We start from the raw sequence: 57,671 nt of genomic DNA on the forward strand, positions 1-57,671 counted from the left end.
AGGCCAAACTTACTGACGCAGTAAGCTCCCCAGTTGGGAAAAACCTGCTGTCCTCCAATGGACACCACATTAATGATGGTTCCCTGTTGGCGATCGCGCATGCTAGGCAAAATGCTTTGGATGCACTGAAACACACTTGTCAGGTTGAGATCTAGCACTTGTTGCCAGTCATTCAATGGAGTTTCCATTAGACTACCGGTGTAGGCGATGCCAGCATTATTGATCAGGATGTCTAGTGGGCCAAAATCTGCTGCGATCGCACTCATGCGCTCTTTCACTTGGTCTACTTGAGACAAGTCCAGCGGATAAGTTTTCACTGTAACGCCTGCCTGTCTCGCCTCATCGGCGACCGCCGCCAACTTCGATTCAGAGCGGCTGACCAACGCCAAATGAATCCCAGCTTCGGCAAACGCTAAGGCCGTTGCTTTGCCAATTCCACTGCTCGCTCCTGTAATCAGAGCGTGCCGTTCTATTAGAGAAGCCATGAAATATCCTGATTCGCTCTCATCAATTCCAGCAATCTAAGCTATCGGAAACTTGAGATTCGCTGATGCAATTTTTAAGTAGTTAGTAAGCAAATTAATCGTTGCCGCAGCACAACCACAGCTTTAAAGCCAACCGAGGGGATTCCCTGTTTGAGACCATTTCACTCCCGTTGAATTTTGAGAATTTCCCTCTTGTCCTCAAGTAGTTAGTGGTTGCAGGCGCGACCAAAACGAGCACTTCCGTGGTGAAGCATCTAGAAGCCACCGAGGAAATGTAAAAAAATGTTACCTCGTGAATTATATCACTCAGAATCGAGGCCGCCTACTCGTGGGCGATCTAAGCTCCCTAGCTAGGTAGTGGTTAGCGCAGATTTGTGCCTTAAACTCAGAATCGAGGTTGAGCTAAGCAGTCTGGAATCAACTATGCTGTGGCTTCCAAGAAAACACCAATATTACGAAACTTTTGATAGCGCAGTTCTCGCCGTTGCTGATTCGTCATTTGGCTCAAATCTTCCAAATGCTGTAGGAGAGCTTGCTTTAAAGTTGCAGCCGCTTCTAAGGGGCTAGAGTGTGCGCCCCCGATCGGTTCTGGCAAGAGTTGGTCCAAAATGCCTAAACTCTTCAAGTCCCAGGCCGTAATTTTTAGGGCTTCTGCGGCTTGAGGAGCTTTACTAGCATCTCGCCACAGAATTGAAGCACAAGCTTCAGGGCTAGCCACGTAATATACAGAATGCTCGAACATTAACAGGCGATCGCCGACGCCAATCCCCAGAGCACCACCAGATCCACCTTCACCAATCACGGTACAAATAATCGGCACGTCTAGCCGAAACATTTCCCGTAGGTTATAGGCGATCGCTTCCCCTTGCCCAAAGCGCTCAGCATCTAAACCAGCCCAAGCTCCAGGCGTATTAATGAAGGTTAAAATTGGCATGCCAAAGCGATCGGCATGCTCCATCAATCGCATGGCTTTGCGATAGCCACCGGGTGCTGCCTGACCAAAGTTGCGAGCCACGTTGTCCTTAGTATCTCGCCCTTTCTGATGCCCCAAAATCACCACAGGCCGACCCGCGAACCGAGCTACACCTCCGACCAAAGCAGGGTCATCGGTGCCTCCGCGATCGCCATGCAACTCCATCCACTCGTCACTAATCGCCTGAATGTAATCAAGGGTGCTAGGTCGACGAGGGTGACGTGCTACTTGAAGCCTTTGGGCAGGAGACAAACTGCTGAAAATTTCTTGGCGAAGTTGCAAAGCTCGCGCCTCAAGCTGACGGATCTGATCAGACACATCGACGTCATTTTCTTCTGCAAGTTCACGAATCTGATGAATCCGTGCCTCTAGCTCTGCCAAGGGCTTTTCGAAATCTAAAAGAATAGGTCTGCGTTCAGTCGTTGCCATGCCAGCGCCACACTACTCCGAAGTAACAGTTACAGAAAGATCCTGAGGCTTTGCTACCCTGCCCCTCAATCCAGGCTACACCTTCTTGCACCCTTAATTAAATGTGGTTCGTACTTCCCAATCACGTTTAACTACAGTTCAGGAACACGAGATACTAAATATTTTGCTGCTGAATTTCACTTGCAATGAATTACTACTAGATTCCGTTCTGGTAGATGCGAAGCAGTACATAAAAACCCCATGTTCGATTCAACTGTCTTTATAGTCACCAAATGCTACCTGAACTAAAGCAATAGTGAGCTAAGTGAGATTTCAAGAAGCGGTGCTTTTGGTCAGAAATTCCCATATTAGAGCAGTCGTTCATGCTCAGTCTTCTACTCAAGCAGCAGGTAAAAAGCTTCTACTCCGAAACAACCGTTATAGGAACATCTTCAGACTTGGCACCTCTCTCATCAAACCAAGCTACCCCTTCCTGCACCATTGTTAGACGAAGTGTATATTGACCAGGCAGTTTAGGAGTTTCAATCAGAGCATTGATAGTAGTCTCACGGTTTGGCAGCATTACAAGAGGTAGCGGAGTTCGTAATCCATCCCGTGCAATAACATTTTTGTTCTTATCCATCCAGTGATAAGACAGGAAAACTGGAGACGAGCTATATGAGGACCAAGGAAAATTACTAATATTTTTGATGCGAACGGGTAAATTTAACTTCGTATTTAACTTTAGATAGCTAGTGTTATTAACTAAATCGATATCTTGCAAGAAACTCTGCTGAAAGTTCTTAGCAAGCTTAGGTTGAACTATAACTACTACTTCATAAGGCCTATTTCTCGAGTTATTTGGAAATTCTCCTACACCTTCTGCAATTAAGTCAAAAACTAATCGATATAGACCCGGTTCTACAGGAAATTTCAAAGAGCCGATCGCCTCAGTAACATCGTTGTGTCTCGCAAGACCACTCACAAAAAGACGGGTATCGATCACTTGAACATTGCTTTCATTGAATGCTCTTAACCGAACCCGCACCTCTCCTGGCATAACTCCACTTTCATAACCTAGCCACCTAGACTTTCCAGTATTTCTCAGCTTAGCTCTTAAAACTAGTGGCTCATTTGGTAGAACTATATCTGGTATGGGGCTAAAGTTATTTGGTCGCTGCATGTCAACCCTCTCAACTTTTTCAATTGAGCCTGCTAGCGCCTGAGAATACTTCACTAAATTCTCGATTGGCTTAACAATTTGAAAAAACAGACTATTAGCATGGCGAGACAGCTGAGTATCTCTAAAATCCCAAAGCCTAACATGCTGAGTATCAACATTAATCGGTATTCCGTTCCACTCTGCCTTACTAAAAGCCCCTAGCACTTGAGAGTAAGTTGAAACTGCCAAAAAAATCAGAAAAATAGCTAGACTTGAAATAAATATTTTCTGATTCTTTAAGGCAAAGTTAAATTGACTATTAATAAAATATCCTATTAAGTAGCAAATTATTGGAGTTGCATCGCTAATAAATCTTGGCCCATATGAACCCCCAGCCCACCAAATTGTATAAAAGCAGTAACTGAGAAATAGGGCAATAGCTGCAATAGCTAAAGATGTAATCAGTCTTTCATCTTGGTGGATTTTAGATTTCTTGAAAGCCTGCCAAAAACCAGGAATACAAAATATGACTATGGGTGAAAAGACAAAAATACCCCTGCTAGGACTAAACATCAATCCCAAAAAACCTTGCAGGAACTGATTAAAATTAAATCTATAAAATGTTACTTTGTAAGCACTGCTTAAAGCAGTATAGCCACCCAAGAAACTACCAAAATTGTAAAAATTCCAAGCCATCCCTAAAAGACTAACCGGAAGGCCCAAAAGCAGAAAAAGTGCCACTTTTCTGTATATTGAGGTTACATACAATATTGCAGCAATAGAGAAAAGTAAGTTAGTAGGTCGAATAATAGGTAATAAGCCACAAAGAAAACCTGCTATAAATAACAGCAATCTGAGGTGTGTGTTTTCAGCCCGATTGGCTTTTAGCAAGCATAAGATCAGACTTGTTAATACCAAGTTAGTAGCTGTATGCTGCCATAAAGCCTGAGAACTTGTCATCCAGGTGTTTGTAGCAAAGGCATAAATAAAAGTAGAAATAAGAGAGGTAGCAAGAGGAAATTTCAGACGACTAGATATATAAAAAATGACAACTGATAGCGAAGTAGCTAATGTTGCCGCAAGTTTTTCGAAAGCTTGCCTGTAGGGTTCAAAGCTTGCACCAGTTAAGTCGAACTCAAAGGGAATGCCTGTAATGTTAGTTTTTATGAAGTCTATTACATCCAAGTAAATAGAAAAAATAAAGTAGATTGGCAAACTAACAACGGCAGTACCGATTGGATAGACTGAAACTAGATGTTTAGTTTTGGACTCTGCAAAAAAGTAAGGAAGACCACTATAATTTTCGAAAAAATAGTTATCTCTAAAAGCATCAAAATAAAGAGTATGATTCCTCAACCAATTAAGCGCTAGCAATGAATTAGGTATAGAATCTCCAGTACCTATCAACCTTTTATTAGCTAGATAAACCACACAACAAAGCGTAAAAACAAGAAAGCACTCAATGCACAAAATATTCTTTGATTTTTCGGCCTGCATCTTTGGACTGGCTCAAAGTTAGAATTAACGAAACAGGTTGTACTTCAAAATACAGTAAATGGCTCGAAATCCATCTTTCCAGCCAATTTTTTTACCTTCTTTATAGGTTCTGCCATAGTAGGATATGCCAACTTCATAAATGCGGCAGTCCATCTTAGCAACCTTTGCAGTCACTTCAGGCTCAAAGCCGAAGCGATTTTCTTCAATCTTGACCGCTTGAATTACCTCACGCTTGAAAGCTTTATAACAAGTTTCCATATCAGTGAGATTAATATTAGTCAGCATATTAGAGAGAGTAGTTAAAAACTTATTCCCTAACATATGCCAGTAGTAGACAACTCGGTGGGGTCGGCCTCCCATAAAACGAGATCCAAAGACTACATCTGCTTTGCCGTCTAGGATGGGTTGGAGCATCAAAGGATATTCTTGAGGGTCATACTCCAAGTCTGCGTCTTGCACAATGACGATGTCTCCAGTAGCCGCTTGAATACCACTACGTAGGGCGGCTCCTTTGCCATAATTCTTCTTGTGGTAGAGCACCTGATCAACTTGCGGCTCTATAGCGGACGCTAATAGACTCCTAGTGCCGTCAGTAGAACAATCATCTACAATGATGATTTCTAAGTCTTTGATTGGAGAGGCCTTGACTGCTTTAACGATCTGCTCAATACTGCCTAATTCGTTAAAGCAAGGGATTACTACAGTTAGCTTCATCTGTTGACGGTTCTATTTAACAACAGTGCAGAAGTTGTTCATCCAAAGCTGGAAATATTGGTGATGGAAGCTACGAAAGTTAGTTTCTCCCACAAGCACCTTCCTCAACTTTTGTCGGTTATAGTACCTTTTGTGATCTCTAATCTCTGCTTCAGATACAATTTTTAATTTATATGCTAAGAACTCCAGAATGGGTTGTGCCCAAATGGAGGGTACAGTGATTATTAGCTTACCGTCAGGCTTTAAAACCCGATGAATTTCTTGCAAGATTTGATGCTCGTGTTCGATATGCTCTAGCACAGCTAGCATCGTTACTACGTCAAAACTGGCATCTGCGAAAGGCAAGGAACCATCAAATTTGAACTGTAGAGTTTTGATGTTTTTGAACTCTACAGTGTCTACTTTGAAGTCTACTCCAAAGCCCTGGGTAATACGAGGAGCGATCGCTTTTAAGAAAACTGCTGCTCTACCACATCCTACATCCAGAACCGTGGAGTTTGGAGCAATTCGAGAAACGACTCTCTGAAGCCGCATCCATCGCAGTATAGGCTCTAAAAAGGGTTCACTCATAATTTTAGAGAGCATTTCTCCCAGGATATTTTGATGCTTTTTGGGAAGGCAAAAAACATCCGACAGCGCATCAATTATCTCAAGATCTGAGCCAATTATTCAATTTAAAGTAGTAAAGGGCGAAATCCATGTTTCATTGAGGCATTTCCAATCTGATCCATTTTGTCAACCGTAATTTGGTTGCGCCCCCAGGAAAAATTGGTATGCCATTTCTCAAATTCTAGAAGCATAGATTCTGCAAAGCAGGCAAACAGTTGACGTGCAGGAGCGTCCATACTGACGATCTGCATAATTCGCCAATCAATGTCGAGGGAGTGCTCCACGATGCCACCGTTCAAAACATGCACACCAGGATGCTGAATCTTAGTCCCTAAGTTTTTCGGGTAGCCACCATCAATCAGCAAACAAGGCTGCTTTAAGGTAGACGGATCAATCTCTACACCTTTGGGCATACTAGCCACCCAAACGACAATATCCGCTAAGGGTAAGGCTTCGTCCAACTCCATGACTTTGCCACGACCCAATTCTGCTTGCAAATCGAATAAGCGCTCTTGATTGCGGGCAATGAGCAATAGTTCTGCCACGTCTGTCCGAGCATCTAGCCAGCGGCACACGGCACTGCCAATATCTCCAGTAGCTCCACAAACCGCAACTGTCGCTTTCGAAAGTTCAATCCCTAATTGTTTTGCTGCCTGTTCAACTTGACGACAAATAATATAGGCGGTGTGAGTATTACCAGTGGTAAAGCGCTCAAACTCCAGCTTGATATTCCGAACCTGCTGAATTTGATTTAGGTTGAAGTTCTCGAAAATGATTGAAGAGAATCCACCTAGAGCTGTGATGTTAAGGCCATGCTTTTGAGCATGAGCCATGGCATTAATCACTTTGCGAGTGGCTGCCTTGATGCGTCGTGTCGCCAACATTTCAGGCAAGAAGCAAGATTCAACGTACTTGCCTTCAATCTTTTGGCCCGTTAGGCTGGTGACCGTGATGGTGTCAACAATTTGCGGGGGAGCACTACACCAAAAATCTAATCCTTGATCAGCGTACTCTGGGTAGCCCAGCTCTCTGGCAACAGATTGGGCGTGTTCTAAACTAGTGAGGTGACCGATAAGACCAAACATGGACGGTTGGGGAGCCTACGATTCAGGCTAGCTTTAGGTTGGTAGTAATTGAAACGAGTGATTGCTCAAAGTACTCAAAAATACTACATAAATTTGCCGATCAGTTGGTAGGTTCTGATCGGCAAATTTGTGCAGGTACTAAATAGCGATCGCTCAGTAGAAAACAACTGACTCTGATCAAAAGGAAAGATTGGCAATGGATTCCCTCATCAGACTCCTGAGGTTGCCTAAATGTTCCTAACTTAGGCAGCAGCAAGGCCGTAGGCAGACATACGCATGATATCGCGAGTGCTAAAACCAATGTTGCTCAGCGCTTCGCCATACTGAATCATGAAGTCTTCTACCAAAGCTTCTTTTTCCATACTCAAAACCTGAGCGTCTTCTGCGACTTGGTTCAACATGCGCCAAACCAAAGGTAAGTTCTGACGATTCGCTACTTCTAGCTCAGCTTTGGCAGTTTCAAAGTTAGCTTTGAGCCATTCTTCCCCGTAGTTCAGATGACTGTACTCATCTTTGACTACGCCTTCGGTGATTTTACGCGCGAAGTCGTCAGCGACGGGAATATAAATGTTGTAAGCTGCGATCGCAAAGCACTCAATAATGAGGGATTGAATCAGCAAGCAAGTCACAATCTGGTTGTTTGCCGCTGCGACTTGAAAATTACCATGCAGGTCAGAGAAGAACTGACGAGCAAACTCCATATCTGGCGTGACTTGAAGATTACGACCACAGGCTTCAAAGCCTTTCTTATGGCGATTCTCCATTCTGGCTAGACTCACCAATTGATCGTGATTGTCCGGCAGCATTTCAGCCAGCTTCAGGTAATTTTCGTGAGCCTCTTGTTCGCCTTCAATCACAATCGCGTTAATCCGACTGTAGGCATCTTTGTAGGCTGCGCTATGGAAGTCAATTTCTAGACTGGCCTCAAGCTGCGGCATGGATCTCTTGTCTCCTCATCATGAATCAGTCGGTGATAGTTCGACTTGGTAGAACTATGGACTAAAGATTGTGACGGCAGAATGTAAATTATTAATTTACAACCTTAAGTTACTTTAACCTTTTTTAATGGCGGATCGACCAAGCAGAAAGTAGGAATATCACAAGTTGACCCGTGAGCCGATTACTAAGCAGTTGCATCGAGACTCACGCTACTGTCTATCTATGACCTTACAGCATGAATAAGTAAGAAAACTCACCCAATGGTCATATTTACCATAACTACAAGCGTACAGGATTACTAAACCAGCCGCACGAGGCGAACCGAGCGTGAGTCAGAATTTACCCGCAAAACTTAATGCCCCAGTCTCTTCTTCCGTCAAACCTGTCTGGAGTTGGGAGCGGACTTTAGCCTGGTTGAATGGCCTGCTGCTGCTCGTTGGGGCTGCAGTTATTTTGTCTCCCCTGGCTATTGTTTTCTGGACTTCCTTGACACCGAATCCCGCACTCAGAAATGTAGGTGAAAACCTCGCCTCAAGATGGTCTTGGGATAGTTATCGGGAAGCTTGGCAACGAGGCAACTTTCTGTTGGCTTTCGCCAATTCAACGTTGGTGGCGATCGCCGTAACAGGGTTGCAGACTCTCACATCTGCTTTAGCAGGTTACGCTTTGGCTCGCTTCCAGTTTTGGGGGCGGCAGGCAATTCTCTTGCTCGTCTTGGCTACACTCGTAATTCCGTTTCAACTGTTGGTGATTCCGGTTTTCCTGATTTTGAAGTGGGGTCACTTAATTAATACCTACGGAGCGCTGATTCTACCCACAGCAGCCAACGGATTTGGCATTTTTTTGCTGCGACAGTATTTCCAAACGATTCCGGTGGAACTAGAAGAAGCCGCAGCTTTAGACGGAGCGACTCGTTGGCAGATTTTGTGGCGGGTGATGCTGCCGTTAGCTCGTCCAGCTTTGGTGACGCTATTTCTGTTTACTTTTATTGGTGAGTGGAATGATTTATTCAAGCCGCTTGTGTTTACGACTCGCCCAGAATTGCAGACTGTCCAGTTATCTTTGGCCAGTTTTCAAGAGCAATTTACAAACAATTGGCCTTTGATGATGGCAGCGGTGGTAATCGCAACTGTTCCAGTGGTGCTGCTGTTTTTGGTGGGGCAGCGGCAGTTCATCCAAGGTATTGCCACTACAGGAATCAAAAACTAGATGGTAGTTTCTACTACAGCCTTAAATCTTCAACAGTGCATGAAGCGGCCTTTATACTGAAAGACTGGGGTTGCAGGGGTCAGAGCATGCAGAAGTTAGGCTGGGTTTTAGTGGGGGTGTCGTTTTTGCCCTGGGCTGCGATTCCGTTGGTCTTACCCCGGCTACCAATTACGACAACGCAAAAAACTTTACTGATCCCTGTACTGCTGGTATTAGCAGAGATTTTGTTTTGGCTGGGGCTGCTGATTGTGGGGAAGGAGGCGGCGCAGCGCTATAAACAGTTTTTCAATTTCAAGACTATTTGGCGATCGCTGAAGCGGGGGATTAATCGGTTGGGACGCAGTTTGAGGTAATCCGATCCTTGGGGGCACTCGCCCCCAAACCCCCGCTGAGGGACGGTTGCGTCCCCCAGACCCCCTCCAAACGAATCTAAGTATGAGTGTTTCGATGCTCTTGCTCTTTCTGTGTCTTACTCCTCACTCCTCACTCCTCACTCCTCACCCCTTCCCCTTCCTCATCCCTCAAGTCTGTTTGAATAGTGAGGCGGATTGTTCGGGAGGATTCTAGGCTACCGATTTGGGTTTCGACGACTTCTCCGGAGAGGTGGTTGAGGCAGCTAAGGAGCGATCGCAGGTGGGGGGTGCTGGCTCCGCTGTCTACGTAGAGACGATCGACTAAGCCTGTGACTCGTTTCCAGGTGGTGTAAAGCTTGGCGATAGTTTGTTCGAGCTGAGCGGCTTGGTTGACTAAATCAGCGGTGGAGCTAAGGGAGCCGATGCGGAGGGCTTCTTCTAGGGCGGCTTCTAAGTCTAGTGACTCGTTGTTGAGGGCTTGGACGTTGGTGGCGGCTTCTAGATATTTGGCTAGGTACTTGGCTTCAGAGGTGACTTGCTTAAGGGTGTCTACGTCTGGGCTTTCGGCTACGGTTTCGCGGAGTTCTGCCTGGTGCGACTCTGGCAACTTCTCCATTTCCCGCACGAATGGCGCTAGATAACGAGAGGGGATGGAGTTGGCGGCGGCTTTTTCTTTGATGACTTCTGGTAGCAAATCGGAGGTCATGGCAGTCCATTCGTCAGAGAGCTGCCGTACTTCGCGTCGGGTGATGCGATCGCCTCTTCGCGCTGCGTCACTCACCATTTGCTGCACTTCTGGCGCTGATTGAGCGGTTTCGACGAAGGCGCGTTTGCTAAAGCGCTCAACAGAATCGGTGTCGAGATAGCCGCCTTCTAGTAGAGTATCGGCGCTATCGGCTACCTCAATCAAGGAGTAAGCTTGGCTTTTGCTGATTTCTCGGTCTTGCAGCCACTTGAGGAATCCGGTGCCACGTCCTTCCCCTCCCCGTTTTTCGCGATCGCGGACGGTGCGCAAAATTCGACCTCGCCAAATGTCAGTTTGTAGGTCAAAGCGATCGCAAACTTGCCAAGCGGCTTCTACCCGTTGCTGAAATTCTAAATCTGGAATCTGCTCATCTTCTGGATCAGGCAGCTCGAAATTGAGTTCTAGTCCACCTTCTAGCGCAGCTTCGGCAAAGTCGGTGGGAAATTCAGGGGCTTGAACCATGAGAAACCATGTGCAGAAAACAGCCGGATCATTATGACATGCCTACAAGGGGTTGCCATGAGAAAAACTGACCAAAGTTGGTGCGTCTGCGATCGCTCAGGCCCATCACCAACTTTTCACTTAGCCTCAGCCACCCGTTAGTTGTCGGAAGAGCCAACTGAAGACTAAAAAGCTCAGTGTCACCACGCCAATAAATACAATGAGCAGTCCTAGCAGAGCTGCAATGACAACCCAGCGGTTCACTGAGCGGGCATTAGCGGGAGCAACCCTGAGGTGATCTTCAAGCAATGCGACGTTTTTGGTATTTGCTTTCCAAGTTACGTCTAGGAAATCCCCCAGTACAGGCACCGTGCCAGCCACCGTATCAAATAGCACGTTCGATACCATGCGGGTTAAGGTTTCTTGAGACACACCCAATTTGGCACCTTCCCAAATAATGTAGGCCGAGAATAAGAAGCTCGCTAAATCTCCGCCACCGGGTAAAAGCCCTAGGATGGGGTCAAGCCCAAAGCGGTAGCGAGTCCCCGGAATCGTAATCGAGTTGTCGAGCAGGTGGCTCAGGCTACGAATTCGCTTGAGCCGAGCAGTTTTGGCATCTGAATCGAGACGCATGGGAGGTAGCCAATTAGGTTGGCAATTTAGAGTACTAGAATCCTGCTATCTTGTCACGTCGCCATCCTAGGATTATTAACATTTCTGATACCAACTCATGCAAACAACACATAGCAAGAAGTTGTATCAAGAAACACTAGTAATGTTTGGCATAACTTAATTTCCCGAGCCAGAATATAAAACAGCTTAAGTCAAACCTCAGGGAAGATTATGGACCCTTTATTAGGTGCGCTAATCGCAGCAGCTACTGTTATTGCTTTACAAATTGCGACTTACAAACCACCCAAAGAAACAAAGAAAATTAGTGTAGTAATTAGTGGTAAGACATACGAAATTACTGAGAAATAAAGCTTGAAAAAACTGTTAATCACCGGAGCCAGTGGTTTTTTAGGGTGGCACCTGTGCCAAATTGCTCAGCGCCAGTGGGATGTCTATGGCACTTACTGTTCCCAAGCGATCGCAATGGTTGGCGTCACGGCTCTCAAAGTCGATATCAGCGATTTTGTCGCCCTCAAGCACTTGTTTGAAAGAGTTCAACCGGATGCAGTCATCCATTTAGCGGCACAATCTAGCCCCAACTATTGCCAAACCCATCCTGAAGCTTCACACGCAATTAACGTTACGGCTTCCTGCAACATTGCGGGGCTTTGTAGCGATCGCGTCATTCCTTGTGTGTTCTCTTCTACTGACTTAGTGTTTGATGGCCTCAATCCGCCTTACCGCGAAACTGATCCAGTTAATCCGGTGAATCTGTATGGCGAGCAAAAAGTATTAGCTGAGGCAGGGATGCGATCGCGTTACCCCCAAACTGCTATCTGCCGCATGCCCCTGATGTTTGGAGCGGCTAGCCCCACTGCTACCAGCTTCATGCAACCCTTTATCCAAATGCTTCGGGATGAGCAGGAGCTATGCCTGTTTACTGATGAGTTTCGCACTCCTGCCAGTGGTACGACAGCCGCTCAAGGACTCCTACTAGCGCTTGAAAAGGTGCAAGGCTATATGCATTTGGGTGGGGAAGAACGCATCTCCCGTTATGAGTTTGGCCGCTTACTAGTAGAAGTGCTGGGATTACCAGAAACAGGACTCAAAGCGGGCCGCCAACAAGATGTAAAAATGGCTGCCCCTAGACCGCCCGATGTTTCTCTCGATAGCTCGCTGGCCTTTTCGCTAGGCTATGCGCCGTTGTCTCTACGCGAAGAATTAGAGGCATTAAGAGGTAGGGTCTAGGCGATCGCGTCTAGGGCTTCTATCACAGCCATGGACAGTATTTATTTTGCTCGCATCGTTACCAATAACTAAGCAAAGCTGACGACTAAGCTCACTCACTCCCGAAAGCACAGCGAGCGAAGCAAGGAAAGCTTTAGACGGTCAGGTGCATCGTCTTGTTTGGTGGCTATTGGTCAATTTCAGGATGGGAATTGTTCATACCAATGCGGTTTAAATTGCCTAGAAGCGTAAAAGTAGTCAACTATCGCTTTGGCAAATGGAAGGACGTAAGGCACAGGCTCATTGACAAGTTTGCTCCAAATAGATTGATTGGAATAACCAACGTGTTCTCTATCAACCGTTTTCATATGGATAATGTTGTTGCGTAGCTCTTCCAGAGCAACAAAATCGTGCCATACCTTTGTTCCCTTTGGAGAAGACATTCCACTTATGGCTGGTAGAATATCACCCAATTTTGTCCGTAGGCTTAAAGACCGTTCGATTTGTACCTTGTTATAAACCTCGCTGCATTTGGACTTAGGTATTGTGTAAACGAAGTCGTCTGGTATCTCTTCGTTTGCGAACGCTTCAAGCGCAGTATAGGCAAAGACTACTGATGCCATTATTTCTTCTAGATACGAGAAAACATCTTCATCGGCAAGAAAATGTGAGTCTGGGCCAGAAGAAAATGTTTGGGCGGCAACGCGAGCTGCCTCATAATGCCTTCTGGACAAGTTAAGAAACAAAGCAGTTGCATTTGGAATTGGAAAGGCAACACGATTAGCTTTGTAATCTATTTCAGCGACTCCTTTACCAATTGCTCCAACTGGTAGGGAAGTATTGCTGCCTGGCAGTGTTGCCGGCGCTGTAAGGCGCACCACGATATGACAGCGCCAGTCTACCTTTGTTAAGTGTCCCTCTTCCATTTCAATCCTTTAGCCTTGGACCGAGTAGTTTATCGAATCTACCAGATGCGACGAAGTCGCGCTCAGCCGCCGAACTATCATTAAATTGAAACTTTCCGTATAACTTGTGAAAAAAGGCAGATAGGCAAGTAGTTTCTGTATAACAGCCCGAATCAGTTTGATATGCAGAACGACTCTGCATATTTGTGGATTCAGTAGACCTCTTTTACAAATCCGATAGGAAGCATAATGAGTCCTAAGCAGTGATTATTACTTCCTGAACTGAAACGGGCTACATTTGAAATCGGGCTTGAATGCGATCGCTTCAAAAACATAGCCAGAGAAGAAGTTTGCAGATACTCCTCTCTGGCTACGATTTTTAAGGATAAGTTGCGATCGCGCTTACACAGTTACTTGAGCACGGCTCACAGTTGCTAGCGCTTCTACCAAGCTGCGAACCACTGCAATCATGGCAACTTCACTGTTGAGTTGGTTCACTGCAGAACCTACACCTACACCAGCCGCGCCAGCCGCGATCGCCAGCGGTGCTGTGACGCTAGACAAACCAGAGGCACAGAGGACAGGAACGCTAACCGCACGAGAAATTTCTGCGGCGGCTGCCAGGGTGGGAGCGGCTTTCTCGATTAGGCCCAAGGTGCCAGGGTGAGCGGGAGCGCTGCTGGTGCCGCCTTCCGTTTGAATGATGTCTGCACCAGCTTTCACCAATTCTTCTGCCAACTGCACTTGCTGGTCGAGGGGCAGAATGTGAGGCACGGTCACAGATAAAGTGATGTCAGGCAGGAGAGCGCGGGTGGCTTTGGTCAGAGCCAACACTTCCTCTGCCTCAAAGCGACGACCTTGAGCGTAGAAGCTATCAAAGTTGCCAATTTCGATTAAGTCAGCACCTGCTTCGACTGCGGCCACAAATTGCTCAGGTTCTACCGCAGAAACGCAGAGCGGCAGACTGATAGCTTGACGCACTTGGCGTACGAGTTCAGGATCAGCAGCGATATCAACGAACGTCGCGCCACCCAGCTCAGCCGCTTTAGCAACTGCTAAAACGTTCTCTGCATCAAAATTATGCAAACCGCTGATAATTTTGAGCGCACGGCCTTGCTCGAAAGCGCTTTGTAGCGTGGGAAGAATGGTCATGATCCATCTCAAGGTAAAAAACGTATGGATCATTTTGGCATTCCTAGTAGCTGGATACTAGTCCCTGCTGAAAGTTACATTACAAGCAGGCTGAACATTCCCACCCTATAGAGCAGGAACTACTCTATGAATCGCTTAAATCGTTTGGTGCGGCAATATCACCGCAAAATTGCTTTAGTTCTGGCCTTACCCCTGCTCCTGACAGTATTGACTGGCATGGCCTACACGATCTTGGTGGAGTGGTTTCAGCAAGGAGCGATCGCGCCAACCATTCTCAGTCTGCATAACGGTGAGATTTTTCGTTTAGGCGGCATTTACCCGATTCTGAATGGTTTGGGGTTGTTAGGGTTGCTGGCAACAGGCTTACCTATGACCAGTTTGTTTTCCAAACGGCGCACACAAAAAGAAGCCAGCGATCGCTAGCTTCCTTGGCATTTCATTCATAAATTGAAGAGAAAAAGGAGCGAGGGCTTAGAATCCTTCTTCCTCGTACTCAGGCGCTTTGGTTTTCTCAGGAATGTTTAGCTTTTGCGGTTTGTAAGGCTTGTCATCGGCCCAGGCATCTTCTACTATCTCTTCTTCGTAGGTGCCCGCAAAATCATCTTCGTAGTCATCATCGTAGCTGGAGGTATAGCGATCGCGATCGGTGGCTTCGCTCCAGTTGTCCTCTTCGTCGTAGTAAGCAGGCTCGACTTGGCGTTGCTGACGCAGTTGCTTCGGAGCGGGTTGACTTCCCCAGTCATCTTCACTCCAAGCTTCTTCCACTACAGGCTGCGGGGTACGTAGGGGTTGCTGCATCGTGGGAATCCGCACGCCACTACCTAGTTGGTTTTCGGCGGGAGTGGTGGGCAGAATGTAGTCTTCCTCTTCCTCGCGTTCCCAAGGGGCACGACCAATGCCGATGCGCTCTAGCAGACCCACGGTGAGTTGTGTGACTCGCTCTTCTGCTCCTTCAAACACAATCAGGCGATCGGGGCCACTGCTGACAATTTCTTCAATTGGCAACTCGTAGGTGCTAACGACTTGGTCAGGAATCAGTGGCACTCCTAAGGTGGCAATAATCAAAGAATAAACTTTGCCATCCTCAACGTTGAAGCGGAAGCCACGTACCCGACCCAGCATTTCACCCGTTTCTGTAATCACTTCGCTATTGATCAGGGTGCTATAGCCGTCAATATTGATGTCGTCAAGGACGGTGTCGTTGTCGACCAGGGCCACATCGCCAATCTGACGAATGCTGCTCAAGCTCATAAACTGAGGCATGTTACCTAGGACGCCGGAAAGCAGGTTTTCCCGGAGGCCGAGCGCGACGACTTCCCGCCGATCCACGTCAACCCACAACTGACTGACGACTCCCAAACGCTTACCGGTATCGCGGGTAATCACTTGAGTGCCAAGGAGATCGGAGCGTTGCCAGATTTTGTCAGATGTCATTATGTCCGAGTCCTGATCGTGAATCCTAGCTATTAAGTATCAATATTACTAAATCATACCGAGGCACTTTGAGGCTCTAGTTTAATGCCTATAACTTGAGTATGCGCCCCACGAGCTTGGGTAACGCCAATCGTGCGCTCAGCAGACTCAATCATAGGACGGCGAAGACTCACTACAATAAACTGCGCTTGTTGGGCCTGTTGCCTAATCATTCTAGCTAATCGCTCCACGTTTGCTCCATCCAAGAACATGTCTACCTCGTCAAAGGCATAGAACGGTGAGGGACGGTAGCGTTGTAGAGCAAAGATAAAACTGAGCGCTGTCAGGGATTTTTCACCCCCCGACATCGAGGCGAGTCGTTGCACAGGTTTGCCTTTCGGGTGTGCAACTAGATTTAAGCCACTATTAAATGGATCCTGGTGATCATCCAGTTGCAAATGCCCGTCGCCATCGGAGAGTTCGGCAAAGATCACTTGGAAATTCGCATTCACCGCATCGAATGCTTCTTTGAAGGCTCGCTGCCGCAGAGTAGTGAAGTTCTCAATCCGCAATAACAGCTCGGTGCGTTCTTCTTCCAGAATGGTGAGCTTTTGCGTCAGTTCTTCTAGACGGGCTTGGGTGCGATCGTACTCTTCTAGGGCCAGCATGTTGACAGGCTCCATCGCCTGAATCCGCTTTTGCAGCGATCGCAACTCCTGCTGCAACTGCTCTAAACCTAGATTTTCAGGAAGTTCAGGTAATGGATCGGGCAAGTCTGCTTGTTGTTCGGTGAGCTGTTGCTGAAGTTCTGCCAACTGTTGCCGCTGGGCGAGGAGGGTTTCTTGCAGTTTTTGCCGCTGCCACTCTAGTTGTTGTTGAGCGGTTTGTCGTTCGCGCAGTTGTCGCTCTAGGCGATCGCGGGCTTGTTTAGAAACCCCCAACGTTTTCTCTAAGGTCGCGAGTTCAGCTTGGGTTTGAGCAATCTGCCGCTGGAGCGCGGCTTGTTGTTCGCTTAGGCCAGCTTGCTGATTTACTTGGGTCGTTTGCTGAGTGCGATACTCTTGCAGGCGGGTTTGGCCTTGCTGCACCTTTTCTTGCAAACGTTGTTGTTGATTTTCCAGGTCTTTGAGTCGTTGTTCAGCGGCACGCAACGCTAACTCTCGCTCATGCAGTTGGGCTTCTTGAGCCCGAATCGCAACCTGAATTTGCTGCCACTCACTATGGGTCTGCGACTGCTCTAACTCAGCCAGGGTTTGCCGCCATATTTGCAGTTGTGCTTCTTGGGTGGGAATGTCAGTTTCTAGAGTTTGTAGCCGCGTCTGAGCCGTGGCTAACTCTTGAGAGTTTTGCTGAAGTTGGGTTTCTAGTTGCGATCGCTGCTGGGTAAGGCTCTTTAGCTCTTTTTGCACCTGCTCGACTTGCAGTTGGTTTTCCCGATGAGCTTGGCGAGCTTCAATTAGCTCTTGCGATCGCTGCTTCACTGCAACCGAAGCTTTGGCGATCTCATTGGTGCAACGGTTAAGGATGCGATCGATCTCTTGTAAGCGTTTTTTCAGCTCTACAATTTCTGCCGATTCCATAGGGTCAGCCTTACCGAAATGGATCGCATAACGGCTATCGCTACTGCCCCCGCTCATCGCACCACTAACTTCTAGCAATTCGCCATCTAGCGTCACTATGCGGTGCTTCCCTAAATGACGCCGCGCATCCTTCAAAGTCTCGAAGACAATTGTGTAGCCAAACACATAGGCAAACACATCAAGATAGCGCGGATCGCATTCGATTAGGTTTACGGCGTAGTCCACAAAGCCAGAACCAATCCGTTCCCAAGGCGCATTGGAAATCCGAGGGGCTTGGATTTTGTTGAGCGGTAGAAAAGTGGCTCGTCCCGCCCGCTTTTGCTTTAGCAGCTCAATCCCAGCCGCCGCTACGGCATCATCTTCCACGACTAACTGGCCTAAGCGACCACCTGCCGCAGTTTCTAAAGCCAACTGATACTGTGGCTCCACTCGACCCAGTTGCGCTACCAAACCGCAGACACCGGGCATCCCGGTTTGAAGAATCAGCCGCGTTGCATGAGTTCCTTGTGATTCCTGGGCGGCTTGTGCTTGGGCTTCTAGTTTATCTAGGCGGCGATGCTTCTCTCGTTGCTCTTGTAGTAAGCGGGTTTCGGTCTCTTTTTGGATTTGTAGATTTTGCTCAGTGCTTGCGACGGCTTGGGCGAGTTCTTGCACCTTCTGAGCTAAGCGATCGCGCATCTCACTTTGCTGGGTGGCGATCGCTTCCTTCTCAGCTATTTCCTGAACGACCGACTGCAATAACTGAGTCTGTTCTTGAATCTGCCGCTCTAGTTGCGTCGTCCGTTCCCGTAACTGTGCTTGCTCGGTGCGTTGCGGTTCCAAGGTTTGCAGCAGTGTGTCAATCTGTTGGTGCAGGCTGGTTTGTTGCTGCACCCAAACTTCGGAGGCAGAGGCGATCGCACTAGCAGCTTCGCGGTTTTGATTTAAGGCACTCTCCGCCTCATCCCGCGCTTTTTGTAGAGGGGCTAGGCTTTGGGTTCCTGTGGTTTGTTGCTGAGCCAGGTTTTCCAGAGTCTTGAGATGTTCCTGGATTTCCTGCTGCATTCTGGTCAGATTTGCCGCCGTTTCTTGACTGGCTTTGGTCAAATCTAGCTCTTGTCTTTGCAGTTGCCGTAACTCAGCTTCACGGGTAGCAAGGGTAGCTTGAAGCGCAAGCTGTTCTTCCTCACCTAAGGCTTTCACCCGACTGTTAAGTTCTTCTAGTTCTGCTGTGGCTTGTTGTACTTCAGCCGCAACCGTAGTCAGTTGTGCGGCCAGTTCTGTTGTCTGGCGATCGCCTGCTTCAATCTGCTGATGTAGGCCCTGTGCCTGCCGTTGCTGAGTGCGCCAAGCCAGTACGCCTTCCCACTGTTCTTTGGCTTGCAGTTCTTTACGTAATTTCTGATATTTCTCAGCTTTGACGCGGTCTTGCGCCAAGCGATCGCGCTGCACCACTAATTCATTTTCGACAATGCGAAAGCGGTCCTCGCGTTCTTTAACCGCATCAAGCTTGTCTTTGGCTTGAATAATCTTGCGATCGAAGGATGCCACCCCAGCCAGCTCATCAATGATGGCGCGACGCTCGCGGGGGTTCATCGAAATGATGCTGGTTACGTCCCCTTGGAGCACCACGTTGTAACCTTCCGGGTAAATCCGTAGCCGATTTAGATGCTCATGCAGTTCAGTGAGGGTGCAAGGTTCCCCGTTGATGTAGTAGTTGGAAGTGTAGGTGCCTTGCTGCGTTACCCGGAGCTTTCGCGTTACGGTCCAGTCACTCGACTCCGGACTTTGCAGCTTAAACTTGTTCTCCGAGTTGGGGTTCTCAGCCGCTAGGTTCGGGAGTTCGTCTTCGAGATCAAAAGTGACGGTGACACTGGCTTCAACGGTAGAGCGTCCGCGTGCAGTTTGTTGGTTGTTGACCAAGTCAGGCAGTCGCTCAGCCCGCATTCCCTTGGAACTAGACAAGCCTAAAGCAAACAGCAACGCATCCAAAATATTAGATTTTCCTGATCCGTTTGGTCCCGAGACCACAGTAAAACCAGGGAGCAACGGGACTGGAGTCGTGCCGCCAAAAGATTTGAAATTGGAGAGTTCTACCCGCTTGACGTACACCACTAGCGAAGCTTCTAGCAAGTACAAATTTACTAACTACTGTACCAGATGACAATCACCAGATGACAATAATGTCCAACAGAGTAGCACGAGCCTATTCAGATGGAGTCAAAAATTCAACAATTTCCTGAAGCCTTACAGCGATCGCGCCAACTGAGCTGAATTGGCATCTGTGAGACGAATCTGTACTTGCTCTCCTAAGTTCAGGCGATCGTATTCCTCGCAAGGCAGGTTCCATGCTCCTGATTTGGCTTCAGGTTTTTGAAACCAACCGTTTTTCACTAGGTAGCTGCCAGATAAACGGCAAGTGGCACGAGTAGCTGAAATTCTTTGAGGAGGCAACTGTACTAGATTGATGTCGATGGAACGTCGCTCAGCCGCATCCTGACCCACTCGCTGATGGGTCTGTTGGGGCACCCACTCTTTGACACGATAAGTCATCCAGGTGTCATGCACTGGAACTGTTGCCATAATGGGCTTTTGCACAGGCACGACACGAGTGCTAAAGATTGGAACTTCACGCGTATGCTCCACTTGCCGAGTGCTGTAGACTGGGACTTCGCGCCTATGCTTCACTTGTCGAGTGCTAAAGATTGGGACGGTACGAGTTCGGGGAATTTTGCGAGTGCTATAAAGCAGAATAGTGCGAGTGCGGGGAATTTTGCGGGTACTGTAAACCGGAATCTCATGGCAAACTCGCTTGCCCAGCCCGTTACCTTGACTGGTGACTTTACACTCCGACTTAGTACCCGATTGGTAGCGCTCCGAATCGTAATAAGTCTCAGTACGAGTGCCGCTTTGATATTCTTCCGAGTCGTAATAAGTCTCGGTGCGAGTACCGCTTTGATATTGTTCTGGTTGAGTATAAATCTCAGTACGAGTGCCGCTCTGATATTGCTCTGGTTCGTAGTAAGTCTCGGTGCGAGTGCCACTTTGGTACTGCTCGCTCACCATGACTGTACGCACACCTTGCCGTTTTTGGCTTACCCCTCGCTGTTTCCGAATGGATTTGAGAATAGTGGCATTGGTTGGAACCGACTCATCCCAGCCTTGGCGAGTAGATGTCTTCTGTGTTTGCACATCTACCTCGACGGTCCACTGCAAGTCAGTGACCTGCACTTTCAGCAAGGTAGGATCCTTGGTGCCCACAGACTCAACTGCACCATTCCAGAAAACGCCACTGACTACAGTCAGTCCTAGGGCTCCAGCTGTTAGCCAGCCTAATCGACTATTGTTTCCTGACGGGTTAAAGCCGTTGGAGGGTGAGTGGTCCATTGAACGTGAGGGAGCAATGGTAGGAGACTCGCTCTGACGCTGTACTAGCTCTCCAATCACGGATAAACTTGGGGCTTGCTGATCTGCTGCTGAATCGCCGGTAATGCCTCCCACCGCAGAGATTTGATAGCTGTTGCAATTACTGCACTGTAAAAGTTCGGCAGACAGCCCTACATCTTCATTGACGGCTTCACAGACCTTACAAACCCAAAAAGGCGGGCGATTGATTAAACTGGGGTCCGTAATTAGCTGACTATCTGACGCTTCGTACAGTTTTACGGCTTCTGTACGCCAATAGAAACAGCTGGGGCAGCGATTCCCCTGAGAGTTGAAGACAGCACTGATATGAAGTTGTCCACAATGAGGGCAATCCCAAAACAATTCTACGTATTCAACTGTTTCCATAGGGCTTAGGGAGCTTGAAGTTGGTAGGTGCTACAAGCCAATAACTTCTGAGAACGGAAAAATTCTCGTTTAGGTGTACTAACAATCGTGAATTTTCGTGAGCAAGATTTAGTGGCTATGTCGAGTGTTTCTATAGAGAGCGATCGCCCCAAATCTCCTAATCGCATAGCTTTTAGCTTTCAGCTAAGAGAATGATAGTGTCTTGAGACGAAAAGGTGATGGGCTGGTCTTTTTTGGGATTGATTACCACACCGTAAGCTCTAGCCACATTATTAGCATCAGCTTTGCAACGGTAACCGATCGCCGATTCCCCTCGTTGTCTGGCTGCCTCAACCACGGTGTAGAAATTCATAGGTTGAGCGATCGCCACATAATCATCTACTGGCTTCAGGTAAATCTCAGAACCTTCTGGGTTGAAGAGGTCAGCGAATACGGCATTTAAGCTTTTTTGTTCTGCCACTTGAGCCAACATTCGACTGATGATCTGCTCACTAATGACAAAATCATCGGGTCGCGCCACCTGAGCTAAAGCTTGGTTCCGTACATCCAGAATTTCTGTGACGATTTGGAAATCGTGGTTGTGGCGATTAGCGATATCCCGCAGGTGCAGTAGTCTGACAAGCGTTTCGGCATCTGACTCCTCAGGATCGAGATCCGGATTGCACAAAACCACGACATGGTCATATTGAGTCAAGTTCAGGCTCTCTAGGACCCGGCGATCGGTGGGGTCTCCAGCGCGATACTGCATCGTTTGTTTCTGTAACTTGAGGGTTTCCGCTGAGAGGTCAACCTCTGCTTCCGGAAACCCAGGAGCCACGGTCACTGTAGAACTAGGGGCAACGTATTGATCGAGCTGCTGGATGATTTCAACGACGCGATCGTTCCAACCCAAAATTAAGGTATGTTCGGCGGCAGCTGGAGGACGATTGCTCAACTGAATCGCTGATACATTGATGGGTGGCTCTGAGTGAGTAGAGAGCTGCATGGTGTCGTCATCTTCGCTAATCAAGATGAGTTGCTCACCTGGTTGGAGCGGTGTTTCTACAGGGGGGTTGAGCTGAATGGTGCCATCAGTATGTTTAATCCCAATCACCGTGGAATCGTTGTAAGCCAGAAGCGCTTTACCATAGGGCTGTCCTTGCAGCGTTGGCTCGGTTCTGAAGTAGATTTCGTTGCCGCTGAAATCGAGCAGATCCATGTAAACAAGGGACAAGCCTGATTGCCGACAAGTTTGCACCACGATGCGCGAAATTAGATCGTTGGTCAGCAGTATCTCTACTTCGTTCTGCCCTACCAAGTTAATGACATCCAGACTCTTGGGATTCTGAACTTGGGCAACGATGTGATAAGGCTGAGGCAGCGATCGCGGAATATTAGTAATGGCAAGCAGGGTTTTAACGAGTTGCGTATCCGCCCGTTGGTTGTGGGGGCTGAGAATAATGATGGAGCGCGCAGTCTGAATACTCACCATACCGAGATCTGCCATGCTGCTAGGGCTTCCGGTACGGCAAACTAAGCGAATGCGGGGCAGCTTACCCAACGTATCGGCTAAGGCAATATCCATCTGCATCTTGTCTTCTTCACTCAGGACGACAATGCAGGTATCCGGTCGATTGGCATTAGCTAGAGCTAGTTCAGAAATGAGTGTGAAGACTTGAAGCGACCAGCCTAAAATCACAATGTGGTCGGTTTCAATTACCCGCGATCGCCCTTTGCGGAGGTCTTCTAGCTTGGTGTCGATACCACTACTAAGCAGACCAATCAGGGTACTGACTACAAAAATGCCACCAAAGGTGACAAACAGCATTGCAAAGCGGAAGACCCAACCTGTATCACCGCCTACGGTACCTGAGTCTAAGGTTCGCATCAAAACTCCCCAGATAGCTTCGGGGAGACTGAGGCGATCGCCACCCTCTGGAGCAATCCCACTCAAGCTAACCAGGAATGCCATCAACAGGATAAATGCCAGAGACACCAACGCCAGTCCGCTAACGAGGGATACGGTACCTCTGGACATAAAGTTGTCGAATCTGTAGCGCAAGCGGTCTGCGATGGCAATTTTGCCCATTGTGGTAACAATTCCTTAACGGCTATAAAGAGGTTTCACCCATTTGGCCTCAAGACCATAGACACTCGCTTGCTTTGAAGGTGCCCTGACATGCTAAGCGGTGTAAAAAGTATTCCCCGTATGGCTATTATTGCCACATATCCTGGCCAGGAATGGAGCCAATGATGAAGAACTTAGTCGCCTGCCTAATTTTCCTGGGGGCTGTTGGGGTTGCAGTAGGAGTTTGTGCAGTTACTAGAGTTCACCAAGTACCTCAAAGGCGAACTGGTCTCTTCTTCGGCCTCGTTTTTGGCTTCTTGCTCCTATCAACACTCCTAACCTGGGCTGCTAGTAACCTGCTACCCTCGCAAGGAAATTCTAATTGGCTAGTGGTAACACTTTATCAATCATTAATATCTGGATTTGCCAACGGTTTGCTTTGGACAAATAGTATTTTGCTCTTACCACCCAGAAGAAATGCAGAATCTCTACTTCTGAGACCAAGTTGGCTTTTTCCGTTATGGTATCGAATTACTTTTGGGTTATTGATAGTTTTTGTACTAGGAACAGCAATTTTTTCAACTCAGGTAGCAATTCACGGGATGATGATCCGAGGGTTTCCCGCGGTTACCATTACTGTACTCACTGTGTTTAGTCCAATTCTTCAGTGGTCTCAAGTTCTCTTCTTATCCTTATGGATATCAAGCAAGTTGGAATTCAGTACGCAGGGTATCAGTTATGGAAGAACCAAGGTGGCAAGATGGAACGAAATCGCATCTTATAGCTGGCAGAGAAATACTCTAAAGATTCGCTTAGCTGGAACTCGTAGGTCTACCCCCATAGATCTAAAAATCTCCTCAAAGTACAAGGAAGCAGTTGATTGTGTCCTGACAGAACGACTCCCTGGGAGGACCACAACTATTTCAGAGGAAACTTCAAGTTAGAGAGTTAAAGTGTAACTCTTCAGATTCAGGTTGTAGTTTTTTAACAAATTTAGGCTGGTAAGTTCTAGCCAATTCAAACGCTTCACTTAGGCGAGAAAGGTTTAATGATGCGATCGCCCTCCCCAGAAAAAAGAGCGATCGCCTGGTTGGTTTTAGGGATTAGAAGATTTGCGATCGCGCTTTAGGGATAACGCTGTTGCTGCAGCGCCGAAGGCCAATAAGCCGACTGTGGTTGTCGGTTCAGGCACACTAATCGGGGCATAGGCAATTCCGATCGGGCGCTTGAGGTTGGCATTTGTAGCAACGAGGACTGCATTGGTATTGCCAGGACTGGGTAACGGTTGGCCTGTGGTGCCGTCGTAGCGGAGGATGGCTCCGAAATTGTTGTTCCGGGAGTCAAAACCCACGGTGTAGAGTTTGTTGTCGGGAGTGAAAGTGAGGTTGCCGATGAAGTTGCTGCTGCGGGTTTGGCCGTTGTCGTTAAAGGTGGCGTAGCTGGTAGCAATCGTTGATTTGAGTGTGCCTGTAGCTAAGTCGTAGCTGCGGATACCATTGGCAAAATCGGTAGTGACCAGATCTCCGTTAGGGGCGATCGATAGTCCTAAGAAGCTGACAAAGCCAAAACTGAGCGGCAGCGGTTGTGGTTGATCCGCAAAAACAGTCAGGGTGGAGCTGAGTACGCCGTTATTATTAGTGAAGCGCAGTACTTGGCTCGGCAAACCAGGAAAGTTAGCCGCAATTTCACCGGGTTCTACATCCCCGTCGCCATCTCCATCGCCGGGAGCTGCAACACTACCTTGGGTAGTGACGTAGAGGTTGCCAGCTGCATCAAACACCAAATCGTTAGGCCCGTTCAATCCGTTGGCTTGGCCATTTCCCGCCGCAAATACATCGATAAAAGCTCCTGTTTTGCCGTCATAACGGAGAATTTGATCGGTTAAGAAGCTGCTGACATAAAGCTCGCCGTCCGGACCAAAGATTGAGCCGTAGGGACGAATGAGCGTTCCTCCTTGATCAAAGCGACCGCGAAACTGCCCCGTTCTGCCGTCGTAGCGGAGGATGGCTCCTGAGAAGTTGTTGCCACTGCTGACATAGAGATCGCCATCTGATCCAAAGGTAAGATCATCTGGGCTAGTCAGACCCCCACTACCTGCGCCAATAAATTCACCACCCAGCTTGCCTGTGCGTTCATCAAAAATGAGAACGTTGTTCCCGGCAGTGTTACCTACTAGCAAAGCAGCTTGCGCTGAGGTCTGTTGTAAACCCCAAGCGGTCAAGGCGCTGACCACTGTAGCAGCTTGATACGCGATCTCTCTCCATTGCATAAACCCACTCCTCCATCCATAAAACCAATTCATTATTAGGGAATGGGTGGAAGCAGCAGGAGAACTTCTATAAATTCTTTACTCTCTTTTGGTTGACTGCCTAGATGCTGCGATCGCCCTGTCACAACAAAAAGAGAACAAAAAGAGCGATCGCCACGATTGAAATTTAATGAGATTTAACTCGCAATGGAATTGACCCAAGAGCCAATTAGATCATTGACCTGATCAGGCACTTCATCATGGGGACAATGCCCAGCATTCAGGAAATGCTCAGTTAGTTGCGGGTAATACTGACGGAACTTGACGCTGCGGGCTCTGGCGTTCATCCAAGGGTCATGCTCGCCCCAGAGCATCAGTAAAGGGCACTGGAGTTGTCCCAACAAGACATCCACCTTGTCACCTTGGGGCGTTTTGAAGACCGCCGCAAACACATCTGCGGCACCAGGGTCACTGGCTGCTCGCAAAATATCATCAACCAAATCATCGGTGATGGCAGTTTGATCGAGATACACTTTCTGCAACGTTTGGCGCACCACAGAACGCTGGCGGGTGTATTGAAACACGAGATAGCTGGCCCAAGGTTGCTGAAATAACGACTGCACAAAACTGCCGAACACTTCCCGGATCGGGTCTTTCTTAGGTGCAGGCTGAGCATCGCTGAAAGGCCCCGCACTGTTAAACAAAACCAAACCTGCGGCATCTTCGGGGTGTTGGGCAGCAACAGACAAGGCGGCATAGCCTCCCAAGGAGTTCCCCCCTAGAACGGTCGGCTGGCCGATTACCTCGGTAATGAAGTCGTGGATTTGGTTCCGCCACAGATCGCCACTATATTGCATGTTGGGTTTTGCCGATCGCCCAAATCCCAGCAAATCGATCGCCCAAACTTCAAAGTCGTTGCTCAACCCCGCCACGTTTTTGCGCCAATGAAAGGTTGAGGCTCCAAAGCCGTGGATCAACAGCAGCGGAGGACGGTGAGGCTGGCGATCGCCCGCTCGGACATAGTAGATTGGCTGGCCCCGCCACTGCCAATACTGACCAGATACGGGAGCGATGCTGCTGGCTTGGGTAACTTGCATGGTGAGGAAGCTGTAAAGTATCTTTAAATATCTTAACTTTTAAGCCTGAAAGCTTGGTGCTGTAACGGTTGCACCACCTTCTAAAGGCAGAGAAACTAGACCTGCTTTCGCGACTCTATAAGATGCTGTAGGGCTGAGTCAATGGTGATCCCTACGGATTAGGAAGGATGAGGGGCGAGGGAAGAAGGATGAAGGGATGGGAGTTAGATAAAGTAAGGCTCTTTTGGGTAGCTTAAGTTACTAGGGCTTTGGGCTTTAAGAGCCTGAGTTGAGTAAATAAAGTTCTTGGAATAAAATTGCTAAAAATTAAGAAAAATCTAATATTCTTATACGCAGAAAATAGTTCAGATCGTTATCTGCATCAGGGTCATTTCGTGAACATGGCAATCCAGGAACTCGTCGATCGGATTTTGGTATCCCGTCGCATTAGCCGTACTGACCAAAATCGCTTCATGTCAGCACTACTCGCAAAAAATTCTTTGAGTACAGAAGACCAACAGCAAATTACTCGCGTTTTCGATGGTTTGCAGACGGGTTTGATCCGAGTGGTGGATTAACGGCATTGCTAGCAAATTAGCGATCGCCCAAAATCGCATCTAAAAGCAAGTCGGCGCGGAACCGCACTGGATCGGTACAAGGTAAACTCGTTTCTTGTTGAGTTTGCTCAATGGCTTGTTTGGCACTGGCTGTGTCTAGGTGAGCCGTGTTGAGGGCGATCGCGACCACTTTGGCAGGCGCAAAGGCTCCTCCGGCGGTTGCCACGGTTTCATACAACTCAACTACTTGGCGTAAAGGCGGAATCGGCACATGCGTGAAGTTGCGAATGTGAGTTTGGCCAGCCCGATGTACTAGCACCAGATGAGTCGGCTGAGAGCCACGCAACAACGGCAAAGTTGCAGTAGAAGCAGGGTTGAGCAACGAACCTTGACCTTCCACAAACACAATGTCTTGGTCAGCACCCAAGCGCAGCACTAACTGTTCGACCGCGCCAGAGGCAAAATCCACCCGAATCGCATCAAGAGGAATGCCGTCTCCTGCTAGCATCATGCCAGCCTGACCTGTTGCCAGAAATTTCGCCCGCAAACCTCGCTGTAAAGCAGTTTGGTGCAGCTCCAAAGCGGTAGACATCTTGCCCACACTCATGTCGGTGCCTACCAGCAACACCCGCAAGCAATTCAGCGATCGCGCCGCTCCAGTACCTACCGTTAAACCTGTGGGTTCTTGGCGCATATCCCAAATCCATTGATCTGAGCAGAGGAGAGCTTTGAGTTCTGGATCTTCGGCCAAGGGAGTATGCAAGCCATTGGCTACAGAAACACCTGCCGCGATCGCCTGTTGAATTTCTTGTCGCCAAGCCTCTGGCAAAATGCCACCAGAAGGCGCAATCCCGATCGCCAAGACATCTGGTTTGTAGGTCAGCGATTCAGCCACAGAGGCCACGATGGGCGCGGTGCGGTGAATGCCAGTCAAATCGAGCAGGGATTCTCCAGCGCACTGCTGATCAATCACGGCCACGATATTGGCATCGCTGTAGCGTAGGAGGGATAGCCCTGTTTTTCCCTGAGAACCGCGAATCCCGTCATGGAGCAGAATCGCGACGCGATGTTCAGGACTGAGGCGCATAGTAAACTCCTAAACCAGGCAAATCGTTGGGTAGCAAGCGGCCATCCTGCAAGCTGGCACCGGAGAAAGGACCGTCGAGTAGATTCAAGTGGCTATCGAGATCCAAGTGATCCGCCAGAGGTGAGAGCTGAGCGGCGGCAGTATTCAGCAAGCCACTGTCAGAATAGCAACCAAACATAATCTGGAGGCCACAAGCACGCGCTGTATGCACCATCCGCATCGCCTCACTTAACCCACCCGATTTCATCAGCTTGATATTAATGCCGTGGACGCGATCGCTGAGAGCGGGAATATCTCGACTGGTAAAGCAACTTTCATCGACAAAAATCGGCAAAGGCGATCGCTCGTACAGTTTAAGTAAGTCTTGCTCTTGCCCCCGACGCAGCGGTTGCTCGATATAAGTCACGCCTTGCTGTTCTAGCCACTGACTCATTTTGATCGCATCAGTCAGGCTCCAACCCCCATTGGCATCAATGCTGAGCTTCACCTGCGGGGGAGCGACTTCACGGATAGCCAGCAACATAGCTTGATCGGCAGCAATTCCATCCGGGCTACCTAGTTTGACTTTTAGAGCTTTAGCACAGGTGAGCTGTAACCAATCTTTCACTCGTTGCTGAGCTACTTCTGGTGGATTAATGCCAATCGTCACCGAGGTCGGGACAATGCGATCGCGATTGAGGCCCCATATTCGCCATAGCGGCAACTGCGCTTTCTGGCCCAGCCAATCTAGCAAAGCGATATCTAACGCAGCATGAGCCGCGGAAGAAAGTTGAGCTTCCTGTAAAACCCTTTCAATTCTCTGGCGATCGAGGGGATGAAGCGGCTCTAAGGCAGGTGCTATTTGCTGCAACTGTTGCGCGATCGCTTCTGTAGTTTGTGGCGTTTCTCCGACCGAAAAAGGAGACCCTTCGCCCCAGCCTTCAATGGCATCTGCTTCCACTCGCACCCAGACATTGGTCGTTTGAGCCGTTGTGCCTCGGCTAATGGTGAGCGGAAATCGTTTGTGAACCGTGAATGTTTCAACGTGAATTCGCACTTTCGGCTGCTAACCCTTCAGACTAAACGGGCTGTCATACACTCGATGAATCTCAAACATAAGCTTCGTTTCACCGTTTTCCCAGGTTAGCTGACGAACCACAATATCCGCATGAGCAACCCACTGTTCATTCACCAACGGCAATGGCACATCCATTGGCAGAATGCGATACCCTGGCTTGACGGTTTGATGTTGCGATCGCGGCACCAATTCAGCGGGATAGCCCTGATTTGAGTTGAGTTTCAAAATACTGTTTACTTCACAGGGCATTCCCATCGCTTTCACCGTTCAATCCATTACAGACAGTCGAACTTGATTTTACCCACTGCCTGTCCTGAAAACCGATGAATGATACTCCGTCTGAGCGGTTGCTCTTCGCTTGGGTGCCGAATTTAAGACAGGTTAGCTGCAATTAAAGAAGATTTTGTTTGCGGGTAGAACATAAGTGTCAGTCTGAAACTTATTAGCGATCGCCTTCTTTTTAAGTGCTTCTGCCTCGGAAAAAGATAGATTACTACCTACTACTAAGGCATGTCTAGAATTGCTAGCTTTGGGTACGCAAGTTCTGGCATTGGGAAACTGTTGATTAAATGACTCACCGACCAGTTTCTGGACGCGGCTCAGTTCGTTTTGCACATCTTTAGCTCTCAGCGAGGAGGCTGCAATTACGAAGTAGCGCTTGTCTTCATAAGACTGGGTTAAGGCTTGCGCGAATTGAGACCCACTCTCAGTCGTCGCCGCTTGTTGAGCTTTGGTTGCCACGGGAAGTAGGGAAGCTCGAACCGATTCCTCAATCAATGACTGAATTCTAGGGTTATCAATCGTAGCTTTAGCAACTTTGTCTTGAAATGCCTGATCTTGATTTAATGACGTAATGACTTCTTTGGCGATCCTGTCCTTAAAAACTTGATCTCGTAGAACTTCCTGCTTGATCGCTTCTCGCGTATCTGTCGAAATTTTTTCTCGAAAATCCTCATTGACGATCAAACCATCTTTAACATCTCGACTAATATTCTGAATTTCTTTTTCCTTAATATGCTGCTCAATTTCTTGCACTAAGGCTTGAACTGAGACGAACCCGAATAAGCCCACCACGGTCACTAATCCAACCATGAGGCCAGAGAGTTTGTTACGAGCTTCAACGTAAAGACGGTAGGGATAGATTTCTTCAGTGAGGGTTTTTAGTTCTTGGCGCAGTTCAGCATTTTGTTGTTCTAAGCTGGCAATCTTTTCCAAGTTGGGGCTGTTGGCTGTTTCGTTCATGGGGCTCTCTTCCCTGCTGAATGCGATCGCGCCTGAGTTGGCTAATTAAAGCTTCACAACTCGTACCCCGCTTATCGGAAAACTTACGGTTGACAATGCGATCGCCCCAATAAGGACCCAATAAACAAGAGCCTCAGGCGTTCACCCAAGGCTCCGACTCCAGTTGATTTCTAGCTTGTATGCACCTAGGACGGTGCTATATCAAAGCTTAGTAGCGAGTGCGAGTGGTCTCAGCAGGATCACGGTAGGTCGTGGTGGTTTCAGGCTTGCGAGTTAGACCAGCCAAACCGAGTAGACCGAGCAGACCTAACCAACCCCAGTCGAAGTCGCGATCGCCAGCAGTATCTGTGGTTGTGGTCGTGGTCGTGGTGCTAGGAGAGGTGGTAGTACCAGTGGTGCCAGTTGTACCAGTGGTGGTATCTGTTCCAGTTCCGGTGGTGCCAGTCGTGCCAGTCGTGCCTGTGCCAGTGGTGCCAGCAGTACCAGTCGCATCGGTTCCAGTTCCGGTGGTACCTGTGGTGCCCGTGCCAGTTGTACCAGTGGTGGTATCAGTGCCGAGGCCTGTGCCAGTTCCGGTGGTGCCAGTCGTGTCAGTACCGAGACCTGTACCAGTTCCAGTGGTGCCAGTTCCGGTGGTGCCAGTCGTATCAGTACCGAGACCCGTGCCAGTTCCGGTGGTGCCTGTGGTGCCCGTTCCAGTTGCATCAGTACCTGTGCCAGTGGTGCCAGCAGTACCAGTCGCATCGGTTCCAGTACCAGTCGTGCCAGTGGTGCCAGCGGTACCAGTCGCTCCGCCTGTTGCATCCTGAGCCGCAGCAGGAAGAGTGATGGGGAGTACTGCCAAACTGAGGGTGAGCACACCTGCCCCAACAACCTTGGATAAGCCTGAAGATTTCATCTTAAAGTTCCTTTTTTTGTAAAGCGTTTACAGCCTGGACAAACTCTGAATCCTTGCTCTGAATTCTTTGAGGTCCGCTTGAATCAGTTCAGGACACACCTCTCGTAGAACATTAAGAGTTTTAACGGGTTTGGGAGTCATCCTTGAGCTAGAAGTTGTGCTGACTTAAACTCCCCCCAAGGAAAGAAACTTTTTCTTACATCTACAGAACCTCTCAAGTTGCCTGAGTTAGGGTGAGTTCAAGCCGCTTCAGATCAGGCAACATGACCTCGCAGGCTTATGGCTGGCTGGGCCATAGAGAAGCCACTGAACCAAATGCCCTGTAGTCGGCGATCGCGCCTCAACTATTTGCAGATTGCAGGAGTGCTGAGCATGACAAATGCGACTTCAGAAGTCCCGGTTGCTCTCCCAACGCCGGGAACTCACGAAATCTTAGATGTGCGACCCACAAATTGCTGCATTGTGGGCGGTGGGCCTGGGGGTGCTTTACTCGGCTTACTTTTGGCACGTCGAGGCATTGCTGTGACGCTGCTAGAAGCCCATCGAGATTTCGAGCGCGACTTTCGGGGTGATACCTTGCACCCTTCGGTGATGGAGATCATGGAAGAACTGGGTTTGGCAGAGCGCTTGCTCCAACTGCCCCATACTAAGATGCGAACGGGAACGTTTACGGCGCAAGGGCAAGCCTTCCTAACGCTGGACTTTAGCCGCCTCAAAACTCACTATCCGTATATCACGATGATGCCGCAAGCACGGTTTCTAGAATTTATTACGGATGAAGCGAAACAGTACCCTAACTTCCAGCTCGTCTTAGGGGCAAATGTCCAAGAGCTGATTGAGGAGAATGGTGAGATTAGAGGGGTGCGGTATCGAGGTCAGGGAGGCTGGCACGAAGTCCGAGCCATGCTAACCGTAGGTGCAGATGGTCGTCACTCTCGCATCCGCGAACTGGCAGGCTTTACCGCTGTCGGCACCTCACCACCTATGGATGTGCTGTGGTTTCGTCTACCTCGACACGCAGACGAACCGGAAGGCGTGGTTGCCAAAGTTGGCCGAGGCAAGATGATGGCCTTGCTCAACCGCTTTGAAACTTGGCAAGCTGCTTACATTTTTCCTAAAGGCGGGTATCAGCAGTTGCGGGGAGCAGGTTTGGAAGCGTTGCGCCAGTCGATCGCGGAAGTGGTGCCAGAATTGCGCGATCGCGTCCATCACCTGCAAGAGTGGTCCCAAGTGGCGTTTCTCTCGGTAGAGTCTAGTCGCTTAACTCATTGGTATCGCCCCGGATTGCTGCTGATTGGCGATGCGGCTCATGTCATGTCCCCGGTGGGCGGCGTGGGCATCAACTACGCGATCCAAGATGCTGTGGTGGCAGCCAATATCCTGACCCAGCCGTTGCAGACAAAGCATCTAGAGGTGCGGCATCTGGCAAAAGTGCAAGCGCGACGAGAATGGCCCACTCGGATTATCCAAGCTCTGCAAGCGCTGATTCAAAAACGACTGATTGCGCGGGCCCTGGATACTAGCCAGCCCTTCCAGCCACCCGCCTTCCTCCAGTGGCCATTTTTGCGGGATCTGCCGCCTCGGATCATTGGGTTTGGAGTTTGGCCTGTGCATGTAAGGCAGTAGGGGGCACTAACCCCAGCTCCACATCACGGGGCCTTCATTAGCTAGTTGATCGGTGACGATTCGACCGATCGCGTCAATTTCTTGCAGTTCTTCTGCCGAGAGCTTCACTTCTGCGGCTTGAGCATTTTGTACCGACTGTTCGGCGTTGCGGGCACCCGCGATCGCGTTGGCTTGGGGTTGAGCGATTAACCAAGCTAAGGCCAAGTTCGCTAGTGTGCATTGGTGCCGTTCGGCGATCGGGCGGAGTTTGTCCAGTGCGGTTTGGGCGCGTTCGTAGTTCTCGCCCTGAAATAGCTTATTTTTGGCTCGGTTGTCGGCAGAGTCAAAGGTGTGGCCTGGCCCAAACTTACCAGTGAGTAAGCCTTGAGCTAAAGGAGAGTAGGCCAAGATCGAGATGTTGTGCTCAATGCAGTAGGGCACAGCATCAGTTTCGACATAGCGCCAAAACAGCGAGTAAGGCGGTTGCAAGCTATCGATGCGGCCATACTGGCAGGCTTCTTCTAGCTGAGCGCGAGAGAAATTCGACACCCCGATCGCTCGAATTTTGCCTTGTTGTTTCAAATCATTCAGCGCCCGCATGGTTTCCTCAATCGGCACTAGCTCGCTGTTGAAGGCTCCACAGGGCCAATGGATTTGGTACAGGTCGATGTAGTCGGTTTTGAGGTTTTTGAGGGAGCGATCGCAAGCTTCGATCACTTGGTCATATTTGAGGTGGTTGGCAAAGACTTTGGTGGCATAGACCGCTTGATCTCGCACATCGGAGAGGGCTTCCGCGACGACTTGCTCTGAGTGGCCTTCTCCATAAACTTCGGCGGTGTCAATGGTGGTGATGCCTGCCTCAAAGGCCGCTCGAATTGCTTTAATTGTGTCTGCATCCTCAATCCCTACCCACATACGTTTGCCTGCTTGCCAGGTGCCCATGAGAATGGGCGAAATTTGGATGTCGGAGTTACCGAGCGATCGCGTCTCCATGTGGGCTCCCTGAGTTGCTACAACGGATTGGTTTGCTGACAAAATTCCTTTTCACTGTAACAACCGGATCTTGATGTAGTGCGATCGCCCCTATGAACACCTATTCCCACTTTTTGATGACGGCTGCCTTGGACAAAGCGCTGCCACGAGTACCCATCGTTAAGCGAGCCTTCTTGCTGGGTTCTGTAGCTCCCGATTTGCCTCTGTGGGTGCTGTCGATCGGGGGCATTGTCTACTATCACTTCATCAAAGGTTGGAGTTTAGCGGATACGGCTCATCTCCTGTTTGACGAGCTTTATTTCCACAACCCTTTTTGGATCGCGGCTCATAATACCTTGCACGCTCCAGTGCTGTTGCTGCTGGGACTAGCTTATGTATGGCCACGGCGACGGAACATTGGCTCTCGCACTCGCTGGCTGTTTTGGTTTCTGCTCGCCTGTTTATTTCACACAACCGTAGACATCTTGACCCATGTGGATGATGGACCGCTGTTGTTCTTCCCGCTGAACTGGACTGCTCGCTTTCACAGTGCCATCAGCTATTGGGACCCTCGCTATTACGGCCATGAATTTCAGTGGTTTGAGCAGACCTTAGATCTCGTTCTGTTAGTCTATTTATTGCGTGAAAGAGTCTGCCAATTCTGCCAATATTTACGCCGCTGGAAACCTGTCTGATTTCAGTGGCGATCGCTCTATCAGCCTGAAATTATTTAAGGTACTAAAGTGCTGCTCATCACATATTTAGCCTGGGTCTCAGGATAGGTGAGAATGAGCCCTAATGTTTCTATGATCTAGACAGAGCGCTCAAAGAGCCCCACCGCCAAGAGGAGAATGGCAATCTATGCATGAAATATCACCACAAAGTGCAGAAGCTGCATTGAGACATGCAGAAATTGCTCAAAAGCATGGGGAATCGATCGAGACGGTCGGCAAGATTTTGCAAGGCCAAGAGGGTGCGAGCGCAGACGTAGGACAGGTCATTGAAGAGCGGGGACAGTGGATCCAGGAGCATGCCCAAGCGTCTAAGGAGTATGCTAAGCTCGCCCAAATCAACAAAGCTGCCTCTACCGAAGCTTATGTCATGGCTACGAGTGAGCATGGAAAAGCGGTTGAGGAACATGTAGCAGCCGTCAAAGCTTATCTCGCTGTCGCCCAGGAAAATTTAGAACAGCGACGAGCGGAGCAGGTAGAACATAGAATTCTCAGCGAGCATGAGCAGGCGTAACTACCCTCCTGTTACACAAATTGCTACACAATCCTGAGTGAGCTAAAGTCGGAGCCATACTAGCAGTAACAAAAATTACTGAGAGGGTAGGCTGTGAACCGCTTATCTCACCTAAAACCTAAGCCTTCGTTGCTGTTGAGTACCTTGTTTAGCAGCGCTTTGTTTGTTAGTTGTGCTTCAGCACCTTACCAGACGATGGAGTCGGCTTCAGCGCCAATGATGGCCCAAAAACAAACGGCCACCGACTCTGACAGTGGTAATCCTGGCAGTGATAGCAACACCAGCGGCTCTGGAGCAGAAGCAGCATCAGGACAGGCGATCGCGGCAGTTCCCCAAGCTCGACCCCAATTGATCAAGCGGGCAGAGCTGAGCGTAGTGGTCAAATCAATTGACGCGAGCTTAAAGTCAGTTGCGGCGATCGCTCAACGTCAGCAAGGCGATGTCGTCGGTCTACAAGACCAAAAACCGCAGGATACCAGTACTCGCCACACCGCTTCAATGCAGATTCAAGTGCCCCAAGAGCGCCTGGAAGCAACGCTTGCGGCATTGGCGGAATTGGGCAATGTGCAGTCTCGCGCCATCACCGTAGAAGATGTTTCCACTCAACTCGTAGATTTTCAGTCTCGGTTACGCAATCTCCGTCGCTCTGAGGAAATGCTGCTCAAGATTATGGAGCGCTCTGGCTCGATGAATGATGTGCTGCGTGTAACCCAGGAGTTGAGTAACGTACGGCAATCGATTGAGCAAATAGATGGACAACTCAAAAGCCTCCAAGGTCAAGTCGCCTTTTCTACGATTAACCTGAGTTTGGCCGAACCGATCGCCGCCTCACCGCCAGCCGAAAGCCCAGTCGGTTTACGCATGCAGGAAACTTGGGGCCAAGCCACTCATTCGATGGGTAAGCTAACCGTTGGGTTGCTGAACTTGAGCATTTGGTTGTTTGTCTACAGCCCCTACCTCTTACTGGTCGGCGGATTAGGGGCGATCGCTTACCAGCGCTGGCAAAAACCCACACCTCCTGCGACCCCAGTTGCAGAAACTCCTCCAGCCTCTGACTCGCTCTAGCCGATAGGCCACAATTAAAGCAGAACCGCAGCTTGAGGAGCAGGGTGGATGGAGGCACTACATCAGCCGCAGGATGTGATTGGCGATCGCTACCGCATCCTGGAAGTTTTGGGTCAGGGGGGCATTGGCACCACTTACAAAGCCACGGATTTACAAACCCAGCAGCAAGTCGCCCTCAAAGCCCTCTCTCTTCGGCGCATCACTGACTGGAAAGTGCTGGAACTGTTTGAGCGAGAAGCCAGAGTTCTCTCCTATCTGCAACATTCCGCCATTCCGCGCTATCTCAACTACTTCCAGGTAGATACGCCAGAGAATCGCTGGTTTTATCTGGTGCAAGAATTAGCAGAGGGGCGATCGCTAGCGCAGTGGGTCAAGGAAGGCTGGCGGATTGGAGAGGCCGAAGCTAAGCAGCTAGCGATACAAGTCCTTGAGGTGCTGAGTTACCTGCACTCGCTCACCCCACCTGTGATTCACCGCGACATCAAACCCCAAAACATCCTACGGCGATCGGATGGGCAAATCTTCTTAGTAGATTTTGGGGCGGTGCAAGACACTTACCGGGACACTCTGACTCAAGGCAGTACAGTTGTGGGCACCTATGGCTACATGGCTCCAGAGCAGTTTCGGGGTAAAGCCGTTCTCGCTACCGATCTGTACGGCTTGGGTGCCACGCTATTATTTTTGCTCACCCACCAATCTCCCGCTGATTTGCCTCAGCGTCGCCTCAAAATCGATATTCGTGCCTGTACACAGCTCTCTCCCAGTTTCGCTGATTGGCTCGACCAGATGCTAGAGCCTGCGATGGAAGATCGCTTTCCGTCTGCCAAGGAAGCTTTGGCTGCATTACAAGCGCCACCTCGTCATCAGGTTGAGTTGGCAAACTCCGAGTTCCAGATTGATCGGCAACCTGCTGGCAGTCGCATTCAGCTAAAGCGTACAGCCCAGGAGGTGCTAGTTGACATCCCACCCCAACGTTTCCTATCTCGCAATCTTGGTTTATTCGGTTTTGCGCTGGTTTGGAATGGTTTTATCTTTTTTTGGACAAGCTCGGCGATCGCGATGGGTGCGCCCATCTTTTTCCCCCTCTTCTCCATTCCCTTCTGGATGGCAGGTTTAACTTTACTAGGCCATGCCTTAGCTCCCATTACCATCCAGACGTATGTAGAAATCAATCGCCATCGTTTTCGGCTCCAGCAGCAGTGTTTGGGTTGGCGGTACCGTCAAGTTGAAGGTAATACGGAGGATTTGGAAGCCATTCAATGGTTCGATAGCCAAATGCGAATCAACGATCAGCCTGTGTATACCTGTGCCTTAATCGAGGGAGTGCGAACTCACCAGTTTGGCTCGGCGCTGACTCATACAGAGCAAAAGTGGCTGGCACAGGAGTTGTCAAGCTTTTTAGCCAAGGTGCGATCGCCAAAGGCTTAGCTAAATATTTAACTCTGCTGACAGTTTTTTACTTCAATCAATCTTTAAAAAGCGAGGTACGGAGAAGCCAAGTCAGCTCCAGCAGGCTGCTATTCAAAGATGCAGAGCGATCGCTGGTTTAGAGAGCTGCACCGTATCACCGCAACTCGTGCTTTATATCACCATTGCCATGCGTAGACGTTCCTGATTCACTTGAGCTGAGCTGAAAAGCGAAATAAGGTGCTGTTCTGTCACGGTGCAATCTACTCTTATAACCAGGTTTAGGCCACCCAGTTTAGGCAGACCCTTCTGACTTGTTCACTTCAGCTATCTGGAAACGCTGTGAATCATCGTCGCTGGCGCGAAACTGCCGAATATTTCATGCTTGCAAGCTCAGGGGTTGGAGCAGTTGCGGCGGCTGTCTCGCAGCAATTTCTGTTTGCGGCTGCCCCGATTTCTTGCTTGCTGGCTCTCAATCTAGTCAACCGACAGCGGTTTGAGCAAGAAACCAAGCAACTGACCAAGTTGACCATCACCCGACTGGACAGTCGCGTTACTAGAGAAATAGCCTACCTCCAAGAGCACATTGAAGGCTTACCCAGCGTCGCAGAGCTAGACAGTCTCAAGCAAAACTTTTTTCGGCGGCACCGTGAGTCTTTGAACAGACTCTCAGAACAGTTACAAACACTGCAATGGGAAATGCAGCGCCAACTGGCTCCCCTGAAAGCCCAAGATGTTACAGGGCTGCGTCAAGACTTGGAGCAAATGCAAATCCAGCATACTCAAGTTGCCACCGCCTTAGAACAGGTGACAGACCAATTAGCTCAGTTAACAGCGCATCCTCAAGCAGAGCAGACGGAAGCCGCGATCGCCCGATTACAAGCAGACATGGCACAAGCCCAGGCTGATCTGAAGCTTCTCAGCAACGAGCCTATAAGCCAGGTGAAAGGGTTGCAAGATCAGGTTAACCACATCAACCGTCGCCTGAATCATTTGCCCACTCCCTTTGATGCCAGTTCCCTCAAGCAAGATGTAGACTCCCTGATCCGAGTCATTGCCGGGCTAGTACCTCGGCGAGAATTTACTCGCGCCTTAGTGGATTTAGAAAATCTACAGCACAAGTATCAAGGTCTAGAGCAGTCTGTCGCCCCTTTGCGGTTGGCAATCACTATTTTTCGCAAACAACTAGATGTCCTTCACAGTAAAGTTCATGCCCCTGGCGAAGCCCACCTCCTTGAGGAGTTGAGCCAAACGATCGCTGCAATGGAGGCTCGGCTGAGCCAATTGCCAACCTTGCCTGCCTTGGCAGATTTGCAAGACCAGATTCAAGCTCAAGCGAGTTTAGGCCCTGAGGTGGCTCAGCTTCGCCAACAAATCAGCACCGTACAACGCAACACGGAAGCGCTATACCAACAGCACAAAGCCCTGCGCGACTGGATTCATCGTTTACCGCAACTGTTAGATAACAGTGCCCTGCAAAGCCAACTCCAAAGCTTAGCGACTCGCCTGGAAGGTGTGGAGGGCAACATAGTAGAAGTCCGGGGCGAGCTAGAAGCAACGTTGCAAAAGCGATTGGGCGGTATCAATCAGCAATTGCAAGCTTTGCCGGGAATGCCAAACCATGAGCTAGTCATGGCGCTGCGCTCTACCTTGCCAACATCCAGCGATCGCCCGGAACCACTAGCGGGTAGCCGAGCCTTTTTAGAAGAATTACTCGACCAAGCGGAAAATCAAGTGATTGTAGTTTGGCCGTGGCCCAACCCGTTTAGTTTAGATGCTGCCTTGCTAGAGAAGTTTCGAGCGTTCTTGCAGCGTGGCGGTTGCCTTGCGATGGGGTGGAGCCATTTGGGCATGACCCATCAAAGCTACGCCCCTCGCTATATCAGTCCGCGATCGCCCATATCACCTCCCGAAAGAAGTTGGCTCCACAACACGCTGAAGCAACTAGCGCAACTGAAGCAGGAGTTTCCTCAACAATTTAAGTTCAAAATCTTGGGAGCAGATGAGAATTTCTTAGTGTGCGATCGCCGCTTAGCCGTTCTCAAAATTCCTAACCTACCCGTCTCTAGCACCGTCTTTCCAGAACTAGAACTCGGACTCCGCACCACTGATGCTCAAACTATTCAAGGGTTAATTGATCGCTTTGAGCAACCGCTGTTAGATGCCAATGATGCTACGGCTTATTTTCAACGGGCAGCTACCCGTTACGAAATTGGCGATAAATCAGGGGCGATCGCCGATTACACCCAAGTCTTACAGATTGATCCGCATAACGATGTCGCCTATACCAACCGGGGCGTGGCTCGTTATGACTTAGGCGACTCAGCAGAGGCAATGGCCGACTTTGACCAAGCAATTCAGCGAAATCCTGACAACAGTGTCGCTTATTGCAATCGTGGCTTTATCTGTGCCGAGTTAGGCGACAAGCTGGGGGCAATTGAAGACTACAGCCAGGCGATCGCACTGTCTCCCGATGATGCGACTACTTACTTCTACCGGGGAGTGGCTCGAACCCGCATTGGCAACAAACTAGGCGCAATTGAAGACTACACACAGGCGATTGGACTCTATCCTGAAGACGCCACTGCTTACCTCTATCGCGGGCTAGCTCGTGCGAAGCTAGGTGATACCCCAGGAGCGATCGCCGATTTACAGCAGGCAGAACAATTATTTAGCGATCGCGGTGATCTACTTAATCGCCGTAAAGCTCAGGGTACTCTGCAAAAACTACAACAAGCCGTGGTAGATGCCAACCTAATTAACTGCTAAATCAATCTGACCTGAATAATGGCTCAAGTTGATGCTAGGGAACCATCGTAAGCGCATCGTCAGTATCAGTCACGTTAGAAGTTACTTGCTGAGCAGGCGAGGGGGAGAGCATCATCTGACCTGCAAAGCCATAGCCCAATAAGTATAGGAAGGCAAATCCAGCTAAGCCCATCTGTATCACTTTGCCCAGCGACCACAGTTGAGGTGGCTGTTCTTGGGGAAGTTGGGGCTTTTTAACTGTTTCAAGCATTGAGTCAACCTGAGCTGCGTCTTGTAATCCAGTAAACGGTTTTTATCCGCTGTATCAGGCTACCTTTGCAGTTACCACCTCAATTACTATCAAAGGGGTGAGACTCAGGGCGGGGTGAGGGTGATTTTTGATTAAAGCGCTGATTTCTCCCACTGCACTCGGTAGAGAATATAACGGCTATCCTCATATACTTCCTCATACCAAGTTTTTACTACTTCGGGTTGGGCGATTGCCAGAGTATCTGGAGGCAGTGACTTGAGCTGTTGCTTATCGAAGAGAATGTGGGAGATTTCTGACTTCTGTAAGGACTGAAAGGCTTGTTTTTCCTGTCCTCGTGCTGCTCCCCAAGTCGCTGGGCGGGCGATCGTGGCGTCACTCCACAAGCGATCGCGATCGCTGTAGAATTGGTCACCATCACTAAAGGTGAGAATTCTAGCTGTTTTGGGTAAGTGAGCATTGATATATTGCCAAGCCGAATAGGAAGGGACTGTTTTCTGTAAATAAGCGGCTTCTGATGTTTGTCCTACTACTACTGGCAAAGGTAGCTCACGAATCACATGGGTTAACCAACCAGTCCAACCGACGCGATTACCTTCGTGGAAGGGTAGAAATGGCGGCAAGTTGAGTGGAAGAAGCACAGCTAAGCCTGTGTACAAAGCTAGACCACCCCCTCTCGCAAAAGAGTTGAGCCAATGGGCAAGCCCTTCACACGATGCTGCTGCCAGAATTGCTAGAAGCGGAGTAATCGGCACTAAAAAGCGCATTTGGAAGCTGCAAAAAGGAGAAGCCCAAAGGACAACGTACAACAAGACGAAGCCTGCAAACCAGGACGCAGCTGAAGAGTAGCGACGGATAAAAACCCATCCAGGTAGAAACAAGAGAAACAAAGGGCCGAGGGTACCACCGTAATCAGCCGCATTCACCGTCATATCCCAAGGCAAGGTGAGCAGATTTAAGACAGAGTCGGGACGCCCAAATTGCTCTAAGAAATGATCTAATCCTCTTTCGGAAACTGCATCCCAGCGATCGGCAGGGGCACCAAACAGACTGAACAGTTCTGGAAAAACTGGATTTCCTGAAGCGAGCCAGCTGCGGAGATACCAAGGAAACGGTAACACTAGGCTGCCTACACTAAGAGCGATCGCGGGGATGACAGCTTGTCGAAAGTTTTTCGTCTGGAACCAAAGCTGTAGAAATAGCCCTATCGCGGCTAGTGCCAGCACAAAGAGCGCCAAGTGTTTACTAGCCAATGCCAAGCCTAGGTTCAGTGCTGCTAAGACTAACCACTGCCAATGTCGCTCTTGTACATATTGCCACAGAGCATATAACACGAGTCCTACATGCAACGCTAAGGCTAAATCAACATAAGCGCTGGTGGCCTCCCACAAAACAATTGGAACAGTTACTAAGAAAGCACTAGCGAGCCACGGAGAAACTCCAGCAACAAAGCGGCGTGTGAGCTGGTAAGTCAGAAGAACGGTCAGGGGCAAAGAAACAAAATGGAGTAATTTGGCAGCGATCGGTCCGCCTAGGGCCAAACCTGCCCCAAAAATCAACTCCCAAGTCATTGGGTAAAGCGAAACATACTGAGCTGGCAAGTCTACTAAATATCCTGCCTCCAGCCACATTTCTGGAAAACTGAGGTGGTAACTGAGCGCATCAAACTCCTGCTCTGGAGCTAAAGCACACACAAATGCAATGGCGATCGCGATCAGAGTAACTCCTTGCCAAATTCGATCAGCAGGGGCCACGGTGGGAGTAAGGCGGGGTTGAGCAGCTGAGCGAAGTTGCAATGAATTGTCAGACTTGAAACAGTAGCCCAGCCACAAACTACCTGCTGCCAAGACAGTTGCAACTAAAATTTGAATACTCAAACGATAGTAAATCCCTAGGAACGCGAGTCCTAGAGAGAGATAAGCCAGCGCACCTAAGCCAATTGCACTGTGGTAGAGCCAGCGATCGCGCCAGTCCTGAAACTGCCAACGCAACAATAGTCGACAAACTCCTAGTCCCAGAAATTGAGCTGCTACCACCGTCAAGCCAGCTCCTACGATTCCTAGGACACTACGCCCAACGGCTTCATGAAAGTAAGGTAACCCTGGTAATAAAACCCGGCGAATCAAGAGATAGGAGAGAGCCACATAAATTGTCAGTCCACCAAATTCAAGCAAAGTGCCATAAAGCAGTTGGGATGGCTGGGTGAATTTTTCCTGTCGTAGCAGTTGACTAATTTTTCTGCCAACTCGCTGCGCTAAAAACAGTAGTAATGCTGCTCCCAAGCCGATCCCCAACAGTGGCAGTAGATCGACTAGATTGGACCAAACTAAGGCTAAATTTTCTGTGGGTGACAACCAGACTTGGCGGTAATAAATCAGAAGTAGCCCCACCGTCCAAGCTAACCATAGAGCAAGTAGGCAGTACTGCGACCCTCTTTGGATTCTCATAGCTGATTTGCTCCTCTTAGGATGCTCGGCTGGCTTAGTCTGAGAGAATAAAAGAAGAGCTAGATTTAGGTTGCCGAGTCGCGATCGCCTAGTAGCGTGTCCCTAAAGCTGGCACTTGGGCAGGGCTAAGCCGCCAGCGATGAGGAGAAGACAGAATTCCCTTTTGCTGAATGGGTGAGCGAACCGATAAAGGATAGGCATGCCAATGGTAGTCGTAGGCATAAGCCCAGTTCTGCTCATAGATGCCCACATCCACAAAGTAGTCTCCTCCTACTAAATCAAGGCGATCGAGATGTAATGTGATTTGGTTTTTGCCGTCGAGCAGAGGTAGCGATCGCCCTAAAGTTTCGGTACTGATATCAAAACAAGCTTGGCCGTCTTCTCGGCTGATCGTCACGCTAATAATTGGAGATTCTACTGGCTGCTCAGCTTGGTAATGAATCTCGATAGCTAAGGGAGCTCCACTCTCAATTTCACCTTTAGGCAGCAAGCGTACATTAGTAATCTCAGCTTCTAAAGAACCGAAACGGTTTTCATTCACTCGCAACTCAATGCCTGAATCGGTCAGCTTAGGGGGGCGTGTAGGAGTCCGCCGCTGAGTCTCAGAGCGCATTTCAGCCACGTATTGGCCTGCAACAATTCCAGGCTCGCCATAAGCGATAATTTGGCCATCGCGTAGCCAGATCGCTTGGTCACACAGTTCTTGAATTTGTTCTGCGCTATGCGAAATTAGGATAATAGCACAGCCCTGCTCTTTCAACTGAGCAATGCGATCCAAGCATTTTGCTTGAAAGGAAATATCCCCAACCGATAAAAATTCGTCTACTAGTAAAACTTGTGGGTCAGTATGCACCGCAACTGCAAAGGCAAGCCGCATCTGCATACCAGTGCTGTAGGTTCTGAGGGGACTGTCAATAAAGGGAGCTAGTTCGGCAAACTCAACAATGGCATCAAAGCGGCGTGCCACTTCCCGCCGAGTTAATCCTGCGACTACACCACTGACAAAAACATTTTCACGTCCCGTCAGATCCGAGTGAAAGCCAGCTCCTAGATCTAGCAAGGCTCCAATCCGACCATTGATTTTTACTTTGCCTTCATCCGGTCGGCCCACCCCTCCAATGAGCTGGAGCAAGGTAGATTTTCCGGCTCCATTTCTGCCAATAATCCCCAGCATTTGTCCAGGCAGAACGTTGAAGCTGATATCCCGTAAAGCCCAGAACTTCTCAACGGGTTGCATGCGGCGCAAACCAGATAGAACGGCTTCTTGAAAAGTTAAGGGGCGATCGCCATGATATCGGGAGAACTGCTTGCCTAGGCCCTGAACTGAGACTGCGTAACGCATTTACAACTCCTCCACAAAGCGATCGCTCTGCCGTCTGAAAATCTGGTGTCCAATGGGAAGCAGCACCACACTCAACGCACTCAAAATTCCTAGCGCCATCCAGTCTGGTTGTACGCCCTGGATCAAAATATCTCGGTAGGATTCCACCAAAAGCACAATTGGATTGAGGTGATAAACCAAACGTAGGTTTTCCGGTACACTTTTCAGGTCGTAAAACAAGGGTGTGAGATAGAACAACAGTTGCAGAATCACCCCAAGAATGTGCTGAGTATCCCGAAACGTGACATTGATCGCGGCTAAAGGGTAGGTGAGGCTGACTGTGAGTACAAACTGCAACGCTAGTAGCAGCGGCATCGCCAAGATAATTGGCTTGAGTTCGATGCCATCAATACTCATAAACACTAGCAAAATGGGCAGCGCTAAAGTAAAGTGAATCAGCCCAGTCGTGACAGTGACTGCGGGCAAGATGGCTGCGGGAAAACCAGGTTGTCGAATTAGTGCCCGGTTATTAGTGATCACACCTGTAGCTTGAAAGAGAGAGCTTTGGAACCAGTTCCACACCAATAAGCCGCTGAACACAAATGAGGAATACTTAGGAACATTAACTGGCAAGACAAGCTGGAAAACAAAGGCAAAAACAGCCAGTTGTAACAAGGGGTTAATGAGCGTCCAAGCAAGACCCAAAGCCGATCGCTTGTAAAGAATTTGGATATCACGAATTACTAATTCGCGGAGGAGATCTAATCGCTGCATCAACTTCCCCTGACGGCGTGATAGGCTAGCTGTTCTCACGACACTGCCTCTGGAGCGCTAGCTGAGTCAAGCAGTACTTCAACATCTATGTTCTCGATGCGTTGACTGCGAAGTCGATCAAAGCTGTAGGAAAATGCTCCTACTAACAGACCTAAAACTTCTAAAGCAATCAGAGAACGAGAGAGCCGATTGGGACGCAGGAAGCGCCGCAGCACTGATTGTAAGAACCATTGGTAAAGCATGACATGCCCTACAGCCAACCAGTGAACTCTACCCTTACTAGTAGAAGCGACTAAATGAGCACCAAAACCGCAGTTATCCCTGAAAATCTTTCGTCGCAATTGAGCTAGACTCGGTTCAGCCGTATGCCAAGCGATCGCAGCAGGTTCATATACCAAAGTATGCCCTTGGGCTAAAAGACGGTGGAACATTTCCAACTCATCGCCACCACGGCTAGGAGTACCATCTCCCAAAGCTCCATCAAAACCGCCTAGCTCAGTAAAGAGAGAGCGGCGGAAAGCCATATTAGTGCTTGTACCTAGCAGATTTGTCCATAACAAATTCCGGTTGGGCACCTCTGCATTCACAATCCGTGATTCTGAAAACACCGTTTTGCAAACGGTACGACGCTGCAACCGTTGCTTCATGCCACCGTAATGCAGCTCATACAGGTATTGTGCTTGAGTTTGTAGTTCAGCAGGTGCAGCCAATCCGGTAACGGCCATAACTTTGCTATCAGCAAAAGTTCTCGCGATCGCTTGCAACCAGAACTTATCCACTGTTACATCGTCATCAATAAAAGCGACGATGCCATGACGTGCAGCTGCAATGCCACGATTGCGCGCCCATGCTAATCCAGTTTGGCTTTCACGGACATAGCGCACTGGCAACTGAGCAACGAGTTGTGCCGTGTCATCATTACTAGGAGTTCTATCGACCACAATGATTTCGTAGCTGGGATAGTCCAGTGCCAGCAAGGATTGTAGACATTGGCTTAGAGCAGAGACGCGATCGCGGGTGCAAACGATGATGCTAATTGGCTCAGCCATAGTTGCTTGTGGCTCAAGCTCTAGGAATTGTTGCTCAACTGTCGCTGCCATCAACTCCCAGCCCAACTGTTCGGTCGCAGCTTGCTGCAATTGCTCAGCTGTCACAGCAATCTGATGACGCACAGGTAAGTAGATCCAACCCAGCGGTTTTTGGTGGTAACGCACCAAAACTTGCAGTTGATGAAAATCTTCCAGATTCCAAACAGAAGAAAGCGGCTGGCTAAAGTCTAAATCAAGTACCTTAGTTGACATAAACAAGCTCCGGAGACTGAGAAGGTTGAGCTGGAAGTTCGTAAGTAACTTGAGGCGAGGAGTTAGTGACATTAACAGCCTTGTCTAGGACCAATGCTGGGATCAACGCTGGAGCCAAAGTCGTAGCTAATGTCGGACGTAGGTGAGCGGCATGTAACCTTTCTGTTCCAGGGATGGCTGGAATGCGACCGATGATTTGTTTGCCATAGTGGAGACGAACTCCAGTAGGGCGCTCTTGCTCTAATCTGCACTCAGCCTGAGCTAACCCTGCCTTGAGATCGATTTCGATATCTAAGAGGTTGGGACTGGAAACAGGGCGAGAACCTTGTAAAAAGGTAGTTAGAGCCTGTTGAGTGCTAGAAGCTTCAGCGATGCCACGCAAATACCAGTAGCCTAAGAGGCGATCGAGCAAAGTGCGCCAGTAGCTCCGTAAGCGCATCCACTCTAAAAGATCGAGCGATCGCCGTAGTCCTTTGGCCAGCAGATCGCCAAGTGCTGGCATTTTGAATATTACAATTAGGGCCATTCGGTCAACCCAGGAGCACCGAGCAATCATGGTTGACACTAATAAAGTGGGTTTTAGCTCTGGATATTTCTGGCCCAGCTGAACATCTGCCTTGCCTTCTTGATATTTGCGACGTAACGAGCGATCGAGATCAGTTAACTCGTGGTGATAGCCCATCGCTGCTTCAGCAAAGGTAAATTTTGCCTTAGCTTGCAACAACCTCATGCCTAGCTCATAGTCCTCATGGCAGCGGAACTGAGGGTCAAACTTACCGACTGCGGCAAACAAATCTGCACTCACTGAGAAGTTGCCACTGAGCAAATCGCAGTAAGCGAAGCGATATCCAGGCTGACGCATTCTCTGAAACATAGCTTCCCACCAACCCCGTAAGGTAATTCGGAAGAAGCCTGTTTGAGCTTTTAGGATAGTGGGTAGGTAACCCAATACCACTTGATTAGCTTGTTTCTGGTGAGTTTGCACATGAGCTGCGACAAACCCTGGAGAAGCCTCAATATCATCATCTAGAAAGATGAGTAACGGAGCTAATGCCAAGGCTGCCCCTTGATTGCGGGCAACCGCAGGTCCCTGGCTCGGTTGCTCAATCACCTTAAGCGTATAAGGCGCTTGATAAGCCTTGAGCATCTCGCTGGTGTCGTCGGTACAACCATCCGCAGCAACGATCACTTCCATCTCAGACAAAGGATAGTTTTGCTGAGCTAGGGCATCAAGGGTCCGTTTCAGAACAGCACTGCGGTTGTGGGTGGGAATAATTACACTAACAGTCGGCATGGTGTTAACGGCTTAAGGAGAACTTAGGCAGATTGTTTGCGAGCAGTTAAATAAGCTTTGGGACCAGCGAGACAACCTTGGAGTTCGGCAAGGGCGAGATCTAAGGGCAAGCTATTTGGCAGTCGGAAGATGGCGCGAAATAGATTAGGGAGTTGGTCGTGGAGAAACCATGCGATCGCAGGCTGCACCATTACCCATTCTTTTTCCACTAGCAGGGTGCGAGTCCAGAAAGCGTAAACGCCCACACCATAACCGTAGAGAGCTCGGCGAAGTTCTTCCCAAGTGCGACGATGTCGATGCCAACTCAGTGCTGTAGGTTCGTAGACAATGCGGTAACCTGCCAGCAGCATGCGAGCAAACATTTCATGGTCACCGCCAGAGCACGTAGCAGTGCCTGCATCCAGATAGGGATCAAATTCTCCTACTTGTTCAAGTAAGCTGCGGCGTACCGCCATGTTAGCCCCAGCACCCACTCTGCCTGTTGCCAACGGGTTCTGTTTAGCACTCTCAAACACAACTCGGTGGAAGCCTTTGCCAAAGGGACTATAAGTTTCAAACCACTCTTGAGCTTCTGTTTCTAGCTCCAGAGGCATGGTTAAACCTGTGGTGCAGATAACGAGGGGGTCGTCAAAATTAACTAAAAGCGATCGCAACCAATTTGGGTCTGGAGCCGCATCATCATCGGTAAAAGCAACAATCTCGTGGCGAGCTTCTCGTAGAGCTCGGTTGCGAGCGTTGTTCAGTCCTGGGCGATCTTCGCGCACATATCGAACCGTGGGGTAATTGATGACTAGCTGTTGAGTTGCATCTGTGGCAGGGCAGTTATCAATTACTAAAATCTCTTGGCCGTCGTCTGGCAACTGCATCAGAGAATCCAGACATCGCTTTAAGTCATCGGGGCGATCACGGGTACAAATGGCCACTGTAGCTAGAGGCAAAGAAAAACTTTTACTTTGCACTTCATCCCAGTCTAGATACTCCCGCAGCCACTGTTCCCAAAGTTGAGACCCAACAGCATTGACCAACCGTTCTCGCAACTCCAGACCACTAATGTGTCCTTCTGCCACAGGCAGGAGCGCTTTGCCTAGCGGTTTGCCATTAAAGCGAATCAAAACTAATGCTTGATTGTATCGTTCTAAATTTGTAATCTCAGCGGGTAACTGTTTTAAGTCAATGTCTAGGACTGCGGTCGCCATTATTTCCCCCAAAGTGCAGTCAAAAATAGTAGATTCTGTTTTCAAAAAATCCGGATAATAGTTAAAAAATTCATTTATTCTTCAGCTATCTAAAGACGTCTTGAATTGATTTCCTTGCATCCACCGATGGAGTGATCTCTCTATTAGTAGTTTTATCCTGATATCAGCCTTGGAATTAATAAACTCTGGTGAAGTACTGACTACTTTTCTGTTAAGCCTAAGTGAACTTGTTAATCTAGCCCCTCGAAAGCATTTAGTAGCAAGTGAATCAGTAATCATCCCGAAAAAATTCATTATCAGTAAAATATAAAATCCTGGTCTTAGTAAAGAAGTTGTAAAGTCTACCTTGAAAGCTGCTGTCAACCAGAACAGCGAAGCTAGATAATTTTTACCTTGGTAGCTTTGACGAGCTAAGTACAGATAGAAGCTACTGCTCGACAAGCGGTAGATTAAAGCAGGGATATCGAAATATTTTTGACGGATTGCCTGTAGCATCAAGGCATGAGATTTGGCCATTGAAGTAAAATCACGGGACATGCTAGCTGGAAGCTTGCGATATCCAACTAGAAATTCTGAAATAACTCGAAATTGGTAATGTTCAGCAATTCGCAGATATAAATCCCAGTCTTCACAGCCCTGAGCATTTTGTTGCTTGAAAATGCAGTTGTAACCGCCCACCCTTTCTAAACAGCTGCGCCGAATCAAGGTTGAGCTAGCATTTCCCAAAAAATAGTGGCAAAGTAGGGTTCTAAAAACAGAACCTTCGATCAGAGAAGCTCGATATTCCCCAGTTTGCCAGTCCGCCTCATCAATATCCGCTGACCAAGAATAAACGAGACCTACTGACGCAGGAGCCTGCGAGAGACAGTGCACCTGTTTTTCTAAATTAGTGGGATACCAAATATCATCAGCATCAATGGGAGCGATAAATTCTCCCTTAGCTGTTTGAATCGCTAGATTACGAGCTGCTGCCACTCCTAAATTGGATTGCTGTAGTAATACAATGCGGCTATCGTTTTGGCTGATTTGATTAACGATCTCAGCAGTGCGATCGCTAGAGCCATCGTCAACCACTAACACTTCAATATTTTTGTAAGTTTGGTTGATTACAGACTCTAGGGTTTTAGCGATAAAACGTTCAGCATTATAAGCCGGAATAATTACAGACACTAAAGGAGTATCAGTCTCCTGGCAGCGACTCATCTTTGCAGCCTGATTAAAAGATTAATTAATGATCAAAAAGTGTTTTAGTCACAGCTCGGTCCTTACCGAGTTGCTCTTGCCAATGCAGATAATTTCCTATTAGAAAAGCAAGGCCGCTATAGATGTAATAGAGCCAGTGCATCAAAATTGCTTTTAGTGTGAAACTCAAGTCCCGCTTTTGTCTGAAAAAGCGATATACGTCTTGATTCAGAATGAGAAGGGCGATCGCCACCAGCAAAAGTCCCCACACAGCCTGAGGACTATAAAAACTGCTCAGCCCTAGCAACAGAAGCAAATAAACTGCCACAACACTAAGACGGCTAGAAACTTGAAGATTGAGATCGTTAGCCATCCCAGAACGACTATCGAGCAATAATTGAGTCCAAGGGATACCGCGATCGAACAAGTCTGTTTTAATCAGGCTGTTAAGCTTCCAGGCCTTGTGATGTTTCACTTGTACTTGTTTGGCTAAAAGAATCTTGCCGCTTGCCTGCTTGATACGATAACCCAAATCAATATCTTCGATGCTGGGACGAGGATAGCGTTGAGTATCAAATCCTCCTAAGGCCAAAAAGGTAGAACGCTTCACTGCGCCACAGCCTGCCCAAAAAGTGGAAGCATCTTCACATCCGGTTTGATGGGTATAGTGATGCAGTAAGTTTTTGTACTGAGCTACAAAGTTGGTGGCTTTGGGGGCATCATCATAAGAGCCGAACACAGCGTCTAGCGTGAGATTCTTGCGGAGAACTTCTGCTAGACGGTTTAACGTTTGGCTGCTGACTTCACAGTCAGCATCAATAAAGCAAAGATATTGACCTTTAGCCACCTGAGCCCCGACGTTGCGAGCAAATCCGGGGCCGCTCTGTGGTTGATGAGTGCTGAGCACAGTGGCTCCAAACTCGGAGGCTATCTGAGCAGAGCGATCGCTAGAGCCATCATCAACTACAATCAGTTCCCAATTTTGGAAGTGCGATCGTGTAATGGCGCTTAAGCAAGCCTGGAAAGCTTCACCACCGTTGTAGACCGGAACCACGATGGAAAGAAACGGGTGAGAAATGCCTTTGAGTGGTGCTGGTTGTCGCATGATCATCTGTGCCCCTACATCCAGCGACCCGCAGCCGTAGACAGAGGCTGCACTTGCGCCGCCCCTTCTGGAAATAACTTTTCAATTAAGCGGAACACATCTTCAATTACACCGTCACTATTCATGTAGTGGAACGAGCCAGTTCTACCTGCCAGATGCAGGTTATCCCACTGGTTGAGGTAGTCTTTGACTTTGCTGAGGGTTGGTTCGTATCCAACTCGGTAAACCGGATAAGCGTAAGGAACCCGCAACACCCAACTTTTGTGCACATCCGCTTTGCTGATCCAACCAATCTGATGCATTTGCTCAATCACCTTGTCCAGAATGGCGTCATCCGACATTTCCCAAGTGGGTTCGCCTCGGCTGGAAAAAATTTCGATCGCCAGAGAGGTGTAGTCATTGCTAGGAACCATTTCTGGCGACCAATTTTTGGGTTCATGAGTGCGACCAAAAATTAGGTCTTTCATGGGAAAGTAGGTCCAGCTATCCTGGCTGACTTGTGGGCGTTTGAGCGCTACAAACAAACAAATGATGTCTCGGTACTCCAAGTTGTAACTCTGTAAAATCTCTTGGCTACCAAGCTCTTCGGGAATCGCTTGCAGTAGGGAGTTGAGTGGAATCGTAGAAACAATTTGATCTGCTTTCAAGGTCAGCGTGGTGCCGTCTTGATGACGAACATTAACTTCAAAACCTTGAGTGAGGGGTGTGCAGCTCAGCAAAGAAGTATGGGTGTGAATCGTGCCGCCCATCGCCAAAATGTTGCGCCGCAAGGCATCCGGAATCATGCCAAACCCAGCGCGTGGGTAATAGAACTCAGAGATGGCAGTGGCAGGCGTTTCTTTAGCTGGAGCGATCGCCTGCTTCACCATTCGCCATAGGCTAGGAATGCCAATCCGTTGAGAAGCCCAAGTCGCAGAGAGCTGGTCGCAGGCAATACCCCAAACTTTCTCGGTGTAGGGTCGGAAAAATACTTCGTACAGTGCCCGACCGTAGCGTTTAATTACCCAATCTTCAAAAGAAATATCCTGACGAGTCTTTTCAGTAAATTTAGTTACTAGGTAACTAAACACCATCTGGGCTGCTTTAAGCGGCGAAAAGATGGATAGCGCTCCCGGCAGTTGAATCGGATAGTTAACAAATTGCTGGTTTAAATAAATGTGGCTAGTGCGAGGTACTACTCGTAAATCCTTGCCTAATAAATCTTTGAGCCATTGCACAACCGTGGGATTGTTACTGTGAAACCGATGCCCACCGATATCGAAGCGAAAGCCATCTTGCTCGAAGGTTCGTGCGAGTCCTCCCACTTCAGCACCTTGCTCAATCAGCGTGACTTTGCAGCCTCGCTTTAGGAGTTCCTGAGCTGCGGCCAGACCTGCAAGACCACCCCCTAAAATCACAAAATTTTGCCTAGCTCTCGTTCCGAAGCAGACGGTTTCAGAATCTATAGCATCTCTCAAAACTTTCGCGGCGATCATCCAGGTAATACTCCAGCAAAGTCAGTGTTCACAGTCAACTTGTCCACGCTGAGACTGTAGCTAAACCCGAAAGCATCAGAAATTCTGGCACAGGCCAACCCTGCTCCGAAACTTCCATTAAGGGGTAGAGTTCTCGCGTTAAATTTTTAGGAATTCTGGGACTTAATCACTGAATCTCCGACCTCGGTATAAATCTACCGATAGGGTGAGGCTCTGTAGTCCTATCAGGGCTGATAGAAATAACTTTGGCACTAAGCTCTAGAGTTTCACAGGGCTGCTACTGAAAGTTTATTAAAAGGAAATATGCCTAGCCATACATACTGAGGGGAAAAATTGCTTAGGCTCTTACTGATTCATAGCTTCAAGCTCTTTGGAATACTTCTTCAGTATGTAAAGTTGTGATTAAATCCTTACGGTGCGGTATTTACTGAGCTAGGAAGCACTTCAGGCCTGCGTACGAATCCTTCGGGAAGACCACGGGCAGGATCACGTAGCCATATATTCTTAGCAGGCTGTGGAGAGCAAGGTATCTCTGCGGCCCAACAAGCTCCCTTGGAGTTTTGAGGCGAGAAATAAACAACATTGTTAACTTGTTGTTGTGTCAATTTGGTCTTAGGCAGTGCAGGTGGTAAGACAAGACGCGATCGCACTGGGGGCTGACTCAAAGCCACGAGTACTAAGGTGCCCGAACACAACAACACCCAAGATTGCCACCGATATTTTTGGCGGTGTGGGTTAGCTGTAAAGCGTTTGTTCAGCTCAATACAACGGTTTTGTAGCTTGGTATGAAACAAAATGGCAACGGACAAGACAGGTAAAAGCACCACGTAGCCAATCCCAAATCTTAAGAGGGGAGACTGCAACATCATGAAGCTGGTGCCAACTACAGCTAAACCCAACACCCAAAGTTGTCCCTGATTTTGTTGCGAGATGACAGTTCGAAAGACATAAATCATGGAAACGATCGAAAGCCCAATTAGTAAAACAATTAACTTGCTAGAGCCGATCGCATTGAACCACTGCCAAAACAGCCACAAAGTCGCAGAAACTCCGGTAGGAGCTGAACCAAACCAAGTCCCCCACCCACGCGTCACTTCGGCCAGTTGCTTTGCCTCTTGCACCGTTTGGGACCAGGGCAAATCAAGGCAGAGGAAAGTAGAGGGATAAAGCGGACATCCAGAAGTCACAAGGCTAAATAGCAGCATGGGTAGTAGCAGACCTCCCAAAACCGCACCACCCATTAGTAACCGCTTGAAGCTGGGGCGCTTAGCTACTAGATAAAACAAGCTAGCAATTAATAAAATTGGCAATGCAGTCAGCTTAATTGTGACGGCTCCAGCGGCCAAAATCAGCGGAATTAGTTCAGGCTCTAAAATACTTTTTGGCCCTGCATTCACAGAATCGGTTCGTTGCTCAGAAATCACTAAAATACTCCAAGCTACGACTCCCGTTAAAAAAATGACGGGGATGTCTGGCGAGGGAGATACCAAAATGACTGACAGCAAGTGGGTAAACAACAGCGGTGGCAGCACTAAGCCAAAAAACAAGGTGGCAAACCAATCGCTGAGCTTAGCCTGAGTTGTGAAGCTTCGAGTCAAACTGACCCAGAAATGTAATACGGCTAAAAGTATGGCAAAGCCATTAGGCAAAGCGCTAACGCGTCCTCCTAAACCCACGGGATTCAAAGGAGCCGCTAGAGCAAACCAAGATGAAGCAAAACCGAACTGCTTTTTCAACAGTGCTAGACCCGGTACTGTACCGAATTCGGACAACCAACGAATGCTGCCGTAGTGATAAATGCCAGTATCGATCCAAGTAACCTGTCGAGTGGTAATAGCCGCGATCGCCAAGGCAAGGATTGAAATTCCTAAAATTAGCCGAGGTGATAGATTGACCCGCCAGGCTACAACTTCTTGACGAGCTGATCGCGGTAAGAGGGAAGCAGCAACTAAAGCAACGGTAACGAACCCACCGACTACAGGAGATAAGGGTAATAAAAGAGAGGTGCCTAGCAATGCTACTGCCAGAACTATCAAACCCAACCAAAGTGCTGCCATCGGGCGATGGGGCGATCGCTCAAAACAGTCTGCCTGCAATAGGTTTAGCAGAGCTACACCAATCGGCCAGCAAGCCATACTTAACACAGTCCAGGCAGCAATAAAGTAAAGCATGAAGGCTAGTTGTGAACTAAGGCTAGGCTAGCATTGCCGATTGGTGGAGCCTCTAGCTTGAGAAGATTCAAACTATTGCCTTATAAAGGTTTTTGTTTATTCAATCGCAATCAAGTGCCTCAAAGATGCAGCGATCGCGACTACTCTACTCGGTCTACTGTCCTTGCTCAAACCACAATGCAGAGAATGATGATGTCTTCGGAGGCATGGTGAGAGCCGTGTTTCAGTTTTAAGCAGGTATATAACCAGTTATCCAATCAGGCGATCGCCTAACTCTGGAAGATCGCTCGGTGAGCTTTAACTAGCTACGTGGGGTAGGAGCCGTCAGAGCGGGTCGAGTGTAAGCACGCAGCAGCGTCAGGAACGTTTGCTGATTAAAACTGCGGGGGTCTTTGCGAGATCCGGAGCGATCGACTGCTTGATGGGTGGTAATCCTCGATTCGGGCACAGCGGCTCTTGCGACTAACCAACTCAGCGATTCGTATTGGGCGACTGTGTAACCGCTGTGACGGTTGCCGTTATTACGACCATCGGGAGGCGTTTCTAAGGAGATATGGTAAGCAAAATTGTTGACAGAGGGTGGAAATTTAGGATGCGTTTTCACCGCCTCTGGACCATTCGGGCCATTAAACACCGAGTTGCCTGCCCCAAAAGCTCGCTTATCAGGGGAAACGAGATACACAATCGTCCCATCCTGAGTAATTAAGGCGTGGTAGCTTGCTTGGTCTTCGTCTCTAGGATGTGGAGTTTGAAAGAATGAGATCGTGCTGTTCGCCGAGCTGACAGTTTCATGCAGCACGACAATCGGTGCATGGGCCGCAGAACGACCGTACACATCCTTGAGCACTCGCTCTCCATAATTTGTGGGATCTGCAAAAGCGACCAGTTCTCTGGGTTGATAAGCCGGGACTGCGGGGAGTCTTGTCGGTGGCTGAGCGGAAGCAGGAGGTGCAGGCTGCGATCGAATGGGTTGAGAGCGAACGGGCCGAGAGACTTGCGGCGGCACTGGCTGAACGGTGGGGGAAGCTGGCAGCGGGACAGTAGGCACAATGACACTAGACTGAATGCTAGCTCGACTATCAGAGGGTCGCATTTGGCTAGGTGGCACTTGGGCGATCGCAATTTGCTGAGGTTGATTCGCCAGAATCTCAGCATCTCCAGGTTGGATGGTTGTTACGGCGTAAACCAGCCACACCACACTAATCACAACAGTCGCTAAGACGGCTTTTAATTGATTATCAAGACTCTGAAACCGACGCAAAAAATTCATAGAGTTTTAAGTAAGGGTTAGGGAGTTGCCAATAGAAGAACAGTGCTAGTAGTTTTGAGGTCTAACTTATGTTTAACGCTCAGTCTAACCAGGCTCAGGACAGAATGGCAGAGATTATTGAGCCTGAAATATTGCAAGCCTAAATAGTTTGTGAGAGGTACACTCCATCAGCTTACGGCTGGCGACAGAGCCATTGATTTAGACATAAGAAAACCCCATCCAGTTTCTGAAATTTGGATGGGGAGATCAGGCTAGTTTAAGAACTTAGGTCAGTGGTTGAAATAAATAACTTTGGCAGGATTCAGCAAATAGATTTCCGCTGGGCAAGCAAAATATTCTATCTACTTCTAGTCGTTACCCGTCACTTTTTCAATTAACTGCTTTGCCCCTTTGATAATTCCTGAGTTTGGCTGATGCTCTTGATAGGACTCTAGATTTTTTTCGTACTCTTGCTCCAAAGCACTGGAATCTTTAGCGACTTTGGTAGCGTTGTTATAAGCTTGCTCACGCTTTTCAACCGACTGCTTCTCTGCCTTAGATGGGTTGGCTTGGTCAGCTCTGAAGTTAGGTACGTTTGCGTCGCCCGCATAGCTAGCTTGCGAAATGATTAGGCTCGATAAGCTCAGTAAGCCAACCAGCGCTATCACTACTAGACTACTGCGAACAAACTGTCCAATAGCGGTAAGAATTCGTTGCATACCCATTTCCTCGTGATTCTAGTGAGACTTTGCAGGCTTTGATCAATACAACCAGCAGCGCGATCGATAACAGCGGTATCAATATCCTTTTGACACGAATCCTACGGTGTCTTAGGAAGCAGCGCCGTCTACCAGAAGGTACATTACTCTTGGCCAAAGAATTACGAAGTATGAATGCTAGGCCCAGGGAGTTAATTAGATACTTGTACGATCGCCCTTAGCAGCACCTCAAGAGCGATCGCCTAGCTTAAGTTTAAGGAATTTGCTCTAAATGGTGCTTCCAATCATCCGGAGTGCTTCTATAACTTTAGATATAGATGGCAAAATTTTTGAGGTTTCGCGGTCGCACGACCATCTACAGGGCAGGTTGACGGAAGTCACTCCGCTTCAGCCGACTGAAACTTCCACAGCATCTATGGAAGCCCTCAAGTCTGCTACTGTGACTGGCGATTAGTGTTTGGTTCCTAGTGTTTGAGAGCAATCTCAACCAAGATTTGCTGATGAACGATGAAGACAAAACCAGAGAGCAACTCCTCGACGAAATTGCAGCACTACGGCAGCAAAATCATGAACTGGAGGTTTTGCATCAGCATACCCAGGCACTAAAGCAAGCAGAGGCTGAGCGCCAACAACTG

The 57,671-nt window shown here is 48.7% G+C and carries 50 protein-coding genes (2 of these 50 running past the window's edge); 13 read left to right on the top strand and 37 right to left on the bottom strand.

The features are described 5' to 3' along the window. From H6F72_RS10880 to H6F72_RS10910, 7 genes are all read right to left on the bottom strand, one after another. Positions 1-485, bottom strand: partial view of an SDR family oxidoreductase gene (locus H6F72_RS10880; RefSeq protein ID WP_190434650.1) — the 5' portion only. 241 nt of this gene lie to the left of the window's left edge; only the first 485 of its 726 coding nucleotides appear in the window; it begins with the start codon at positions 483-485; the stop codon falls past the left edge of the window. A gap of 421 nt (positions 486-906) precedes the next feature. Further along, the gene (accA, locus tag H6F72_RS10885; protein WP_190434653.1) at positions 907-1,887 is read right to left on the bottom strand and encodes an acetyl-CoA carboxylase carboxyl transferase subunit alpha; all 981 of its coding nucleotides are present in this window, start codon (positions 1,885-1,887) and stop codon (positions 907-909) included. 400 nt (positions 1,888-2,287) lie between these two features. Then, the gene (locus H6F72_RS10890) at positions 2,288-4,525 is read right to left on the bottom strand and encodes a hypothetical protein (protein WP_190434656.1); all 2,238 of its coding nucleotides are present in this window, start codon (positions 4,523-4,525) and stop codon (positions 2,288-2,290) included. Positions 4,526-4,549: 24 nt separating this feature from the next. Then, the gene (locus H6F72_RS10895; RefSeq protein WP_190434661.1) at positions 4,550-5,239 is read right to left on the bottom strand and encodes a glycosyltransferase family 2 protein; all 690 of its coding nucleotides are present in this window, start codon (positions 5,237-5,239) and stop codon (positions 4,550-4,552) included. Positions 5,240-5,251: 12 nt separating this feature from the next. After that, the gene (locus H6F72_RS10900; RefSeq protein WP_190434664.1) at positions 5,252-5,809 is read right to left on the bottom strand and encodes a class I SAM-dependent methyltransferase; all 558 of its coding nucleotides are present in this window, start codon (positions 5,807-5,809) and stop codon (positions 5,252-5,254) included. Between the two features lie 104 nt (positions 5,810-5,913). Next, the gene (locus H6F72_RS10905) at positions 5,914-6,933 is read right to left on the bottom strand and encodes a long-chain acyl-[acyl-carrier-protein] reductase (RefSeq protein ID WP_190434667.1); all 1,020 of its coding nucleotides are present in this window, start codon (positions 6,931-6,933) and stop codon (positions 5,914-5,916) included. 242 nt (positions 6,934-7,175) lie between these two features. Further along, the gene (locus H6F72_RS10910; protein ID WP_190434672.1) at positions 7,176-7,871 is read right to left on the bottom strand and encodes an aldehyde oxygenase (deformylating); all 696 of its coding nucleotides are present in this window, start codon (positions 7,869-7,871) and stop codon (positions 7,176-7,178) included. Positions 7,872-8,199: 328 nt separating this feature from the next. Between H6F72_RS10910 and H6F72_RS10915 the strand changes: the two genes are divergently transcribed. Together H6F72_RS10915 and H6F72_RS10920 are read left to right on the top strand one after the other, a co-directional pair. Next, positions 8,200-9,081, top strand: coding sequence for a carbohydrate ABC transporter permease (locus H6F72_RS10915; protein ID WP_370527480.1), 882 nt, complete (start codon positions 8,200-8,202; stop codon positions 9,079-9,081). Between the two features lie 86 nt (positions 9,082-9,167). Next, positions 9,168-9,434 carry a transporter suffix domain-containing protein gene (locus H6F72_RS10920; RefSeq protein WP_190434675.1) on the top strand — a complete coding sequence of 89 codons (267 nt, stop codon included), beginning with the start codon at positions 9,168-9,170 and terminating at the stop codon, positions 9,432-9,434. A gap of 130 nt (positions 9,435-9,564) precedes the next feature. On the opposite strand, the gene H6F72_RS10925 is transcribed toward H6F72_RS10920, so the two are convergent. Together H6F72_RS10925 and H6F72_RS10930 are read right to left on the bottom strand one after the other, a co-directional pair. Beyond that, the gene (locus H6F72_RS10925; protein WP_190434678.1) at positions 9,565-10,641 is read right to left on the bottom strand and encodes a hypothetical protein; all 1,077 of its coding nucleotides are present in this window, start codon (positions 10,639-10,641) and stop codon (positions 9,565-9,567) included. A 126-nt stretch (positions 10,642-10,767) separates the two neighbouring features. Further along, on the bottom strand, positions 10,768-11,253 hold the full coding sequence (locus tag H6F72_RS10930) for a DUF4112 domain-containing protein (protein WP_190434681.1): 486 nt from the start codon (positions 11,251-11,253) through the stop codon (positions 10,768-10,770). A gap of 351 nt (positions 11,254-11,604) precedes the next feature. Here H6F72_RS10930 and H6F72_RS10935 point away from each other — a divergent pair, with 351 nt between their 5' ends. Next, positions 11,605-12,480, top strand: a complete 876-nt coding sequence (locus H6F72_RS10935) for an NAD(P)-dependent oxidoreductase (protein WP_190434684.1) — start codon at positions 11,605-11,607, stop codon at positions 12,478-12,480. 179 nt (positions 12,481-12,659) lie between these two features. Here H6F72_RS10935 and H6F72_RS10940 read toward each other — a convergent pair whose 3' ends face one another. After that, the gene (locus tag H6F72_RS10940) at positions 12,660-13,385 is read right to left on the bottom strand and encodes a hypothetical protein (RefSeq protein ID WP_190434686.1); all 726 of its coding nucleotides are present in this window, start codon (positions 13,383-13,385) and stop codon (positions 12,660-12,662) included. A gap of 381 nt (positions 13,386-13,766) precedes the next feature. After that, positions 13,767-14,516, bottom strand: coding sequence for a DUF561 domain-containing protein (locus H6F72_RS10945; protein WP_190434688.1), 750 nt, complete (start codon positions 14,514-14,516; stop codon positions 13,767-13,769). Between the two features lie 126 nt (positions 14,517-14,642). Here H6F72_RS10945 and H6F72_RS10950 point away from each other — a divergent pair, with 126 nt between their 5' ends. Next, entirely contained in the window at positions 14,643-14,939 is a 297-nt protein-coding gene (locus tag H6F72_RS10950) for a peptidase (protein ID WP_190434691.1), read from the top strand. Positions 14,940-14,987: 48 nt separating this feature from the next. Here H6F72_RS10950 and H6F72_RS10955 read toward each other — a convergent pair whose 3' ends face one another. The 7 genes from H6F72_RS10955 to H6F72_RS10985 all read right to left on the bottom strand — a co-directional run bounded on the left by H6F72_RS10955 (position 14,988) and on the right by H6F72_RS10985 (position 26,672). Then, positions 14,988-15,950 carry a PRC-barrel domain-containing protein gene (locus H6F72_RS10955; RefSeq protein ID WP_190434694.1) on the bottom strand — a complete coding sequence of 321 codons (963 nt, stop codon included), beginning with the start codon at positions 15,948-15,950 and terminating at the stop codon, positions 14,988-14,990. A gap of 53 nt (positions 15,951-16,003) precedes the next feature. After that, positions 16,004-19,621, bottom strand: coding sequence for a chromosome segregation protein SMC (gene smc / locus H6F72_RS10960; RefSeq protein ID WP_199299029.1), 3,618 nt, complete (start codon positions 19,619-19,621; stop codon positions 16,004-16,006). Between the two features lie 114 nt (positions 19,622-19,735). Then, entirely contained in the window at positions 19,736-21,280 is a 1,545-nt protein-coding gene (locus H6F72_RS10965; protein WP_190434697.1) for a hypothetical protein, read from the bottom strand. Positions 21,281-21,285: 5 nt separating this feature from the next. Next, positions 21,286-21,447 carry a hypothetical protein gene (locus H6F72_RS10970; RefSeq protein ID WP_190434702.1) on the bottom strand — a complete coding sequence of 54 codons (162 nt, stop codon included), beginning with the start codon at positions 21,445-21,447 and terminating at the stop codon, positions 21,286-21,288. 5 nt (positions 21,448-21,452) lie between these two features. Continuing rightward, positions 21,453-23,348 (bottom strand): potassium transporter TrkA, encoded by a 1,896-nt coding sequence (locus tag H6F72_RS10975; RefSeq protein WP_190434704.1) that lies wholly within the window; start codon positions 23,346-23,348, stop codon positions 21,453-21,455. Positions 23,349-24,423: 1,075 nt separating this feature from the next. Further along, on the bottom strand, positions 24,424-25,596 hold the full coding sequence (locus tag H6F72_RS10980; RefSeq protein ID WP_199299030.1) for a PEP-CTERM sorting domain-containing protein: 1,173 nt from the start codon (positions 25,594-25,596) through the stop codon (positions 24,424-24,426). Between the two features lie 176 nt (positions 25,597-25,772). Beyond that, positions 25,773-26,672 carry an alpha/beta fold hydrolase gene (locus tag H6F72_RS10985; RefSeq protein WP_190434710.1) on the bottom strand — a complete coding sequence of 300 codons (900 nt, stop codon included), beginning with the start codon at positions 26,670-26,672 and terminating at the stop codon, positions 25,773-25,775. A gap of 380 nt (positions 26,673-27,052) precedes the next feature. Between H6F72_RS10985 and H6F72_RS10990 the strand changes: the two genes are divergently transcribed. Further along, positions 27,053-27,229, top strand: a complete 177-nt coding sequence (locus H6F72_RS10990) for a hypothetical protein (RefSeq protein ID WP_190559839.1) — start codon at positions 27,053-27,055, stop codon at positions 27,227-27,229. A gap of 16 nt (positions 27,230-27,245) precedes the next feature. Here H6F72_RS10990 and H6F72_RS10995 read toward each other — a convergent pair whose 3' ends face one another. The 5 genes from H6F72_RS10995 to H6F72_RS11015 all read right to left on the bottom strand — a co-directional run bounded on the left by H6F72_RS10995 (position 27,246) and on the right by H6F72_RS11015 (position 31,492). Next, on the bottom strand, positions 27,246-28,295 hold the full coding sequence (locus tag H6F72_RS10995) for a DUF1611 domain-containing protein (protein ID WP_190434713.1): 1,050 nt from the start codon (positions 28,293-28,295) through the stop codon (positions 27,246-27,248). Continuing rightward, positions 28,279-29,331: a dipeptide epimerase gene (locus H6F72_RS11000; protein ID WP_190434716.1), complete on the bottom strand. Its 1,053-nt coding sequence runs from the start codon at positions 29,329-29,331 to the stop codon at positions 28,279-28,281. Before H6F72_RS11000 ends, H6F72_RS10995 begins: the two co-directional genes overlap by 17 nt. Before the next feature lie 9 nt (positions 29,332-29,340). Next, positions 29,341-29,607: a DUF2584 family protein gene (locus H6F72_RS11005; protein ID WP_190434720.1), complete on the bottom strand. Its 267-nt coding sequence runs from the start codon at positions 29,605-29,607 to the stop codon at positions 29,341-29,343. 126 nt (positions 29,608-29,733) lie between these two features. Beyond that, on the bottom strand, positions 29,734-30,594 hold the full coding sequence (locus tag H6F72_RS11010; protein ID WP_190434723.1) for a hypothetical protein: 861 nt from the start codon (positions 30,592-30,594) through the stop codon (positions 29,734-29,736). A 208-nt stretch (positions 30,595-30,802) separates the two neighbouring features. Then, a complete protein-coding gene (locus tag H6F72_RS11015) occupies positions 30,803-31,492 on the bottom strand; it encodes a WGxxGxxG-CTERM domain-containing protein (protein WP_190434727.1) in 690 nt (229 codons plus the stop codon). A gap of 279 nt (positions 31,493-31,771) precedes the next feature. Here H6F72_RS11015 and H6F72_RS11020 point away from each other — a divergent pair, with 279 nt between their 5' ends. Further along, a complete protein-coding gene (locus H6F72_RS11020) occupies positions 31,772-33,118 on the top strand; it encodes an FAD-dependent oxidoreductase (protein ID WP_242016881.1) in 1,347 nt (448 codons plus the stop codon). A 6-nt stretch (positions 33,119-33,124) separates the two neighbouring features. Here the strand turns inward: H6F72_RS11020 and H6F72_RS11025 are convergent, their stop codons facing one another. Then, entirely contained in the window at positions 33,125-34,132 is a 1,008-nt protein-coding gene (locus H6F72_RS11025; RefSeq protein WP_370527481.1) for an aldo/keto reductase, read from the bottom strand. 50 nt (positions 34,133-34,182) lie between these two features. On the opposite strand from H6F72_RS11025, the gene H6F72_RS11030 reads away from it, so the two are divergent. From H6F72_RS11030 to H6F72_RS31085, 5 genes are all read left to right on the top strand, one after another. Beyond that, positions 34,183-34,764: a metal-dependent hydrolase gene (locus H6F72_RS11030; RefSeq protein WP_190434730.1), complete on the top strand. Its 582-nt coding sequence runs from the start codon at positions 34,183-34,185 to the stop codon at positions 34,762-34,764. A gap of 166 nt (positions 34,765-34,930) precedes the next feature. Next, positions 34,931-35,314: a hypothetical protein gene (locus H6F72_RS11035; RefSeq protein ID WP_190434733.1), complete on the top strand. Its 384-nt coding sequence runs from the start codon at positions 34,931-34,933 to the stop codon at positions 35,312-35,314. A gap of 93 nt (positions 35,315-35,407) precedes the next feature. Further along, complete coding sequence (locus H6F72_RS11040; protein WP_199299031.1) at positions 35,408-36,379, top strand: DUF4349 domain-containing protein; 972 nt, start codon at positions 35,408-35,410, stop codon at positions 36,377-36,379. Between the two features lie 48 nt (positions 36,380-36,427). Continuing rightward, positions 36,428-37,807 (top strand): serine/threonine-protein kinase, encoded by a 1,380-nt coding sequence (locus H6F72_RS11045; protein ID WP_190434736.1) that lies wholly within the window; start codon positions 36,428-36,430, stop codon positions 37,805-37,807. 321 nt (positions 37,808-38,128) lie between these two features. Next, on the top strand, positions 38,129-40,555 hold the full coding sequence (locus tag H6F72_RS31085; RefSeq protein WP_190434739.1) for a tetratricopeptide repeat protein: 2,427 nt from the start codon (positions 38,129-38,131) through the stop codon (positions 40,553-40,555). A gap of 34 nt (positions 40,556-40,589) precedes the next feature. Here H6F72_RS31085 and H6F72_RS11055 read toward each other — a convergent pair whose 3' ends face one another. From H6F72_RS11055 to H6F72_RS11115, 13 genes are all read right to left on the bottom strand, one after another. After that, entirely contained in the window at positions 40,590-40,805 is a 216-nt protein-coding gene (locus H6F72_RS11055; RefSeq protein WP_190434742.1) for a hypothetical protein, read from the bottom strand. A 131-nt stretch (positions 40,806-40,936) separates the two neighbouring features. Next, positions 40,937-43,249, bottom strand: coding sequence for a phospholipid carrier-dependent glycosyltransferase (locus tag H6F72_RS11060; protein ID WP_190434745.1), 2,313 nt, complete (start codon positions 43,247-43,249; stop codon positions 40,937-40,939). Positions 43,250-43,337: 88 nt separating this feature from the next. Next, the gene (locus H6F72_RS11065) at positions 43,338-44,591 is read right to left on the bottom strand and encodes an ABC transporter ATP-binding protein (RefSeq protein WP_190434748.1); all 1,254 of its coding nucleotides are present in this window, start codon (positions 44,589-44,591) and stop codon (positions 43,338-43,340) included. Further along, complete coding sequence (locus H6F72_RS11070) at positions 44,592-45,383, bottom strand: ABC transporter permease (RefSeq protein ID WP_370527482.1); 792 nt, start codon at positions 45,381-45,383, stop codon at positions 44,592-44,594. Further along, positions 45,380-46,645, bottom strand: coding sequence for a glycosyltransferase family 2 protein (locus H6F72_RS11075; RefSeq protein ID WP_190434752.1), 1,266 nt, complete (start codon positions 46,643-46,645; stop codon positions 45,380-45,382). The genes H6F72_RS11070 and H6F72_RS11075 overlap by 4 nt, the downstream gene beginning before the upstream one ends. Continuing rightward, positions 46,635-47,939, bottom strand: coding sequence for a glycosyltransferase family 2 protein (locus H6F72_RS11080; protein ID WP_190434755.1), 1,305 nt, complete (start codon positions 47,937-47,939; stop codon positions 46,635-46,637). The genes H6F72_RS11075 and H6F72_RS11080 overlap by 11 nt, the downstream gene beginning before the upstream one ends. Before the next feature lie 23 nt (positions 47,940-47,962). After that, positions 47,963-49,135, bottom strand: coding sequence for a glycosyltransferase family 2 protein (locus H6F72_RS11085; protein ID WP_190434758.1), 1,173 nt, complete (start codon positions 49,133-49,135; stop codon positions 47,963-47,965). A gap of 81 nt (positions 49,136-49,216) precedes the next feature. Further along, positions 49,217-50,338 carry a glycosyltransferase family A protein gene (locus H6F72_RS11090; protein WP_190434760.1) on the bottom strand — a complete coding sequence of 374 codons (1,122 nt, stop codon included), beginning with the start codon at positions 50,336-50,338 and terminating at the stop codon, positions 49,217-49,219. A gap of 25 nt (positions 50,339-50,363) precedes the next feature. Continuing rightward, entirely contained in the window at positions 50,364-51,422 is a 1,059-nt protein-coding gene (locus H6F72_RS11095; protein ID WP_190434763.1) for a glycosyltransferase family A protein, read from the bottom strand. 14 nt (positions 51,423-51,436) lie between these two features. After that, complete coding sequence (locus tag H6F72_RS11100) at positions 51,437-52,897, bottom strand: FAD-dependent oxidoreductase (protein ID WP_190434765.1); 1,461 nt, start codon at positions 52,895-52,897, stop codon at positions 51,437-51,439. Positions 52,898-53,307: 410 nt separating this feature from the next. Continuing rightward, complete coding sequence (locus H6F72_RS11105; RefSeq protein ID WP_190434767.1) at positions 53,308-55,068, bottom strand: hypothetical protein; 1,761 nt, start codon at positions 55,066-55,068, stop codon at positions 53,308-53,310. 301 nt (positions 55,069-55,369) lie between these two features. After that, complete coding sequence (locus H6F72_RS11110) at positions 55,370-56,338, bottom strand: peptidoglycan recognition family protein (protein ID WP_242016882.1); 969 nt, start codon at positions 56,336-56,338, stop codon at positions 55,370-55,372. Positions 56,339-56,685: 347 nt separating this feature from the next. Further along, complete coding sequence (locus tag H6F72_RS11115) at positions 56,686-57,036, bottom strand: hypothetical protein (protein WP_190434769.1); 351 nt, start codon at positions 57,034-57,036, stop codon at positions 56,686-56,688. A 271-nt stretch (positions 57,037-57,307) separates the two neighbouring features. Between H6F72_RS11115 and H6F72_RS11120 the strand changes: the two genes are divergently transcribed. Together H6F72_RS11120 and H6F72_RS11125 are read left to right on the top strand one after the other, a co-directional pair. Further along, entirely contained in the window at positions 57,308-57,490 is a 183-nt protein-coding gene (locus H6F72_RS11120; protein ID WP_190434774.1) for a hypothetical protein, read from the top strand. A gap of 46 nt (positions 57,491-57,536) precedes the next feature. After that, positions 57,537-57,671: the 5' end (the start) of an ATP-binding protein gene (locus tag H6F72_RS11125; RefSeq protein WP_190434776.1), read on the top strand. The gene runs 2,277 nt beyond the window's last position; only the first 135 of its 2,412 coding nucleotides appear in the window; the start codon lies at positions 57,537-57,539; its stop codon lies beyond the right edge, outside the window.

This window comes from Trichocoleus sp. FACHB-46, from assembly GCF_014695385.1.
Lineage (GTDB): Bacteria > Cyanobacteriota > Cyanobacteriia > FACHB-46 > FACHB-46 > Trichocoleus.

What these genes read in the sequence shown, in the direction of transcription:
- H6F72_RS10890 (WP_190434656.1), bottom strand. Translation starts at nt 4,525, where the DNA reads ATGCAGGCCGAAAAATCAAAGAATATTTTGTGCATTGAGTGCTTTCTT.
- H6F72_RS10945 (WP_190434688.1), bottom strand. Translation starts at nt 14,516, where the DNA reads ATGACCATTCTTCCCACGCTACAAAGCGCTTTCGAGCAAGGCCGTGCG.
- H6F72_RS11060 (WP_190434745.1), bottom strand. Translation starts at nt 43,249, where the DNA reads ATGAGAATCCAAAGAGGGTCGCAGTACTGCCTACTTGCTCTATGGTTA.
- H6F72_RS11115 (WP_190434769.1), bottom strand. Translation starts at nt 57,036, where the DNA reads ATGCAACGAATTCTTACCGCTATTGGACAGTTTGTTCGCAGTAGTCTA.
- H6F72_RS10930 (WP_190434681.1), bottom strand. Translation starts at nt 11,253, where the DNA reads ATGCGTCTCGATTCAGATGCCAAAACTGCTCGGCTCAAGCGAATTCGT.
- H6F72_RS11045 (WP_190434736.1), top strand. Translation starts at nt 36,428, where the DNA reads ATGGAGGCACTACATCAGCCGCAGGATGTGATTGGCGATCGCTACCGC.
- H6F72_RS10975 (WP_190434704.1), bottom strand. Translation starts at nt 23,348, where the DNA reads ATGGGCAAAATTGCCATCGCAGACCGCTTGCGCTACAGATTCGACAAC.
- H6F72_RS11085 (WP_190434758.1), bottom strand. Translation starts at nt 49,135, where the DNA reads ATGGCGACCGCAGTCCTAGACATTGACTTAAAACAGTTACCCGCTGAG.
- H6F72_RS11120 (WP_190434774.1), top strand. Translation starts at nt 57,308, where the DNA reads ATGGTGCTTCCAATCATCCGGAGTGCTTCTATAACTTTAGATATAGAT.
- H6F72_RS10920 (WP_190434675.1), top strand. Translation starts at nt 9,168, where the DNA reads ATGCAGAAGTTAGGCTGGGTTTTAGTGGGGGTGTCGTTTTTGCCCTGG.
- H6F72_RS11035 (WP_190434733.1), top strand. Translation starts at nt 34,931, where the DNA reads ATGCATGAAATATCACCACAAAGTGCAGAAGCTGCATTGAGACATGCA.
- H6F72_RS11015 (WP_190434727.1), bottom strand. Translation starts at nt 31,492, where the DNA reads ATGAAATCTTCAGGCTTATCCAAGGTTGTTGGGGCAGGTGTGCTCACC.
- H6F72_RS11105 (WP_190434767.1), bottom strand. Translation starts at nt 55,068, where the DNA reads ATGCTTTACTTTATTGCTGCCTGGACTGTGTTAAGTATGGCTTGCTGG.
- H6F72_RS11005 (WP_190434720.1), bottom strand. Translation starts at nt 29,607, where the DNA reads ATGGGAATGCCCTGTGAAGTAAACAGTATTTTGAAACTCAACTCAAAT.
- H6F72_RS11080 (WP_190434755.1), bottom strand. Translation starts at nt 47,939, where the DNA reads ATGCCGACTGTTAGTGTAATTATTCCCACCCACAACCGCAGTGCTGTT.
- H6F72_RS10965 (WP_190434697.1), bottom strand. Translation starts at nt 21,280, where the DNA reads ATGGAAACAGTTGAATACGTAGAATTGTTTTGGGATTGCCCTCATTGT.
- H6F72_RS10990 (WP_190559839.1), top strand. Translation starts at nt 27,053, where the DNA reads ATGGCAATCCAGGAACTCGTCGATCGGATTTTGGTATCCCGTCGCATT.
- H6F72_RS10980 (WP_199299030.1), bottom strand. Translation starts at nt 25,596, where the DNA reads ATGCAATGGAGAGAGATCGCGTATCAAGCTGCTACAGTGGTCAGCGCC.
- H6F72_RS11075 (WP_190434752.1), bottom strand. Translation starts at nt 46,645, where the DNA reads ATGTCAACTAAGGTACTTGATTTAGACTTTAGCCAGCCGCTTTCTTCT.
- H6F72_RS10895 (WP_190434661.1), bottom strand. Translation starts at nt 5,239, where the DNA reads ATGAAGCTAACTGTAGTAATCCCTTGCTTTAACGAATTAGGCAGTATT.
- H6F72_RS11110 (WP_242016882.1), bottom strand. Translation starts at nt 56,338, where the DNA reads ATGAATTTTTTGCGTCGGTTTCAGAGTCTTGATAATCAATTAAAAGCC.
- H6F72_RS10955 (WP_190434694.1), bottom strand. Translation starts at nt 15,950, where the DNA reads ATGACATCTGACAAAATCTGGCAACGCTCCGATCTCCTTGGCACTCAA.
- H6F72_RS10940 (WP_190434686.1), bottom strand. Translation starts at nt 13,385, where the DNA reads ATGGAAGAGGGACACTTAACAAAGGTAGACTGGCGCTGTCATATCGTG.
- H6F72_RS11030 (WP_190434730.1), top strand. Translation starts at nt 34,183, where the DNA reads ATGAACACCTATTCCCACTTTTTGATGACGGCTGCCTTGGACAAAGCG.
- H6F72_RS10905 (WP_190434667.1), bottom strand. Translation starts at nt 6,933, where the DNA reads ATGTTTGGTCTTATCGGTCACCTCACTAGTTTAGAACACGCCCAATCT.
- H6F72_RS11020 (WP_242016881.1), top strand. Translation starts at nt 31,772, where the DNA reads ATGGCTGGCTGGGCCATAGAGAAGCCACTGAACCAAATGCCCTGTAGT.
- H6F72_RS11010 (WP_190434723.1), bottom strand. Translation starts at nt 30,594, where the DNA reads ATGAACGAAACAGCCAACAGCCCCAACTTGGAAAAGATTGCCAGCTTA.
- H6F72_RS10925 (WP_190434678.1), bottom strand. Translation starts at nt 10,641, where the DNA reads ATGGTTCAAGCCCCTGAATTTCCCACCGACTTTGCCGAAGCTGCGCTA.
- H6F72_RS10910 (WP_190434672.1), bottom strand. Translation starts at nt 7,871, where the DNA reads ATGCCGCAGCTTGAGGCCAGTCTAGAAATTGACTTCCATAGCGCAGCC.
- H6F72_RS10995 (WP_190434713.1), bottom strand. Translation starts at nt 28,295, where the DNA reads ATGCGCCTCAGTCCTGAACATCGCGTCGCGATTCTGCTCCATGACGGG.
- H6F72_RS11100 (WP_190434765.1), bottom strand. Translation starts at nt 52,897, where the DNA reads ATGATCGCCGCGAAAGTTTTGAGAGATGCTATAGATTCTGAAACCGTC.
- H6F72_RS11065 (WP_190434748.1), bottom strand. Translation starts at nt 44,591, where the DNA reads ATGCGTTACGCAGTCTCAGTTCAGGGCCTAGGCAAGCAGTTCTCCCGA.
- H6F72_RS10900 (WP_190434664.1), bottom strand. Translation starts at nt 5,809, where the DNA reads ATGAGTGAACCCTTTTTAGAGCCTATACTGCGATGGATGCGGCTTCAG.
- H6F72_RS10985 (WP_190434710.1), bottom strand. Translation starts at nt 26,672, where the DNA reads ATGCAAGTTACCCAAGCCAGCAGCATCGCTCCCGTATCTGGTCAGTAT.
- H6F72_RS11090 (WP_190434760.1), bottom strand. Translation starts at nt 50,338, where the DNA reads ATGAGTCGCTGCCAGGAGACTGATACTCCTTTAGTGTCTGTAATTATT.
- H6F72_RS11055 (WP_190434742.1), bottom strand. Translation starts at nt 40,805, where the DNA reads ATGCTTGAAACAGTTAAAAAGCCCCAACTTCCCCAAGAACAGCCACCT.
- H6F72_RS10970 (WP_190434702.1), bottom strand. Translation starts at nt 21,447, where the DNA reads ATGCGATTAGGAGATTTGGGGCGATCGCTCTCTATAGAAACACTCGAC.
- H6F72_RS11095 (WP_190434763.1), bottom strand. Translation starts at nt 51,422, where the DNA reads ATGCGACAACCAGCACCACTCAAAGGCATTTCTCACCCGTTTCTTTCC.
- accA (WP_190434653.1), bottom strand. Translation starts at nt 1,887, where the DNA reads ATGGCAACGACTGAACGCAGACCTATTCTTTTAGATTTCGAAAAGCCC.
- H6F72_RS10950 (WP_190434691.1), top strand. Translation starts at nt 14,643, where the DNA reads ATGAATCGCTTAAATCGTTTGGTGCGGCAATATCACCGCAAAATTGCT.